General features: G+C 72.7%; 55 protein-coding genes (1 of these 55 only partly in view). 26 read left to right on the top strand and 29 right to left on the bottom strand.

Annotation, left to right across the window (positions count from 1 at the left end):
- The 3 genes from glgX to ACZ470_RS36665 all read left to right on the top strand — a co-directional run.
- Window positions 1-667: the final stretch of a glycogen debranching protein GlgX gene (gene glgX / locus ACZ470_RS36675; protein WP_468434282.1), read on the top strand. The gene continues 1,466 nt to the left of window position 1, outside the view; only the last 667 of its 2,133 coding nucleotides appear in the window; its start codon lies beyond the left edge, outside the window; its stop codon occupies window positions 665-667.
- A gap of 257 nt (window positions 668-924) precedes the next feature.
- Complete coding sequence (gene treY / locus ACZ470_RS36670) at window positions 925-3,285, top strand: malto-oligosyltrehalose synthase (protein WP_468434281.1); 2,361 nt, start codon at window positions 925-927, stop codon at window positions 3,283-3,285.
- A gap of 110 nt (window positions 3,286-3,395) precedes the next feature.
- On the top strand, window positions 3,396-4,646 hold the full coding sequence (locus tag ACZ470_RS36665; RefSeq protein WP_468434280.1) for a M14 family zinc carboxypeptidase: 1,251 nt from the start codon (window positions 3,396-3,398) through the stop codon (window positions 4,644-4,646).
- Between the two features lie 113 nt (window positions 4,647-4,759).
- On the opposite strand, the gene ACZ470_RS36660 is transcribed toward ACZ470_RS36665, so the two are convergent.
- From ACZ470_RS36660 to ACZ470_RS36650, 3 genes are all read right to left on the bottom strand, one after another.
- Complete coding sequence (locus tag ACZ470_RS36660) at window positions 4,760-5,173, bottom strand: SSI family serine proteinase inhibitor (protein ID WP_468434279.1); 414 nt, start codon at window positions 5,171-5,173, stop codon at window positions 4,760-4,762.
- A complete protein-coding gene (locus tag ACZ470_RS36655; protein WP_468434300.1) occupies window positions 5,170-6,513 on the bottom strand; it encodes a M14 family zinc carboxypeptidase in 1,344 nt (447 codons plus the stop codon). The genes ACZ470_RS36660 and ACZ470_RS36655 overlap by 4 nt, the downstream gene beginning before the upstream one ends.
- Window positions 6,514-6,650: 137 nt before the next feature.
- Entirely contained in the window at window positions 6,651-7,202 is a 552-nt protein-coding gene (locus ACZ470_RS36650; RefSeq protein WP_468434278.1) for an FHA domain-containing protein, read from the bottom strand.
- Window positions 7,203-7,376: 174 nt separating this feature from the next.
- Here ACZ470_RS36650 and treZ point away from each other — a divergent pair, with 174 nt between their 5' ends.
- Complete coding sequence (gene treZ, locus ACZ470_RS36645; protein WP_468434277.1) at window positions 7,377-9,122, top strand: malto-oligosyltrehalose trehalohydrolase; 1,746 nt, start codon at window positions 7,377-7,379, stop codon at window positions 9,120-9,122.
- Between the two features lie 188 nt (window positions 9,123-9,310).
- Here the strand turns inward: treZ and ACZ470_RS36640 are convergent, their stop codons facing one another.
- The gene (locus ACZ470_RS36640) at window positions 9,311-10,258 is read right to left on the bottom strand and encodes an aminoglycoside phosphotransferase family protein (RefSeq protein ID WP_468434276.1); all 948 of its coding nucleotides are present in this window, start codon (window positions 10,256-10,258) and stop codon (window positions 9,311-9,313) included.
- 53 nt (window positions 10,259-10,311) lie between these two features.
- Entirely contained in the window at window positions 10,312-11,439 is a 1,128-nt protein-coding gene (locus ACZ470_RS36635; RefSeq protein WP_468434275.1) for an aminopeptidase P family protein, read from the bottom strand.
- Window positions 11,440-11,658: 219 nt separating this feature from the next.
- Here ACZ470_RS36635 and ACZ470_RS36630 point away from each other — a divergent pair, with 219 nt between their 5' ends.
- A complete protein-coding gene (locus ACZ470_RS36630; protein WP_468434274.1) occupies window positions 11,659-12,414 on the top strand; it encodes a phosphodiesterase in 756 nt (251 codons plus the stop codon).
- Here ACZ470_RS36630 and ACZ470_RS36625 read toward each other — a convergent pair.
- From ACZ470_RS36625 to ACZ470_RS36605, 5 genes are all read right to left on the bottom strand, one after another.
- Window positions 12,407-12,988: a PDZ domain-containing protein gene (locus ACZ470_RS36625; RefSeq protein ID WP_468434273.1), complete on the bottom strand. Its 582-nt coding sequence runs from the start codon at window positions 12,986-12,988 to the stop codon at window positions 12,407-12,409. The two genes, ACZ470_RS36630 and ACZ470_RS36625, sit on opposite strands and share 8 nt — an antisense overlap.
- A gap of 28 nt (window positions 12,989-13,016) precedes the next feature.
- Window positions 13,017-15,173, bottom strand: coding sequence for a germacradienol/geosmin synthase Cyc2 (gene cyc2 / locus ACZ470_RS36620; RefSeq protein ID WP_468434272.1), 2,157 nt, complete (start codon window positions 15,171-15,173; stop codon window positions 13,017-13,019).
- 95 nt (window positions 15,174-15,268) lie between these two features.
- Window positions 15,269-16,447, bottom strand: a complete 1,179-nt coding sequence (locus tag ACZ470_RS36615) for a damage-control phosphatase ARMT1 family protein (RefSeq protein ID WP_468434271.1) — start codon at window positions 16,445-16,447, stop codon at window positions 15,269-15,271.
- A 41-nt stretch (window positions 16,448-16,488) separates the two neighbouring features.
- Window positions 16,489-17,136: a ScbR family autoregulator-binding transcription factor gene (locus ACZ470_RS36610; protein ID WP_468434270.1), complete on the bottom strand. Its 648-nt coding sequence runs from the start codon at window positions 17,134-17,136 to the stop codon at window positions 16,489-16,491.
- Window positions 17,137-17,392: 256 nt separating this feature from the next.
- Complete coding sequence (locus ACZ470_RS36605) at window positions 17,393-19,207, bottom strand: S8 family peptidase (protein ID WP_468434269.1); 1,815 nt, start codon at window positions 19,205-19,207, stop codon at window positions 17,393-17,395.
- A gap of 608 nt (window positions 19,208-19,815) precedes the next feature.
- On the opposite strand from ACZ470_RS36605, the gene ACZ470_RS36600 reads away from it, so the two are divergent.
- Genes ACZ470_RS36600 through ACZ470_RS36580 form a run of 5 tightly spaced genes read left to right on the top strand, consistent with a single transcriptional unit; the run spans window position 19,816 to window position 24,672 of the window.
- Entirely contained in the window at window positions 19,816-20,826 is a 1,011-nt protein-coding gene (locus tag ACZ470_RS36600) for a substrate-binding domain-containing protein (protein ID WP_468434268.1), read from the top strand.
- Between the two features lie 50 nt (window positions 20,827-20,876).
- Window positions 20,877-23,267 carry a sensor histidine kinase gene (locus ACZ470_RS36595; protein ID WP_468434267.1) on the top strand — a complete coding sequence of 797 codons (2,391 nt, stop codon included), beginning with the start codon at window positions 20,877-20,879 and terminating at the stop codon, window positions 23,265-23,267.
- Window positions 23,268-23,296: 29 nt separating this feature from the next.
- Window positions 23,297-23,728: a roadblock/LC7 domain-containing protein gene (locus tag ACZ470_RS36590; RefSeq protein ID WP_468434266.1), complete on the top strand. Its 432-nt coding sequence runs from the start codon at window positions 23,297-23,299 to the stop codon at window positions 23,726-23,728.
- Between the two features lies 1 nt (window position 23,729).
- The gene (locus ACZ470_RS36585) at window positions 23,730-24,089 is read left to right on the top strand and encodes a DUF742 domain-containing protein (RefSeq protein ID WP_468434265.1); all 360 of its coding nucleotides are present in this window, start codon (window positions 23,730-23,732) and stop codon (window positions 24,087-24,089) included.
- Window positions 24,076-24,672, top strand: a complete 597-nt coding sequence (locus ACZ470_RS36580; RefSeq protein WP_468434264.1) for a GTP-binding protein — start codon at window positions 24,076-24,078, stop codon at window positions 24,670-24,672. The genes ACZ470_RS36585 and ACZ470_RS36580 overlap by 14 nt, the downstream gene beginning before the upstream one ends.
- A 42-nt stretch (window positions 24,673-24,714) precedes the next feature.
- Here ACZ470_RS36580 and ACZ470_RS36575 read toward each other — a convergent pair whose 3' ends face one another.
- From ACZ470_RS36575 to ACZ470_RS36545, 7 genes are all read right to left on the bottom strand, one after another.
- Window positions 24,715-25,671, bottom strand: a complete 957-nt coding sequence (locus tag ACZ470_RS36575) for an ABC transporter substrate-binding protein (protein ID WP_468434263.1) — start codon at window positions 25,669-25,671, stop codon at window positions 24,715-24,717.
- 75 nt (window positions 25,672-25,746) lie between these two features.
- Entirely contained in the window at window positions 25,747-26,412 is a 666-nt protein-coding gene (locus ACZ470_RS36570; protein WP_468434262.1) for an ABC transporter permease, read from the bottom strand.
- Entirely contained in the window at window positions 26,409-27,107 is a 699-nt protein-coding gene (locus tag ACZ470_RS36565) for an ABC transporter permease (protein ID WP_468434261.1), read from the bottom strand. The genes ACZ470_RS36570 and ACZ470_RS36565 overlap by 4 nt, the downstream gene beginning before the upstream one ends.
- Window positions 27,104-28,234 carry an ABC transporter ATP-binding protein gene (locus tag ACZ470_RS36560; protein WP_468434260.1) on the bottom strand — a complete coding sequence of 377 codons (1,131 nt, stop codon included), beginning with the start codon at window positions 28,232-28,234 and terminating at the stop codon, window positions 27,104-27,106. Before ACZ470_RS36560 ends, ACZ470_RS36565 begins: the two co-directional genes overlap by 4 nt.
- A 126-nt stretch (window positions 28,235-28,360) precedes the next feature.
- A complete protein-coding gene (locus tag ACZ470_RS36555) occupies window positions 28,361-29,101 on the bottom strand; it encodes an FAD:protein FMN transferase (RefSeq protein ID WP_468434259.1) in 741 nt (246 codons plus the stop codon).
- Between the two features lies 1 nt (window position 29,102).
- Window positions 29,103-29,504, bottom strand: a complete 402-nt coding sequence (locus ACZ470_RS36550) for an FMN-binding protein (RefSeq protein WP_468434258.1) — start codon at window positions 29,502-29,504, stop codon at window positions 29,103-29,105.
- A 27-nt stretch (window positions 29,505-29,531) separates the two neighbouring features.
- On the bottom strand, window positions 29,532-30,872 hold the full coding sequence (locus tag ACZ470_RS36545; protein WP_468434257.1) for a ferredoxin reductase family protein: 1,341 nt from the start codon (window positions 30,870-30,872) through the stop codon (window positions 29,532-29,534).
- Between the two features lie 149 nt (window positions 30,873-31,021).
- Here ACZ470_RS36545 and ACZ470_RS36540 point away from each other — a divergent pair, with 149 nt between their 5' ends.
- From ACZ470_RS36540 to ACZ470_RS36530, 3 genes are all read left to right on the top strand, one after another.
- Window positions 31,022-31,711, top strand: coding sequence for a response regulator transcription factor (locus ACZ470_RS36540; protein WP_468434256.1), 690 nt, complete (start codon window positions 31,022-31,024; stop codon window positions 31,709-31,711).
- 38 nt (window positions 31,712-31,749) lie between these two features.
- Window positions 31,750-33,153, top strand: a complete 1,404-nt coding sequence (locus ACZ470_RS36535) for a sensor histidine kinase (RefSeq protein ID WP_468434299.1) — start codon at window positions 31,750-31,752, stop codon at window positions 33,151-33,153.
- 219 nt (window positions 33,154-33,372) lie between these two features.
- Window positions 33,373-34,401, top strand: a complete 1,029-nt coding sequence (locus ACZ470_RS36530) for an NAD-dependent epimerase/dehydratase family protein (protein ID WP_468434255.1) — start codon at window positions 33,373-33,375, stop codon at window positions 34,399-34,401.
- Here the strand turns inward: ACZ470_RS36530 and ACZ470_RS36525 are convergent.
- Together ACZ470_RS36525 and ACZ470_RS36520 are read right to left on the bottom strand one after the other, a co-directional pair.
- A complete protein-coding gene (locus tag ACZ470_RS36525; protein WP_468434254.1) occupies window positions 34,376-35,488 on the bottom strand; it encodes a sensor histidine kinase in 1,113 nt (370 codons plus the stop codon). The two genes, ACZ470_RS36530 and ACZ470_RS36525, sit on opposite strands and share 26 nt — an antisense overlap.
- Window positions 35,489-35,490: 2 nt before the next feature.
- The gene (locus tag ACZ470_RS36520) at window positions 35,491-36,216 is read right to left on the bottom strand and encodes a response regulator transcription factor (protein ID WP_468434253.1); all 726 of its coding nucleotides are present in this window, start codon (window positions 36,214-36,216) and stop codon (window positions 35,491-35,493) included.
- Window positions 36,217-36,320: 104 nt separating this feature from the next.
- On the opposite strand from ACZ470_RS36520, the gene ACZ470_RS36515 reads away from it, so the two are divergent.
- From ACZ470_RS36515 to ACZ470_RS36505, 3 genes are read left to right on the top strand one after another with little or no spacing between them, the layout of a single operon-like run.
- Window positions 36,321-37,043, top strand: coding sequence for a glycosyltransferase family 2 protein (locus ACZ470_RS36515; RefSeq protein WP_468434252.1), 723 nt, complete (start codon window positions 36,321-36,323; stop codon window positions 37,041-37,043).
- On the top strand, window positions 37,040-37,669 hold the full coding sequence (locus ACZ470_RS36510) for a TIGR04282 family arsenosugar biosynthesis glycosyltransferase (RefSeq protein ID WP_468434251.1): 630 nt from the start codon (window positions 37,040-37,042) through the stop codon (window positions 37,667-37,669). The genes ACZ470_RS36515 and ACZ470_RS36510 overlap by 4 nt, the downstream gene beginning before the upstream one ends.
- Window positions 37,666-38,352, top strand: coding sequence for a methyltransferase domain-containing protein (locus ACZ470_RS36505; protein WP_468434250.1), 687 nt, complete (start codon window positions 37,666-37,668; stop codon window positions 38,350-38,352). The genes ACZ470_RS36510 and ACZ470_RS36505 overlap by 4 nt, the downstream gene beginning before the upstream one ends.
- A 148-nt stretch (window positions 38,353-38,500) precedes the next feature.
- Here ACZ470_RS36505 and ACZ470_RS36500 read toward each other — a convergent pair whose 3' ends face one another.
- Window positions 38,501-38,959, bottom strand: coding sequence for a hypothetical protein (locus tag ACZ470_RS36500; RefSeq protein ID WP_468434249.1), 459 nt, complete (start codon window positions 38,957-38,959; stop codon window positions 38,501-38,503).
- Window positions 38,926-40,197, bottom strand: a complete 1,272-nt coding sequence (locus ACZ470_RS36495; RefSeq protein WP_468434248.1) for a molybdopterin-dependent oxidoreductase — start codon at window positions 40,195-40,197, stop codon at window positions 38,926-38,928. The genes ACZ470_RS36500 and ACZ470_RS36495 overlap by 34 nt, the downstream gene beginning before the upstream one ends.
- A 113-nt stretch (window positions 40,198-40,310) precedes the next feature.
- Here ACZ470_RS36495 and ACZ470_RS36490 point away from each other — a divergent pair, with 113 nt between their 5' ends.
- The gene (locus ACZ470_RS36490) at window positions 40,311-41,660 is read left to right on the top strand and encodes a hypothetical protein (RefSeq protein ID WP_468434247.1); all 1,350 of its coding nucleotides are present in this window, start codon (window positions 40,311-40,313) and stop codon (window positions 41,658-41,660) included.
- A 15-nt stretch (window positions 41,661-41,675) separates the two neighbouring features.
- Here the strand turns inward: ACZ470_RS36490 and ACZ470_RS36485 are convergent, their stop codons facing one another.
- Window positions 41,676-42,245: a CGNR zinc finger domain-containing protein gene (locus ACZ470_RS36485; protein WP_468434246.1), complete on the bottom strand. Its 570-nt coding sequence runs from the start codon at window positions 42,243-42,245 to the stop codon at window positions 41,676-41,678.
- An 86-nt stretch (window positions 42,246-42,331) separates the two neighbouring features.
- Here ACZ470_RS36485 and ACZ470_RS36480 point away from each other — a divergent pair, with 86 nt between their 5' ends.
- Window positions 42,332-43,486 (top strand): epoxide hydrolase family protein, encoded by a 1,155-nt coding sequence (locus tag ACZ470_RS36480; protein ID WP_468434245.1) that lies wholly within the window; start codon window positions 42,332-42,334, stop codon window positions 43,484-43,486.
- 180 nt (window positions 43,487-43,666) lie between these two features.
- Here the strand turns inward: ACZ470_RS36480 and ACZ470_RS36475 are convergent, their stop codons facing one another.
- Window positions 43,667-43,903, bottom strand: coding sequence for a hypothetical protein (locus tag ACZ470_RS36475; protein WP_468434244.1), 237 nt, complete (start codon window positions 43,901-43,903; stop codon window positions 43,667-43,669).
- Between the two features lie 76 nt (window positions 43,904-43,979).
- Between ACZ470_RS36475 and ACZ470_RS36470 the strand changes: the two genes are divergently transcribed.
- Window positions 43,980-44,120 carry a hypothetical protein gene (locus ACZ470_RS36470; protein ID WP_468434243.1) on the top strand — a complete coding sequence of 47 codons (141 nt, stop codon included), beginning with the start codon at window positions 43,980-43,982 and terminating at the stop codon, window positions 44,118-44,120.
- Between the two features lie 16 nt (window positions 44,121-44,136).
- Here the strand turns inward: ACZ470_RS36470 and ACZ470_RS36465 are convergent, their stop codons facing one another.
- On the bottom strand, window positions 44,137-44,925 hold the full coding sequence (locus tag ACZ470_RS36465) for an SDR family NAD(P)-dependent oxidoreductase (RefSeq protein ID WP_468434242.1): 789 nt from the start codon (window positions 44,923-44,925) through the stop codon (window positions 44,137-44,139).
- 135 nt (window positions 44,926-45,060) lie between these two features.
- On the opposite strand from ACZ470_RS36465, the gene ACZ470_RS36460 reads away from it, so the two are divergent.
- Window positions 45,061-45,669 carry a TetR/AcrR family transcriptional regulator gene (locus tag ACZ470_RS36460; RefSeq protein ID WP_468434241.1) on the top strand — a complete coding sequence of 203 codons (609 nt, stop codon included), beginning with the start codon at window positions 45,061-45,063 and terminating at the stop codon, window positions 45,667-45,669.
- A 165-nt stretch (window positions 45,670-45,834) separates the two neighbouring features.
- Here the strand turns inward: ACZ470_RS36460 and ACZ470_RS36455 are convergent, their stop codons facing one another.
- Entirely contained in the window at window positions 45,835-46,437 is a 603-nt protein-coding gene (locus ACZ470_RS36455) for a TetR/AcrR family transcriptional regulator (RefSeq protein WP_468434240.1), read from the bottom strand.
- A gap of 120 nt (window positions 46,438-46,557) precedes the next feature.
- Here ACZ470_RS36455 and ACZ470_RS36450 point away from each other — a divergent pair, with 120 nt between their 5' ends.
- Window positions 46,558-47,331 carry an NADPH-dependent F420 reductase gene (locus tag ACZ470_RS36450; protein ID WP_468434239.1) on the top strand — a complete coding sequence of 258 codons (774 nt, stop codon included), beginning with the start codon at window positions 46,558-46,560 and terminating at the stop codon, window positions 47,329-47,331.
- A 225-nt stretch (window positions 47,332-47,556) separates the two neighbouring features.
- The gene (locus ACZ470_RS36445) at window positions 47,557-49,200 is read left to right on the top strand and encodes a PQQ-binding-like beta-propeller repeat protein (protein ID WP_468434238.1); all 1,644 of its coding nucleotides are present in this window, start codon (window positions 47,557-47,559) and stop codon (window positions 49,198-49,200) included.
- Between the two features lie 63 nt (window positions 49,201-49,263).
- On the opposite strand, the gene msrB is transcribed toward ACZ470_RS36445, so the two are convergent.
- From msrB to ACZ470_RS36425, 4 genes are all read right to left on the bottom strand, one after another.
- Window positions 49,264-49,671: a peptide-methionine (R)-S-oxide reductase MsrB gene (gene msrB / locus ACZ470_RS36440; RefSeq protein WP_468434237.1), complete on the bottom strand. Its 408-nt coding sequence runs from the start codon at window positions 49,669-49,671 to the stop codon at window positions 49,264-49,266.
- A 14-nt stretch (window positions 49,672-49,685) separates the two neighbouring features.
- On the bottom strand, window positions 49,686-51,074 hold the full coding sequence (gene murC, locus ACZ470_RS36435; RefSeq protein WP_468434236.1) for a UDP-N-acetylmuramate--L-alanine ligase: 1,389 nt from the start codon (window positions 51,072-51,074) through the stop codon (window positions 49,686-49,688).
- Between the two features lie 77 nt (window positions 51,075-51,151).
- The gene (locus ACZ470_RS36430; protein ID WP_468434235.1) at window positions 51,152-51,625 is read right to left on the bottom strand and encodes an indole-3-glycerol phosphate synthase; all 474 of its coding nucleotides are present in this window, start codon (window positions 51,623-51,625) and stop codon (window positions 51,152-51,154) included.
- Between the two features lie 171 nt (window positions 51,626-51,796).
- Entirely contained in the window at window positions 51,797-52,621 is an 825-nt protein-coding gene (locus ACZ470_RS36425) for a pyrimidine reductase family protein (protein WP_468434234.1), read from the bottom strand.
- A gap of 37 nt (window positions 52,622-52,658) precedes the next feature.
- On the opposite strand from ACZ470_RS36425, the gene zapE reads away from it, so the two are divergent.
- The 4 genes from zapE to ACZ470_RS36405 all read left to right on the top strand — a co-directional run.
- Entirely contained in the window at window positions 52,659-53,762 is a 1,104-nt protein-coding gene (zapE, locus tag ACZ470_RS36420; protein ID WP_468434233.1) for a cell division protein ZapE, read from the top strand.
- A 396-nt stretch (window positions 53,763-54,158) separates the two neighbouring features.
- Window positions 54,159-54,740 (top strand): carbonic anhydrase, encoded by a 582-nt coding sequence (locus ACZ470_RS36415; RefSeq protein ID WP_468434232.1) that lies wholly within the window; start codon window positions 54,159-54,161, stop codon window positions 54,738-54,740.
- Window positions 54,741-54,748: 8 nt separating this feature from the next.
- Window positions 54,749-56,197, top strand: a complete 1,449-nt coding sequence (locus tag ACZ470_RS36410) for a SulP family inorganic anion transporter (protein ID WP_468434231.1) — start codon at window positions 54,749-54,751, stop codon at window positions 56,195-56,197.
- 189 nt (window positions 56,198-56,386) lie between these two features.
- Window positions 56,387-56,841 (top strand): SPFH domain-containing protein (locus tag ACZ470_RS36405; RefSeq protein WP_468434230.1); only part of this gene is annotated, 455 nt, incomplete at its 3' end.

Raw genomic sequence — 56,841 nt, 5'->3', positions numbered from 1 at the left:
GACCGACGACCCGGACGTGCTGCGGCTGCGGGCCCGGCAGATGCGGAACTTCATCGCGACGCTGATGCTGTCCCAGGGCGTGCCGATGATCAGCCACGGCGACGAGGTGGCCCGCACCCAGCGCGGCAACAACAACGCGTACTGCCAGGACAACGAGCTGGCGTGGCTCGAGTGGCCCGTCGGGGCCGAGGACACCGAGGAGGACCCGCGCCGTCAGCTGCTGGAGTTCACCCGCGCGATGGTGTGGCTGCGCAAGGACCACCCGGTCTTCCGGCGGCGCCGCTTCTTCCACGGCCGGCCGGTGGAGGGCACCCACGACGACCTCTCCGACATCGCCTGGTTCACCCCCGAGGGGGCGGAGATGACCCAGCGGGACTGGGACTCCGCGCGGGCGTCGGCCCTGACGGTGTTCCTCAACGGTAACGCGATCTCCGAGCCGGGGCAGCGCGGGGAGCGCATCACCGACGACTCGTTCCTGCTGATGTTCAACGCCTCGCCGAAGCCGCTGGACTTCGTCGTCCCGGTCGACCACGGTCGGCAGTGGCAGGTGGTGGTGGACACGGCCCGCGCGGACGGCGTCCCGCCGGGGACCGGTCCTAAGGTGACGGCCGGCACGCGGCTGACCCTGACGGACCGCAGCATGACGGTGCTGCAACGGCCCGCGTAGGGGGCGCGGTCCCTGACGTTCTTTCGCCCCCGCCGCCCCTTCCCGACCCGAACCTGGGGCTCCGCCCCAGACCCCGCTCCTCAAACGCCGGAGGGGCTGGAAGTCAGCCCCTCCGGCGTTTGAGGAGCGGGGGTCCGGGGGCAGCGCCCCCGGGGGACGGGAATGGGAAGGGGCGGCGGGGGCGAAAACACCCCGCTCGCGGCCCCGAACGGAGGAGCGATGACACGAGATGCGGTCACGCGGGTACGTAGGTTCTCATGACCTCTGAGCGACCTGACCCGGCGGTGCCCACGGCCACCTACCGGCTGCAGTTGCAGCCCGGCTTCCCGTTCCGCGCGGCGGCGGACGCCGTGCCGTACGTGGCCTCGCTCGGCGTGTCCCACCTGCACCTGTCCCCCGTCCTGGAGGCCGTCCCCGGCTCCCTGCACGGTTACGACGTGGTGGACCACGCGCGCGTGCGCGAGGAACTGGGCGGCGAGGAGGGGCTGCGGGAGCTGGCGCGCACCGCGCGGGAGAACGGTCTCGGTCTGATCGTGGACATCGTCCCGAACCACATGGCGATGTCACCGCGGCACAACCGGGCCCTGTGGGAGGTGCTGCGGGACGGCCCCGCGTCGCGCCACGCGCGGTGGTTCGACATCGACTGGGAGGCGCAGGGCGGGCAGGTGCTGCTGCCGGTGCTCGGCGGGCCGCTCGGCCAGGAGGGGGACCGGCTGAAGACCGACGGCGACGTGCTGCGCTACTACGACCACGCGTTCCCGCTGCGCGAGGGGACGGCCGGGCTGCCCCTCCCGCGGCTGCTGGACGCGCAGTGGTACCGCCCGGTGTGGTGGCGGCTGGCCCGGACGGAGCTCAACTACCGGCGGTTCTTCAGCATCTCCGAACTGATCGGGGTGCGGGTCGAGGACCCGGAGGTGTTCGAGGCCACGCACGGCAAGATCCTTCAGCTGCTCCGGGAGGGCGTGATCGACGGGCTGCGCGTCGACCACCCCGACGGGCTCGCCGACCCGGACGGCTATCTGCGGCGGCTGCACGAGGCCACGGGCGGCCGCTGGACGGTGGTGGAGAAGATCCTCTCCGACGGGGAGCCGCTGCCCGCCGCCTGGCCGGTCGCCGGCACCACCGGCTACGACGCCCTGCGGCACGTGGACGGGCTGTTCACGGACCCGGCCGGGTTCGGGGAGCTGCTGGGCCGGTACCGGCGGTTCGCGGCCCCGCAGACGGACCGGGGCGGCGACTGGGACGCCACGGTGCGGCGGGCCGCGTACAAGGTGCTCACGCACGAACTGGCCACCGAGGTGGACCGGCTGACCCGGGTGACGAGCCGGCTCTGCGCGACCTCGCCGGAGCCCGCGCTGCGCGACCGCGCGCCGTGGGCGCTGCGCACGGCGCTCCAGGAACTGCTGGTCCGGCTGGAGGTGTACCGGCCGTACCCCTCCGTGGACGCGGCCGGTGTCGTCACCGAGGAGGCGGCCGCCGAGGCCCGGCTCGCCTTCGCCGTCCCCGAGGAGGCCGGGGCGGTGGACGTCGTACGGGATCTGGTGCTCGGGCGGTACGGGGACGGGCCGGAGCACGTGGAGTTCCGTACGCGGTTCGCGCAGACCGCGTCGGCCCTGCGCGCCAAGTCCGTGGAGGACACGGCGTTCTACCGCTATGTGCCGCTGCTGTCGGCGACGGAGGTGGGCGGGAACCCCGGCGACCCGGCGGTGTCCCCGGAGCGGTTCCACGCGTACTGCGCGCGTGTGCAGCGCGACTGGCCGTCGTCCGGGACGGTCGTCTCGACGCACGACACCAAACGCAGCGCCGACGTACGGGCGGCGCTGCACGTCCTCACCGAGTGCCCGGAGCGCTGGGCGGACGTCCTCGCGGACGTGACGCGGAGCGGCGAGGGCGTGCCGGACGCGCAGCTGGCGTGGGCGGCCTGGCAGACGGTGTTCGGGCTCGGCCCGGCGGAGGAGGAGCGGGTACAGGGCGCGCTGCTGAAGCATGTGCGCGAGGCGGGGCTGTACACCAGCTGGACGGAACAGGAGCCGCCGTACGAGGAAGCGGTGGCGGAGTTCGTGGCGGCGGGGCCGTGCGGAGTGCCGGGCGAGCGGGTGGCGGCGTTCCGTACCGCGCTGGAACCGTACATCCGGGCGAATGTGCTGGGCACGGCCCTGGTTCATCTGACGATGCCGGGGGTGCCCGACCTGTACCAGGGCACGGAGCGCGAGTACCGGGCGCTGGTGGACCCGGACAACCGGCGGACCGTGCGGTTCGGGGACGGGGAGAGCGACAAGGAGGCGGTGACGCGGGCGGCGCTGCGGCTGCGAGCGCACCGGCCGGACGTCTTCGGTGACACGGCGTCGTACGAACCGCTGACCGCCGAGGGGCCCGCGGCGGCGCACTGCCTCGCGTTCGTGCGCTCCGGCGAGGTCCTCACCGCCGTGACCCGCCTGTCGCTGCGGCTGGCGGAGGCCGGCGGCTGGCGCGACACACGGCTGCCGCTGCCGCCGGGCCGGTGGACCGACGCGCTGGAGCCCGGACGGGAGTTCGACGGGGAGGCGCACGTGGCGGACCTGTTCGGACGGCTGCCGGTGGCCCTGCTGGAGAGGCTCCCGGACCGACCCCGTCCGTGACCGGTCCGCATGCCCCGGGGCGCCCCCTGGAGGCTCCCTCTCATGCTCTTGACACCACCCTCCCGCCGTGGGGTACTGCGCAATGCGGATTCAGGTGGTTGTGACGGGGGGTGGGTCCGCTGCTGGAGCTGTGCTATCCGACACCGGCCGAGCTGGTCTCCTCGGCCCGCGCGCTGGCGGTCCGGGCGCCCGGTCTGTGCGTCCTGCGGCAGGTGGGGGTCTCCCGCGCGGGCCGGCCACTGCACCTGCTGTCCGTGGGGCACGCCCCGCAGGCCGTACTGGTGGTCGCCGGCGCCCATGCCAACGAGCCGGCCGGCGGGGGCACGCTGCTGGCGCTGGCCCGGCGGACCGTGCGGGAGCGGGACCTGCGCGACGGCACGTCGTGGCACTTCCTGCTGTGCGCGGACCCCGACGGGGCGAGCCTCCATGTGACGCCGGCGCCACGGAGTCTGTACGACTACCACCTGGGGTTCTTCCGTCCCGCGGGGCCGGAGCAGCCGGAGTGGGCGCCGTCGGTGCTGCCGCCCGACCGGCTGCCGCCCGAGACCCGGGCGCTGACCCGGGTCATCGACGAGGTGCGGCCGTTTCTCCAGGTGTCCCTGCACGGCACCGATCTCGGCGGCAGCTGGGTGCAGTTGACGAGGGACGTGCCCGGACTGGCCGAGCCGTTCGCCAAGTCCGCGGCGCAGCTGCACATCCCGGTGGAGACGGGCGCCTCGGACGCGGCGGGCTGGCCGGCGTCCGGCCCCGGCGTGCATGTGATGCCGGCTCCGGAGACCGCGCCGGCCTATCCGAGCCTGACCGACGACGCGCGGCACAGCACCTGGTACCACGCCCACCGCTACGGCGGGCTGACCGCGGTGATCGAGGTGCCGATGTGGGCCAGCGACCTGGTGGACGACCCGGCACCGCATCCGGCGCCGGACGCGGCGATGCGCCGTCTCGCGGACCGGCTGCTGCGGGACGCGGAGGAGGTGCGTCGCGTGCTGGAGGACGCGGGGCCGGGGCGCGCGGACGCCGACGGTCCGCTGCTGCGGGCGGCCACCTGGGGGCTGGAGCTGGTGCCGGGGCTGGCCGCCGATCTGATCCGCACACCGCCCGCCGACGGGACGCGGGCGTATGTGGGCAGCGTGGACGCGTTCGCGCGGCGGGTGCCGTTGAGGGCGGCGGCGATGCTGCGGCGGGCGTTGAGCGGGAGTGATGAGCGGGCGGCGGCGCGGCTGGAGCGGCTGGTCGCCCACTGGAGTCGTGCGTTCGCCGCGCGGTTTCGGGCGCGGTGGGTTCCTGTGGACCATCAGGTGGAGCATCAGTCGCGGACCGTGTTGGCGGCGGCGCGGCATGCTCGGGAGCAGGCACGCTGACGCTGTGTTGGGGCTGGGCGGGGTGGGTTGCGCGGCCCGGCGCTTGCCGGGTGCCGCCTGCGCCCACCCGTGCCGCCCCAGCGGCACGACTGCCCGCAGGCTGCGGGGGCGGGCTAGGGGGTCAGGGCGAAGACCGAGCCTGTTCTGGCCGTCATCGTGCAGGTGTTTGGGAAGGTTTGTGTGTAGGTGACGGGGTGGCCTCGCCAGGTGCCCGTCGCGTGGGCGGTGATGGGGGCGTAGATCATCGGGCAGACGACGCCCTCCTTCGGGGGGAGGTCGGCGATGCGGCCGTCCACCGCCGCCAGCTCCGCACAGGCGTCGGCCGCCCGTCGGTGTCCGCTCGGTGGATCGCACCGCAGCACGCTGCCGCCCGTGACGGCCGGTGTCTCGCCGGGGTTGACCGTGAGCAGCAGCCGGCTCTCCTCGGCCGGCTGTTCGCCCTCCGCCCGCGCGGGGGCCGTGCAGGCGAGCAGGACGAGGGCGGCGAGCAGGCCCGCCCGTACCGCTTTCAGTGAGGTGTGCGTCATTCCCGATGCATCGGCACGGCGGTCCCCGGACCCCAGCCCGGCTCACCCGAACGGAAGGGGTCGCGCACGGCCAGCTCGAACGCGGCGAGCACGACCCGCGCCTGGTACTCCGCCTGGCGCGCGACCGCGATCCAGCGTGCCCCGAAGACGTCCCGGTAGTCGGCGCACCGCGCGTCGATCAGCCGGTCCAGCTCCGGCAGCGCCCCCGCCGGATCGCGCCCGGCCCGTGTCACCAGCTGGTGCAGCAGCCCCGCGGTGCGCAGGGCCAGCCGCAGCCCGGCGAGGCGCAGGGCGGTGAGGCGGGCGGTGGTCATGGTCGGCAGCGGCTGCGCAGAATCGTTCCCTCTGTCGGGGTCCCACGCGTCGGCGAGTCCGGGGCAGACCAGTAAATAGTCGTCGACCGGGGCGAGCAGCCGCGCCGCGTCGGGCACGCCGGTGAGATACGGCCGGACGCGGGCCGTGAGCCCGGCCAGCAGCAGGGTGTCCTGGCGCAGGGTGCGGCTGACGGAGCGCAGCTCCGCCTCCGCGCCGGCGGCCGGGGAGCCGTCGGCGACGGCCGCCACTCCCCACATGGGTGCCTCGACGACCGCGGTGACGGTGCCGTGCCGGTGCGGGTGGAACCACGTCGACTCGACGGCGGCCTCGGTGATGGCGGCGGCGAGGTCACGGCGGTGCGGGGGCGGGATGCGGTAGACGGCGGGGCCGAGGCCGGGCCAGTACAGGGCGTCGTAGGCGCCGAGCTCGCGCGGGACGCCGAGCCGGGCGGCGATGCCCGCGACCCGCCGGTCGAGGCCGGGCAGGTCACGGGTGAGCTCGACGAAGCCGCCGCCGACGTCGACTCCGTGCAGGGAGCACTGGAGGAACGGCCGCAGCTCGTCCTGGAGGGCGAGCAGGGCGCGGGTCTCGGGCAGCGCGGCGGCAGCGGCGCCGTCGGGCAGCCATTCGGGTTGTTCCAGGAAGCCGGGCCGGAAGAAGTTCCGGAAGTGGTGGCCGAGGGTGTACGGGCCGGTCAGCCAGCGCTCGTTGCGGCGCAGTCCGTCGGGGTCGAGGCAGAGCAGCAGGTTCCAGGTGGCGTCGGCGCCCTCGGTGAGCCGGGGGTCGGCGAGGGCGCGCTCGGCCAGGCGCAGCACGGTGGCGCCGCCCACGGGCTCGTTGGCGTGCGGTCCTGCGACGACGAGGGCCTGACGGCTGCCGCGGCCGACGCTGAGCAGCCACAGGGGGATGCCCGCTCGGGAGACGCCGACGCGGCGCAGTCGGGCGGCGCGGGGATGCCGGGCGACGAGGGCGGCGGCCCGCGCGCCCAGTTCGTCGACGGTCGGGTAGTGCGGGAGGGGAGGCAGGGCACACCTCCACGAAGTGGTGCCGTCGTCTCACCGGGAGTGCACGGTGTACGCACAGTCAGTCACGACTTCGGGGGTACGTCAACACCGTGGCCGGCACGGGGATTTGGCGCGGTCAATCCACGGTCGGTCCGCGGTCAGTCCGCCGAGAGCCGGTAGGTCATCTGACCGAAGCCGATCTGGTCGCCGTCGCGGACGACGGCCGCGCCGACCACCCGACGCCCGTTCACCGTGGTGCCGTTGGTGGAACCGAGGTCCCGCAGCACCCACAGGCCGCCCTGGTGGTGGAGTTCGGCGTGCACGCGGGAGACGGTCTCGTGGTTGAGCCGCAGTCCGCTGGCCGGGTCGCGCCCTATCCGCAGCGGGTGGGCGGTCGCCGGGTGCGGCAGCAGCAGCTTGGGCAGCTTCTCCGCCTGCCAGGCGCGGCGCACCCGTACGGTGAATCCGGATACGGCCGCCACGGTGCCGAACACCAGGCGCGAGAAGCGGCTTTCCTTCGGCAGGTCGGCGGTGAGCGCGGCGAGTTCGTCGGAACGGCGCGCGGCGAGCGCGAGTTCCATGCGCCGGATGAAGGTGTCGTGGGACAGGCGGCCCATGGCGACGCCGTCCCGCAGCACGCTCAGCGCCTTGTCGCGCTCCGCGTCGGAGAGCCGCGCGGGGTACGTGTGGAACTCGAAGGACGACGTCACGCTGCTGATTGTCGGTCAGTGACGGCCGGGCTGTCCAGAAAGCGGGGAAACGGCCGCCACGCGCGCGCACCCGGCGACACCTGCCGCAAAAGGGAGGATCCCCCGGCGTATTGATCTCCCATGGCGCACGATGGAGACGCTACCTCACGGTGAGCAGACGAAGGGGAACCGTCCGTGCAGTTCGAGGTGTGGGCACCACAGGCCGGCCGAGTGACGCTCCAGTGCGACGGCGCCACCCGCGCGTTGGAGCGGGATCCCGAGCGGGAGGGGTGGTGGCGGGGGGAGGCGGAGGCGCGGGACGGCTCCCGGTACGGCTTCGCGCTGGACGACGGCCCCGTCCTGCCGGATCCGCGTTCGCGCCGGCAGCCGGACGGTCCTGACGGGCCGAGCGCGGTCGTCGACCACGACGCCTTCGCCTGGCGCACGGAGTGGGCGGGGCGCCCGCTGCCCGGCGCGGTGCTGTACGAGCTGCACGTGGGCACGTACACGCGCGAGGGCACGTTCGACGCCGCCGCCGAGCGGCTCGGTCATCTCGTGGACCTGGGCGTGACGCATGTGGAGCTGATGCCGGTGTGTCCGTTCCCGGGCCGGCACGGCTGGGGGTACGAAGGGGTCTCGCTGTGGGCGGTGCACGAGCCGTACGGCGGACCGGAGGGACTGAAACGGTTCGTCGACCGGGCGCACGCGCTGGGGCTGGGCGTCGTCCTGGACGTCGTGCACAACCATCTGGGGCCGTCCGGCAATTATCTGCCGCGGTTCGGGCCGTACTTCACGGACACCCATCACACGCCCTGGGGCGCGGCGGTCAACCTCGACGCGCCCGGCTCCGACGAGGTGCGCGCGTTCCTCGTGGACAGCGCGCTGGCCTGGCTGCGGGACTACCGGATCGACGGGCTGCGGCTGGACGCGGTGCACGCGCTGGTGGACACGCGCGCGTGCCACTTCCTCGAGGAGCTGTCGGAGTCCGTGGACGCCCTGGCCGCGGACACCGGCCGGCCCCTGTTCCTGATCGCCGAGTCGGATTTGAACGACCCCAGGTTCGTCGCGCCCCGCGCGGAGGGCGGCCTCGGGCTGCACGCCCAGTGGAACGACGACTTCCACCATGCCCTGCACGCCGCGCTGACGGGCGAGTCACAGGGCTACTACGCCGACTTCGCGCGTGCTCCGCTCGCGGCCGTCGCCAAGACGCTCACCGGCGGGTTCTTCCACGACGGCACGTACTCCAGCTTCCGGGGCCGGCGCCACGGCCGGCCCCTGGACCGCGACCGGGTGGCCGGGCACCGGCTGCTCGGCTACAGCCAGACGCACGACCAGGTCGGCAACCGTGCCCAGGGGGACCGGCTGGCCGCCCTGGTCTCCCCGGGGCTGCTGGCCTGTGCCGCGACACTGACCCTGACGGCGCCGTTCACGCCCATGCTGTTCATGGGCGAGGAGTGGGCGGCGGGCACGCCCTGGCAGTTCTTCACCGACCACACCGATCCGGAGCTCGCCAAGGCGGTGCGCGACGGCAGGCGCCGGGAGTTCGCGGCGCACGGCTGGGCCGAGGAGGACGTACCGGACCCGCAGGACCCCGCCACCCGCGACCGCTCCTGCCTGGACTGGTCGGAGCCGGAACGCGAGCCCCACGCGCGCGTGCTGGCCTGGTACCGGCTGCTGGCCGCCCTGCGCCACGAGCAGCCGGACCTCACCGACCCCGACCTCGGCGACACCAAGGTGGCCTATGACGAGGAGCAGCGGTGGCTCGCCTTCCGGCGGGGGGACGTCCGGGTCGCCGTGAACCTCGCCGACCACCCGGCGGCGATCCCCCTGGGCGCCCGCGACGCCCGCGTCCTGGCGGCGTGGGAGCCGGTGGAGACCCCGGGCGCGGACGGGGTGCTGCGAGTGCCCGCCGAGTCGGCGGTGGTGCTGCTACAGGAGTGAGGGCGCTCAGGCACCAGTGCCGTTGCGTTGCCCGGGGCGAGGGTTGCTCTGCCGGCGTTTGCCGGGTGCCGCTGCGCCCACCCTCCCCCACTCTCGGCTTCGCTCGAGCGGGAGGTACCCCCATCGCCCCAGCGGCACGACTGCCCGCAGCTACCGGGGGCGTGCCCGCAGAGAGCTGCGGACGCCGCCTAGGGTGCTTCGTCGCCGCCGAGGTCCGTGACGCGTTCCAGCATGATCGGTTCCCAGGCGCGTCGCAGCCGGGCGCGCAGGGCGGGCCGCGTGGTGGTGCGGGCGGTGAGCGCGTCGGCGAGGTGGAGTACGGCGTCGCAGCGGGCCAGCCACAGGCCGCGCAGGCAGGGGCGGGCACCGTAGCCGGCCAGGGTGGCGGCGCGTACCGCGGCCGGGGCGCCGACGGCGAGCGCGAGGCCCGCGATGTCCTCGGCGGGGTCGCCGACCACCGCCGCGTCCCAGCCGAGGACGCCGCGCACCCGGCCGTCCGCGCTCACCACCAGATGCTCGCCGGTGAGGGCGTGGTGGACGAGGACGGCCGTGCCGGGCTGGGCGGCGAGCTGGATCGCGGCGGGCGGGGTGAGCTGGTCGAGCCGGCCGGGGTCGAACTCGTCGGCCCGGGCGAGCCGTTCGGCCGCTGCTCCGGCGGCCCGGCGCAGGGCGTCCAGGGAGCGCGGGGAGACGCGCGGCACGCCGAGCGTCTCCGCCTGCCGTACCGGCACCTCGCGCAGCCCCGTGAGCAGCCCGGCCAGGTCGGCCTCGCCGACGGCGGACACGCCGTGCTCCTCCCCCGTGCCCCCGGCCAGCCGGGTCTCCAGGGTGCAGAGCAGACCGGGCGCCCACTCGGCGTGCGCCACGACGGACGGCACCGCGACCGGGACGTGCGGGCGGACCAGGTCGCGCAGCCGCAGCTCGCGGCGCCGGCGCAGGCTCGCCTCCCGGTCCGGGGCGAGGCGCAGCACATGGCGGGTGCCGACCCACCAGGTGGCGGGCTCGGCGCCCTCGGCGACGGGCCGGACGTCGGGTCCGGCGGCGGACGCCGCGCCGCCGCCCCTCCCGCTGTCCTGGAGCAGGGAGCGGGCCAGCCGGCGGACGGTGTCCGCGGTGGGTGTCGGTGCCTGGGTCATGATCGGGCCGTTGCCGTTCGGGGAGGCAGGGAGGGGACGGACGGGGGAACCGCTCAGTCCACTATCACCATCTCCCGCGCGGTGTTGTTCAGCCGCCGTCCGCCGTCCTCGGTCACCGTCACGATGTCCTCGATGCGCACGCCGAACCGGCCGGGCAGATAGACGCCGGGTTCGACGGAGAAGCACATGCCGGGCACGAGGGGCCGCTCCTCGCCCTCGATCATGTAGGGGGGTTCGTGCGTGGTGACGCCGATGCCGTGGCCGGTGCGGTGGATGAAGCGGTCCCCGTACCCGGCGTCGGCGATGACCGCGCGGGCGGCCCGGTCGACCTCCTGGCAGGCGGCGCCGGGCCGCACTGCGCGGAAGCCCGCCTCCTGGGCCTCGCGCACGAGGTCGTGCACCCGGCGTTCCTCGTCGGTGGGTTCGCCGACGTGGACGGTGCGGGAGGTGTCGGAGCCGTAGCCGTCCTTGAGGCCGCCGAAGTCGAGGACGACCATGTCGCCGCGTTCGATGACGCGGTCGCCGACCTCGTGGTGCGGGTTGGCGCCGTTGGGGCCGGAGGCGACGATGGTGAAGTCGACCTGGGAGTGGCCGAACCGCCGCAGCAGCGCGGCGAGATCGGCGGCGACGTCCGACTCGCGGCGGCCGGCGAAGGCGACCCCCCGGATCTCCTCGAACGCCGCGTCGGCGGCGGCCCCGGCGGCGGCCAGCAGTTCCAGCTCCGCCGCGTCCTTGACGGCGCGCAGCATCGGCAGGGCCTCGGTGAGGGAGGCGTACGAGGTGCCGGGCAGCGCCTTCTGAAGTCCGAGCAGGTGCATCGCCCACGCGTTGTCGCTGATCCCGAACCGGCCGTTCGCGTCGAGCAGCTCGGCGGTGACGGCGTAGGGGTCCTTGCCGTCGGTCCAGTCGCGCAGGGTGAGGGCGGGGGCGCCGGTGGCGCGCTCGGCGTCCGGGGCCTCCAGGGTGGGGACGACGAGCACGGGGTCCCGGCCGGCGGCCAGGACCAGCAGGGTGAGCCGCTCGGTGACGGCGGTGGGCGCGTATCCGGTGAGCCACACCAGATCGGGACCGGGGGCCACGAGCAGTCCGGCGAGCCCGGCGTCGGCGGCCTGCCGCGCCGCACGCTCCATGCGGGCCTCGTAGTCGTCGACGGTGAAGGACGCGGACGCGGTGCCGGTCATCCGGGGGCCTCCCAGGGGCGGACATCAGGTTACGGGCAGCATCCTGCCCGGCGGGCGGGGGCGGCGCGAGCCGGTTGCGGGTGTTGCCCCCGCGGCCCGCCGCGACGAACGGCGCCGCCCCCCGCCCCGACCAACGGCACACCATTGCCCAACCATTAGACCTAATGCTTAGATCGCACATACCCATTAGGAGATCCACTGCCGGGGAGGCCCACGACCGTGCTCGTACTCGCGCACATCAGCGATCTGCATCTGGACGGAACGACGCGGGCGACGGAGCGCGCCCGACGGGTGCGGGACCGGCTCTGGGAGCTGCCGGTCCTGCCGGACGCGCTGCTGGTGACCGGGGACATCGCGGACCACGGCACCGAGGCCGAGTACGAGGAGGCGGCCCGGCTGCTGGGACTGCGCGACGGGGACGCCCCGTTCCCGGTGCTGACCTGCCCGGGCAACCACGACAGCCGCGCCCCCTACCGCAAGGCGCTGCTGGGACGGGCGCCGGCCGACGGCCCGGTCAACAGCGCGCACCTGCTGGACGGCGGCGCGGTACTGATGTGCGACTCGAGCATTCCGGGGAGCGACGACGGGGAGCTGGACGCGGAGACCTGCGCCTGGATCGAGTCGACGCTCGACGGACTGGACGACGGCCTTCCGGCCCTGCTCGCCTTCCATCACCCCCCGGTGGCGCTGCACCACCCCCTGCCCGACTCCTATCGCCTGCGCGCCCCCGAGCGGCTGGCGGCGCTGCTGGCGCGCCGCCCCGAGGTCGTCGGGCTGATCACCGGTCACGCCCACACCCCGGCCGCCACGACGTTCGCCGGCCGCCCCGTGCTGGTGGGGCCCGGGGTGACCTGGACGCTGCGGCTGCCCTGGGAGGGCGAGGAGGTCGCCGACCGGGACGCCCCGGTCGGGCTCGCCTTCCATGTGCTGGACGACGACGGGCGGCTCACGAGCCACTTCCGCGTGGTCATGTGACGATGCCGGGGACGGCCGTCAACTGCTGGTAGCCCCCGCCGCTGTGGCGCACCGTCAGTTTCACCTCCTCACCCGGGCGGGCCCGGGCGACGGCACGCGCCAGGTCGGCGGCCGAGTCGACACGGGTGGCGCCGAAGGCGAGGAGCACGTCGCCGCGTACGAGTCCCGCCGAGAAGCCGGGGCCGGGCACGTGCACGCCGACGACCAGCGCCCCCGGCTTCCGGTCGTCCGCCACCTCCAGGCCGAGCCCGGCGACGACGGGTGCGGGCGGGGCGGCCACGGCGGACGGCGCGGTGCGCGGCGACACGGCCGGGGCGCCCGAGGGCGTCCCGGACTGCCGCGTCGGCTCGGCCCATCCGCCCGCGCCGACGATCGTGGCACCCATCGCGCCGAGCCCGACCCCGGACAGCACCAGGACCGTCCCCGCCGACAGCCCGAGCAGCGCGGCCACCAGCCGTCCGCGCCGCCGCCCGGTCCGGCGGCCGGGCGGGCCGGAACCCGGCCCGTCCCCGGAGCCGCCGCCCCCGCCCCCGTCGCCGGGCATCGGTCTGGGCCGCAACGCGGTCTGTTCCATGGTTCGCCTCCGGCGGGGTTGCTGGGGATCAGACGAGGACCGCGGGCGCCGGTGAGCGGTACGGGAGGAAGCCGTGGACCCGGCCGGACAGGTACTCGTCCTTGTACCGCGCCACGTTGCGGTGCCAGTTGAGGATGCCCGCCATCCAGTTCCGCAGGTCCGTCACATAGCCCTCCATGATCGCCCGCGCCTCCGCCGACAGCTGGAAGTCGTCGTAGACGATGGGCAGTTCGTGCTCCACGACATGTTCGAACTGGCGCATGCGCTGGTTCATCAGGTCCTGCACCACGGGCAGCGCGGTCGGATAGTCGACACCGAAGAAGTTCTGCACGACGAGGACCGCGTTGTGCATCTCCCCCTCGAACTCGATCTCCTTCTGGTAGGAGAAGACGTCGTTGAGGAGGCACGCGTAGTCGATCGCCGCGTTCTCCAGCGAGCGCACGGGACCGCTGCGGTAGACCTCGGGCGGCACCGCCGGTCCGTGTCCGGCGCGGCAGAGCCCCAGGGTGAGGTCGGAGCCGAAGGTGGCGCGCCGCATCTCCAGGTAGTCCACCGGGTCCGGGACGCGGTTCTGGATCTGGTTGGACAGCTCCCACACCCAGGCCTCGGTCATGGTGTCGATGGCCGACTTCAGCGGGCGGCGCTCGTCGGGCGTCATCCCGGCCGTCGTGCGCGTCCACAGGTCGATCAGGGCCCGTTCCATGGCGTTGGCGGGCGGCGGGACCTGTTCGGAGTCGAGGGGCATGCAGGCCGACAGACGGGCCGTGGTCAGCCGGGCGGCGGCCAGGTCGCGGCGGTGGCCGTAGACGAGCGGGTAGTAGTCGTCGCCGTAGGTGCCGAAGGCCAGCCAGCCGGAGGCGAGGTCGAGCTGCTCCTGGGTGGCGTCCGGGTCGAGGCCCGCCGCGCACAGCGGCAGGTCGCAGCTCTCGAGCTTGTCCTCGTCCCAGACGCCCTCACCGAGGAAGCCGATCCGCCGGGACCACTCGAGGAGGTGCCGGCGGGCGCCGTCGAGAGCGGGGCTGAGACTGAGCGGGAACGGCATGCGGATCTCGGGGATGATCGACGGGCCGACCTTCTGGAACGGCACGTGCGTGTGGGCGCGCAGCCTCTCGATCCCCGCCCCGGCGAGCAGCGCGCCGACGTCCGCGGCGGTCGTCCCCGGCCCGGAGAGGGACTGCCAGGGGGCCTGGGAACGCGCGCCCTCGTTCATGTAGCGGCTGGAGCGCATGTGCCATTCGTGGCCCCCGGACTGCCAGTCCTGAAGCCCCTTCGTGTACGCCCCGACGGCCGCGACCTCGGCCGGGGTGAGCCCGTTCTCCAGGGCCACGGCGGGGACTTCGGTGAACGCGGTGTGCTCGAACTGGTGGAGCCGGGAGGTGAGGACGTCGTTGACGAGGTCGGCGGCCTCCTGGGTGGTGCAGTCGAAGAAGGTCTCCAGGACGAGCACGCCGTTGCTGAGTTCGCCCTCGTCCTCGACCTCCCGCTGGTAGGAGAACAGGTCGTTGCGCAGGTGCACGGCGTCGGAGAACGTCTCCATCAGCACCCTGAGCGGCCGGGTCCCGGCGACGGCGGCGGGCACTTCGGCGGTCGCGTACTCCACGAGCCCGGCGGACCAGGGCGCGCCGCCCACCTTGCGGCGCATCTCGATGTACTCGACGGGGTTGGCGATCCGCCCCTCGTTGATGTTGGACAGCTCCCACAGGGACTCGTTGAGGAGGTGCTCGGTGGCGACGGCGAACCGGCGGCGCCAGTCGGCGGACATCGCCGGGACGGTGCGCGCCCACAGGTCGGCGAGGCCCGCCTCGACCGGGTTCTCCGGTTCGGGGACGGGAGTCGCCGGGTCGAGCGGCATGAACAGCGGCAGCCGGTCCAGGTGGGCCTTGCCGGCGGCGCGGTCCTGGCTGCGCTTGAACTTCTCCAGGAAGTGGTCGTCGAAGAAGAAGACCCACACGTACCAGTCGGTGATGAGGGAGAGGGCGGGCCCGTCGCAGTCGGGGTGGGTGTAGGCGCAGAGCAGGCCGTAGTCGTGCGCGTCGAGGTCGGCCTGCTCCCAGACCCCGCTGCCCTCCAGCATGCCCATCTCGCGCGCCCACTCCGTCGAATGGGCGCGGGCCTCGTCGACATGCGGGTTGAGCCGCGCGGGGTGCGGCAGGTAGAAGTGCGGGAGTTCGAACGGCTGCGTCATGGCCGGGGGCTACCCGTGGCCCGGCGGCGGCATCCGCCGGCCACCGCATGATCACACCATCGCGTGAACCGTACCCGGTACGGGAGTTCCGGACGCTATGTCCTGACCTGGATCAGCGCGTGGGTGCCGCTCGTGCGCCAGCGCTGCTCCTCCGCCGCGGCCAGGGCCGCCTCGGTGCCGGCCGTCAGCCCGGTGATCACGTCGGACTTCAGGGTGCGCAGGGCGGCGACCGGGCCGGGGAAGTAGCCGGTGACGTCGGCGAACGGTGTGGTCGGGGGCCAGTACCGGTCGCCCACGAGGCGGCGGTAGTTGAGGTCGCCCTTGACGACGGTGAGCGTGGCGGCGGCGAAGTCGGCGCGGAGGTCGTCCGGCATCTCCTCGTACGGCAGCGGGGAGCAGGAGAACGGGTGCGCGCGGAGGCGGAGCCGGCCGTCGGAGAGGGCGGCCCACAGACCGCGCCCGTACTCGGCGGCCGCTCCCTCGGCGTCGGTGAGCCGGCGCACCGCGTCGACGACGTCGGCGGTGGTGGCGTCGGAGACGTAGTACGGGTACGGCTTGACGTGCAGTACGGCCCGCCCGACGCGTCCGTGGGCCAGGAGGTGGGCGATGAGCAGCAGGTCCGGGACGAGTTCGCGGCCCGCGTTGTCGGCGACCAGGCACAGCGTGCCGGTGCCGGAGGTGCCGAGCAGCGGCCACAGCCGTTCGCTGTCGTCGGCCACCAGGGCGGGGACGGGTGCCGTCTCCTCGGCGCCCTCGGCGGACAGCCGGAAGCCGAGGTCGGCGCGGTTCCCCCACAGGGAGCCGTGCAGCAGGGCCCGGGCCCGTTCGTCCTCCGGGCGTCCGGCGAGGTCGTCGAGCGCGGCCAGTTCCTCGTCCGTGGCGGGCGAGTCGAGTTCGGCGAGTTTGGAGGGGCGGAACGGGTCGATCGACTGCCAGGGGCCGGGGGCGAAGTAGCCCACCGCGTCCAGCAGTCGGCGGTAGAACCAGCTCTCGGACCACAGCCAGGGCACGTCGTACCAGGAGCGGCCGGCGTAGGTGTCCATGCCCCAGCTCTCCCAGCGCCGCCGGTCGTGGGCGTCGGCGGGGAGGGGCTCGATCGTGCCCTCGGTGCAGTCGGCGAGCAGGGCGTCGAGCGCGCGGTGCTGCTCGGGACCGTACGGGAAGGCCTCGCGCACCTGCCGGATGATCGCGGGGTGTCGCTCGGCCAGCACACCGTGGGGGAAGGTGCCGGGCTCGTTGCCGAGGATCACGGGCGCGGTGGGGGTGTCGGACATGGGGCTCACCGTAACGCGCCCGGGCCGTCGGGCGGCGCAGCTCACACCGGCGCGATCTCCCGCTCCAGCCGTGCGGCCAGGGAGAGGTAGCGGGCGCGCCGGGTCACGGGGACCAGGCCGCGGATGAGGATCTGCCACATCTCGGCCGTGCGGCGGGGCTGCCGGGCGACGGACTCACGGGAGCGGCCGACGACCCGGGTGCCGACGAAGAAGCAGACCAGGGAGTGCGCCACGACGTCGATGTCGACGTCCGGGTGGACGTCGGCCTCCTTGACGGCGCCGAGCAGTCGGGCCGAGACGATGTCCAGCCACTCGGTGAAGGGATGGCTGAGCGGCGGGCGCGGGCGGGTGCCGCCGGTGGCGAGCCGCAGCCCGGCGCGCAGGACGGGGTCCTCGGCCGACATCCTGGCTATGCAGAAGGTGAGGCGCATCAGCGCCTCCAGGGAGGTGTGGCCCCGGACCTCGGTGTCCCGGGCCAGCCGGCGGCAGGTCGCGGACTGGAGTTCCAGGATGGCGTGGGCGAGGTCCTCCTTCGCGGCGAAGTGGAAGTAGAGGGCCCCCTTGGTGACTTGGGCGTGCTCGACGATGTCGCTGAGACTGGTCGATTCATAGCCCTGCCGGTCGAACAGGTCGGCGGCGGCCGTGATGATCGTCGCGCGGGTCTGCTCGGCGCGTACCTGCCTCGCCATCGCCTGAACTCCTGAGCCGGAAAGGAACGGGTCATGCCGTTTGTTTTGACGCCGGGTACACGATATCTCACCCTGTGGCGACCCTCATCATGCGGGCGGACCACAGGAGTTGGGCACATCGGGCAAAACAAACGCGCTTCATGAAAGAAAACAGCGCGTCCGGTATCTAAGTGTGTCAGGTGTGGGGGCAAAAGAGAACGGCGGGCCGACCGGTGCCCCATCCGCACCGGCCGACCCGCCCGCTTTCGAGGGTGGATCAGAAGGTCAGCTGCCAGCCGTTGATCCGGCCGGTGTCGTACGACGCCGTGTCCTGCACCCGCAGCTTCCAGGTGCCGTTGGCGGTCTCGGCGGACGCGTTGACCGTGTAGGTGGTCCTGACGTCGTCCGCGGAGTCCGAGGAACTGGCGGACTTCAGCCGGTACACCGACCCGTCCGGCGCCACCAGGTCGACGACGAGGTCACCGCGGTAGGTGTGGGTGATGTCCACGCCCACCTGGAGGGCGGACGGCGCGTTGCCGCTGCGGCCGCTCACCGTGATCGGGGACTCGATCGCGGAGCCGTTGTCCGGGATGGAGACGGCGGTGGTGCTGGAGTAGGTCGAGCCCGTGGACGTACCGCCCTTGACCGCCTGGACCGTCTTGGTGGCGTCGGCCAGGCCCGCGCCGCAGCCGCCGGAGCAGGTGCCGGGCAGCGCACGGGCGTTGGACTTGATCGCCGACTCGATCTGCGCCGGGGTGAGGGCGGGGTTCGCCGACTTCATCAGCGCGGCGAGGCCCGCGATGTGCGGGGCGGCCATGCTGGTGCCCTGGTAGTAGGCGTAGTTCTCGGTCGACGGGGTCCGGGTGCCGGAGTTCAGCGTGGACAGGATGCCGCCGGAGGTGGTGGTCCGGGTCTCGCCGCCCGGCGCGGCGATGTCCACGACGGTGCCGTAGTTGGAGTAGTACGAGCGGCTGCCGGAGCGGTTGGTCGCGGCGACCGTGATGACGTTGTTGCAGCTCGCCGGGGAGTAGTTCGCGGCGTTGGCGTTGCTGTTGCCGGCCGCGACGACGACCGTGGTGCCCCGGGAGACGGCGCCGTTGATGGCGTTCTGCGTGGCGGTGCTGCACGTTCCGCCGCCGCCCAGGCTCATGTTGATGACCTTGGCGACGTTGGCGTTGGCGGGCACGCCGGAGACGGTGCCGCCGGACGCCCAGGTGATGGCGTCGATGATGTCGGAGTCGTAGCCTCCGCACTTGCCGAGGACGCGCAGCGGGGAGACCTTCGCGCCGTACGCGATGCCGGCGACACCCTTGCCGTTGTTGGTGGCCGCGGCGATGGTGCCCGCCACATGGGTGCCGTGCCAGGAGGAGTTGCTGCCGGTGGCCTGACCGCACTCGCCGGCGGCGTACCAGTCGCCCGGGTCGGCCGGGTTGCTGTCGCGGCCGTTGCCGTCGACGGCGACGGCGGTGTCGGAGATGAAGTCGTAGCCGCCGACGATGTTCGCGGCGAGGTCGGAGTGGGCGACGTAACCGGTGTCGATGACGGCGACGGTGACGCCGCTGCCGGTGGCGAGGTCCCAGGCGCCCGGCACCCGCATGCCCGCGGTGGTCTCGAACAGGTCCCACTGCTTGGCGTACTCGGTGTCGTTCGGCGTGGCCAGCGGCTTGTTGAGGCGGTCCGGTACGACATAGGCGACCTGCGGGTCGGCCCGGTACTCGGCGACGACGTCGGCGACGTCCGCCGTGGTGAGGTCGTCGCCGAGGTCGACGAGGGCGGCTCCGGTGCCGAGGCGGCGGCTGAAGCCGAGGTCCTCGCCGGCCTCCTTGCCCTTGGCCTCGGCGTCGGCGGAGGCGGCCTTGTTCGACTTGGCCTCGGCGGCGCCGGACTTGTAGCCGACGATGAGCCGCTCGGCCGGGGTGCCCGGGGCGGCCTCGGTGCCGGCCGCGGGGACGGCGGGCGCGTCGGAGGGGGCGTCCTGGGCGACGGCGACCTGAGCGGAGGCGGCCGTCAGCAGGGCGACGGAGAGGGCGGCGACGGATATCAGCCGCCGTCTCGGGGAGGAGCTGCGGGGTGAGCTCGAAGAGGTGCGCAAGGGTGTGCCTTTCGTGCCGGGACTCCGGGCAGCGCGGAGCGTGGGGAGGAGAATCGATTCGCTTCGTCGTCGAAGCGGTGTGGGGTGAATCGACGTGCGGCAATCGGCCGGCCGGGCGCGAGCAGCAGGCCCGTTCCGGGGTTGCCGGTGGGCCGACCGCGCTCGAACGATAGGCAGCGCTCGGGTGAACCGGATACGGGGGAAACCCTCGATCCGGTCGGCAACCCACCCTCGACAACAGGCCGTTGACCAGGAACGAACCGCTATGCCCGCATCACGACGGAGGTGAACGCGGCGGCCGGTTCATCCGTACTGCACGGAAGGACCCGACGTGTTCCCGCACGGAACGACGGTCGTCCGGAAGGGAGTCGGAGCCCACTCCGTACCGTCCATTCGGTTCGGCGCGGCCCGCGAACCCCCTCGTCCTCACGCTTCATCACAATGCGGCAGCAACGCCTCACTTCACGTGGCTGTTCACTTGACTACCAGTGGTTCCACAGGGTTGGCTCCGGGCCAGCGAGAGTTCACCCGGTCGGCGCACGCGCCCGCGGTTCCGTCCGTGCTCTCCCCTGCTCTGGCTCGGCCGCACAGCGAGGTCCGCACTCCCGATGAACACTCGTCCCCCGTCCTCCCGCCTCCCGAGACGCCGACCGGTGGTCCTGGCAGCCGCCGTCGCTCTGCTGGCGACCGGCTGTTCCGCCTTCGGCACGGCCGACGACTCCTCGGACTCCGACGGCGCGGCCGCCCCGGGCGCCGGAGGGATCAAGGTCGCGATCGTCACCCACGGCAGTGAGGGCGACGCCTTCTGGGACCGGGTGAAGAAGGGCGCCGAGGCGGCCGCCGCCAAGGACGGCATCGACCTGACGTATGTGAGCGACCCGGACCCGGCGGGGCAGGCCGAGCTGGTCCGTGAGGCGGTCCGGGACGGCGTCGACGGCATCGCGCTGACGCTGGCCAAGCCGGCCGCCATGAAGGGCCCCGTCAACGAGGCACGGGCCGCCGGCATACCGGTGGTCGGGCTCAACTCCGGTATCGACGCCTGGAAGACGTCGGGGCTGCTGGGGTACTTCGGCCAGGACGAGAGCGTGGCGGGCCGGGCCGTCGGCGACAAGCTGAACGAGCTCAAGTCCAAGCACGCCCTGTGCGTCGTCCACGAGCGTGGCAACGTTGCCCTGGAGGCCCGCTGCGCCGGCGTGAAGAAGAGGTTCGGCGGGATCACCGAGAACCTCTACGTGGACGGCACCGACATGCGCGCCGTCGCCGGGATCATCACCGCCCGCTTGCGGCAGGACCCCACCATCGACGAGGTCGTCACCAACGGGGCGGACTACGCGCTCACCGCGGTCGACGCCGTCGCGGAGGCCGACAGCAACGCCGACATCGCCACCTTCGACCTCAACAACGACCTGGTGGAGGCCGTGCGCGGCGGCAACGTCCAGTTCGCGGTCGACCAGCAGCCCTATCTCCAGGGCTATCTCGCCGTGGACGCGCTGTGGCTGTACCGGACCAACGGCAACATCAGCGGCGGCGGGGTCGCGCCCGTGCTCACCGGGCCCGCGTTCGTCACGAAGGCCAACGCGGACTCGGTCGCCGGGTTCGCCGCCGACGGAACCCGCTGACGGGCCGGCCGTGCGTACTCCTCCCACCATCCGACCGCTCTAGGACCACGATGTCTCCACGGACAGGTGCCCGGCGCCGTCTCGGCTCCATACGTCTCTCGCTGTTCCTCCTCGCACTGGTGCCCAGCGTCACCCTCGCCGGCATGTGGGGACTGACGACGATCCAGATGTTCTCCGAGGGCCTGCAACTGCGGTCCCAGACGGAACTGAGCCGGTCCACCGGCGCGATGGGCACGCACGCCACGCTCGCGCTGCAACAGGAGCGGCGGCTGACCGCCGCCTGGCTGGCCGATCCGGACGGCTCCCGAACCGCCCTCGAGGCCCAGCGCAGGAAGACCGACGAGGCGGTGGCGAAGCTGGTCGGTCAGGCGGACGCGATCGCCGAGGCACCGGCGCGCATCTCGGACCGGCTGTACGGGGTGCTCGGCTCCGTGGGCAGCCTGGAGTACTACCGGGACCAGATCGACAACCCCGGCGACATCACCGCCGAGCAGGCGCTCGACCAGTACACCTCGATCAACGACGACCAGATCCACGCCTTCCAGGAGCTCTCCCAGGTCGACGACGGGGACCTGACCTCGGAGGCCGGACCGCTGGTCGCGCTGGAGCACGCGGCGGAGCTGTTCTCCCGGGAGAACGCGGTGCTCACCCTCGGCTGGCCCTCGGGGCACCTGGACACGCAGCGCTGGAGCGAGTTCGCGGAACTGGTGCACACCCGCCGCTGGCTGGTCGAGGACCAGATCGTGCCCTCCCTGCGCGGTGAGGTCAAAACACAGACCGAGCGGATCCTCCAGAGCACCGAGTGGCGTGCCCTCGAGGCGGTCGAGGACCAGGTGCTCGCGACCGCGCCCACGCGTGAGAAGCGCACCGTCGAACTGCCGGACCTGAAGGAACGGTGGGACGAGGCCATGGGCCGGGTCGCCCCGCAGTACGCCACCATGATCCGGGAGCAGACCGACGCGCTGCTCACCCGCAGCGCCGACGAGGCCCGCAGCCTGCTGGTGACGGCCGCCTCCCTGAGCGCCGCCGGACTGCTCGCGCTGCTGCTGTGCGTCGGCCTGTCCTGGCGCATCACCCGTTCGCTGTCCCGCCGGCTGCGCGGTCTGCGGGTGGCCACCCTCGGTCTGGCGGAGGAGCGGCTGCCCGACGTGGTGGCCCGGCTGGAGCGGGGTGAGAAGGTCGACAAGGAGTCGGCGACGACCCCGCTGGACTACGGCCACGACGAACTGGGCCAGGTCGCCCAGGCGTTCAACACCGCGCAGCGCACGGCCGTGCACACCGCCGTCGAACTGGCCGAGACCCGGCGCGGTTTCCAGAAGGTCATCCTCGGCATCGCGCGGCAGAGCCAGAACCTGGTCAACCTCCAGCTCAGCAAGCTCGACGCGCTCGAACGCCGGCACACCGACCCCGAGGTCCTCAAGGGCCTTTACGAACTGGACTCCACGGCCAGCCAGTTGCGCCGCTACGAGGAGAACCTCGTCATCGTCAGCGGTGAGCGTCCCGGACGTTCCTGGAGCGAACCGGTGGCGCTGATCGACATCGTGCGCAGTGCCGTCGGGGAGGTCGCCGAGTACCAGCGGGTGGAGGTGCTCACCGAGGAGGAGGTGTCCGTCGCCCCGCCCGCGGTGGCCGACGTCATCCATCTGCTGGCCGAGCTGATCGACAACGCGACGGTGTACTCGCCGGCGCCGAGCCCTGTCGGGGTGCGGGCGGCGATGGTGGCCAAGGGCCTCGTCGTCGAGATCGAGGACCGCGGCCTCGGCATGTCGGACGACGACTACGCCTCCCTCAACGCCCAGTTGGCGAAGCCGCCGCAGTTCGACGTGGTGGCGCTCGCCGACGACCTCCGGCTCGGCATGTTCGTGATCTCGCAGCTCGCGCACCGGCACGGCATCGCCGTCACGCTGCGCCCCTCGCCGTACGGCGGGACGACGGCGATCGTGCTGGTCCCGCACGAGATCGTGGTGCGGGACGTGCCGTCCGGAACGGAACGGCGGGACACGGCCGCGGGTGGGGCGGACGCGGCGCCCGACGGCCCGGTGGGGCCCGAGCGCGCGGAGGCCCCCGTGAGCGCGCCGGCGGGCGCGGGGACGCGGGCCGCGGCGGCCCGGTCGGCGACCGCCGTCCGGACCGCCCCCGCCCCGGCCGCGTCGGTGCCCGCGCCGCGCCCGGACGGTCTCACTCCGCTCCCCCGCCGGGTGCCGCAGACCAGCCTGGCCGCCGAACTCCGCGAGGAGTCCCTGCCGGACGCCGAGGAGGACTCCGGGGAGGACTTCACCGCGGAGCGCGCCGCCTCCTCCCTCGCCGGCTTCCAGCGCGGCACGTCCCAGGCGCGGGACGACGACGACACCGACGGGGCCGTGCCGCCGGACGACGTGGACGCGCCGGCCCACGTGCCCGCCGACTCCGCCGGCCTCCCGACCCCGCCCGCCGACCGCTGACCGCCGACGCCCGAGAAGGAAACACCGTCATGACACGCCCCATCCCCGCCACCCACACCCAGCTGGATCAGCTGCTGACCGGACTCGTGGAACGGGTCGCCGACGTGAACCAGGCCGTGGTGCTCTCCGAGGACGGACTGGTGGTGAGCAAGTCCACCGGCTTCCTGCGGGACGACGCGGAACGCCTGGCGGCGACCGCGTCCGGTCTGATGAGCCTCAGCAAGGGCGTCAGCATGGACTTCCGCGGCGGCCCGGTGCGCCAGGCGCTCATCGAGATGGCGCACAGCTATCTGATCCTCACCTCGGCCGGTCCCGGCGCCCATCTGGTGGTGCTGACCGGTCCGGGCGCGGACGTCGGCGTGGTGGCGTACCAGATGAACATGCTGGTGAAGAAGATCGGCGAGCACCTCAGCGCGGCCCCGCGGGACACCGCCGGGCCGGCCGTCGACCCCGGCGTGTGAGGTGGGCGGAAGCGACTCGGCGGGCCGGCTGGTCCGGCCGTTCACCCTGACCGGTGGCCGGACCCGGCCCAGCCGCGCCGACTTCACGCTCATCACGACGGTGACGGCGGCGGATCCGCAGCCCGAGTCGGCGGCCCGGCCGCAGCCCGAGCACTCCCGGATCCTGCGGCTGTGCGCCGAGCCGGTCGCGGTCGCCGAGCTCGCCGCCCGTCTCGACCTGCCCATGAGCGTGGTCGTCATCATGCTGTGCGACCTGCTGGAGGCGGGCCGGATCACCGTCCATCCCCCGCATCCCGTCAACCGCACCACTCCGGACCTGGATCTGCTGCAGAAAGTGAGGGAGGGCCTTGGCCGGCTCTGACACCACCGCTCAGGCGCACACCGGGCGTCCGGCACCCGACACGGTCAAGATCCTGATCGCGGGCGGCTTCGGCGTGGGCAAGACGACCATGGTCGGCTCGGTCAGCGAGATCGTCCCGCTGCGCACCGAGGAGCCGCTGACCATGGCGGGCCTCGGCGTCGACGACCTGAACGGCGTCGAGGAGAAACGTGCCACCACGGTCGCCCTGGACTTCGGCAGGATCACCGTCTCGGACGACCTCGTGCTGTATCTCTTCGGCACACCGGGGCAGCAGCGGTTCTGGTTCATGTGGAACGACCTGGCGGTCGGCGCGCTGGGCGCGGTGGTCCTGGTGGACGTGCGCAGGCCCAAGTCGAGTTTCGCGGCGATCGACTTCTTCGAGCGCCGTGGCATCCCGTTCGTGATCGCCGTCAACGGATTCCACGGGGAGCACCCGTACCCGGTGGAGGACATCCGGGAGGCGCTGACGCTGCCGGACGGCGTGCCGGTGCTGCTGTGCGACGCGCGGGAGCGGGAGTCGTGCCGGGACGTGCTGATCTCGCTGATCGACCGGCTGATCGCGGAGGCGGCCCCGGCGCGGTGAACCGCCGGTGGGGTGCGGCCCGTTCACCGCACCCCGCGGGGGTCAGTCCAGACCGGCCGACTTCAGCCAGGCCTTCGCCACGTCCAGGGGGTCCTTCTTCTCCAGCTGCACCTGGGCGTCGAGGTCGAGGAGCGTCTCGGTGTCCAGCTTCGCGGACACGGCGTCGAGCGCGTCGACGCCCTCCTGCGACAGCCCCTCCTTGTGGACCAGCGGGGTCACGTTCGCGAAGCCGAAGAGGTTCTCCGGGTCCTTGAGGACGACGAACTTCTCCTTGACGATGGTCGGGTCCGTGGTGAAGATGTCCGCGGCCTGGACCTCGTTCCTGGTGAGCGCCGCCTGGGTGAGCGGGCCGCCCGCGTCGAGCGCCTTGAACGACTTGAACTTCAGGCCGTAGACGGACTCCAGGCCCTTCAGCCCCTGCTGCCGGGTCTGGAACTCGGGCGAGCCGCCGATCACCAGCTCCGGTGCGATGTCCTTGAGGTCGGCGAGGGTGGACTCGGTGGTGAGGCCGTACTTCTTCGCGGTCTCGGCGTTGACGCTGACCGAGTCCTTGTCCTCGGCAGGCGACGACTCCAGCAGCGTCAGCGTCTTGTCCAGCTTCGCCTTGACGGCCTCGTTCACGGCCTCCGTCGACTCCTGCCCGGCCTCGGGGTCGAGGTAGGCGAGGAGGGAGCCGTTGTACTCGGGCAGGACCGTGATCGATCCGTTCTTCATCAGCCCGTACGTCGTCTCACGGCTGCCGATGTTGTGCTTGTAACTGACCTTGAGGCCCTTGGCGCGCAGCGCCTCGCCGTAGATGTCGGCGAGCAGGGTGCTCTCGGCGAAGTTGTTGGAGCCGACGACGACGGTGCCGGCCTCGGCCTTCTCCCCGTCGAGGGGGTTGTCGGAGGTGTCGTCGGAGGAACAGCCCGCGAGCAGCGCCGCCGCGGCGGCGAGCGCGACGGCCGCCGCGCCGGTGTGCCTCGTCCTGGACCTGCTGCTTTTCGCGGTAGAAGTCATTCGCCGATCCAATCCAGCCGTTCACGGCCAGTCAAGAACGTCCACGTTACGGTTTGTCGCACGGGTGATCGAACGTCAGCGCCTGCGCACTCCGGGCGAGACGGCCAGCCGGCCCGCCGCCCAGAACACCGCGAGGGTGAGCAGCGCCAGCACCGCGACGAGGGTGGCGCCGCCGACGACCTTCTCGTAGTCGCGCTGGTAGAGCCCGTCGATGATGTACCGGCCGAGGCCGCCGAGGCTGACGTACGCGGCGATGGTGGCCGTCGACACGATCTGGATGGCAGCGGACCGCAGTCCGCTGAGGATCAGCGGGAGCGCCACCGGCGCCTCGACCTGGAAGAGGATCCGCGACTCGTGCATGCCCATGCCCCGGGCCGCGTCCACGGGGGCCGGGTCGACGGAGCGGACGGCCTCGTAGGTGGTCACCAGGATCGGCGGGACGGCCAGGACGACCAGCGGGATCATCACGGGCAGCAGCCCGAAGCCGATCAGCAGGACGGCGAGGACCAGCAGCCCGAAACTGGGCAGCGCGCGGGCGGCGTTGGCGAGGAAGGCGAGCGCGTTGCCGCCGCGTCCGGTGTGGCCGGTCAGCAGGCCGACGGGCAGGCCGATCGCGGCGGCGATGCCGAGGGCCAGCAGCGAGTACTGGAGGTGTTCGAGGAAGCGCTGGGGGATGCCGTCGTAGCCGTGCCAGTGGGCGCTGTCGCCGAAGAAGGCGCCGACGAAGTTGAGGACGTTCACCGGACCGCACCCTCCGGTGTGATCTCCGCCCGCCGGGCGGCGGGTTTCGGGCGGGTGCCGCGCGGCATCCACGGCGTCAGCAGCACCCGCAGCAGGACCAGCAGGGCGTCGCAGAGGATCGCCAGGGCGGCCATGGTGAGCACGGCGTTGACGGCGAGTTCCGGGCGGTCGTACTTCTGCGCGGCGGCGAGCAGGTTGCCGAGGGCGCCCTGGTTGCCGATCAGGGCGCCGACGCTGACCAGGGAGATGCTGGACGCGGTGGCCACCCGGAGCCCGGCGATGATGGCGGGCGCGGCGATCGGCAACTGCACCTGGAGATAGCGGCGTACGGGCCCGAAGCCCATGGCGGTGGCCGCGGCCAGGGTCTCGTCCGGCACCGAGCGCACGCCGTCGACGATCGCCGGCACCAGCACCACCAGGCTGTACAGGGCCAGCGGGATCATCACGGTGAGTTCGGTCTGGCCGGTGTAGTCGATGAGGACGACGAAGAACGCCAGGGAGGGGATGGCGTACAGCACGGTCGTCATGCCGAGCACGGGCGGGTAGAGCCAGCGGAAGCGTCCGCACAGCTGGGCGATCGGCAGCGCGAGGAGCAGCCCGGCGGCGACGGGCAGCAGGGCCTCCCTCATGTGCAGTCCGATCAGGCCGGACCAGCTGTGCTGGAGGTCGCTCGGGATGTCGAAGAAGCCGTTCACTTGGCGACCCCGGCCCTGTCCGTGTCCGCCCGGCCCTCGGCGTGGGCGGTGCGGATCGCCTCGCCGATGGTCTGCTGGGAGACGACCCCGGTGACCCGGCCGCCGCCGTCCACCGCGACCGCCCAGCCGACGGGCGAGAGCACGGCGCAGTCGAGGGCGACCCGCAGCGAGTCGCTGCCGGGCACGAACGGTCGTCCGTACGGCAGCAGTCGATCCGTCCGGATGTCCCCGGCGGTCAGCTCGTCGCGCCCGGCCCAGCCGAGCGGGCGGCCGTCGGGGTCGGTGACCAGGAGGTGGGGGCCCTTGGCGGCGGCGATCCGTCCGGCGGTGGCGTCGGCCGGGATCACGGTGTCGGTGGTCAACTCCAGTGCGGCGGAGGGGAAGAAGGACAGCCGCCGGATGCCGCGGTCGGCGCCGAGGAAGTCCTCGACGAAGCCGTCCGCGGGGTTCGACAGCAGCTCGGCGGGCGGCGCGTACTGGGCGAGCCTGCCGCCCTCGCGCAGTACGGCGACCATGGTGCCCAGTTTGATCGCCTCGTCGATGTCGTGGGTGACGAAGACGATGGTCTTGCCCAGCTCGTCCTGGATGCGCAGCAGTTCGTCCTGGAGTCCCTTGCGCACCACGGGGTCGACGGCCGAGAACGGCTCGTCCATCAGCAGCACCGGCGGGTCCGCGGCGAGCGCCCTCGCCACCCCGACGCGCTGCTGCTGACCGCCGGAGAGCTGGTAGGGATACCGCTTGGCCAGCGAGGAGTCGAGCCCCACCCGCTCCATCAGCTCCGCCGCCCGCTCCCGGGCCCGCCGCTTGTCCCAGCCGAGCAGACGGGGCACGGTGGCGATGTTGTCGGCGATCGTACGGTGCTGGAAGAGCCCGGCGTTCTGGATGACGTACCCCATGGAGCGGCGCAGGGTGGTCACCGGTTGGCGCCGGGTCTCCTCGCCGTCGAGCAGGATCGTTCCCTCGGTGGGTTCGACCATCCGGTTGATCATGCGGAGGGTGGTCGTCTTGCCGCAGCCCGAGGGCCCCACGAGGACGGTGATCGAGCGGTCGGGGATCTCCAGCGACAGCCGGTCGACCGCCACCGTGCCGTCCGGGTACCGCTTCGTGACTGCATCGATCCGTATCAAGACGCCGATTGCCCTTCGGGTGCCGAAAGCTTCTGACCAAGGCCGCACGCTCTGTCGCCGGTCGAGTGTAGACGGCGCCTCCGACAGAACCCCGGAACTCCACGACCCGGGTCGCGGCGCCCCGGGCTACGCCGCCACCTGCCCCGATTCCACCGAGGGAAACCCTGCGGTCCGCACCACCCGCCGGTCCGCGGTCACGGCGAACACCTCGCAGCCGGGGCGCGCGGCCGCCCACGCGATCCCCTCCGCGCCCAGCGCGAAGGCCGCCGTGGCGACCGCGTCCGCCCGGGTCAGCGTGGCGGAGACGACCGTCAGGGCGAGCAGTCCGGTCGCCGGACGGCCGGTGCGCCCGTCGACGATGTGGTCGCCCCGCTCGTAGCGGGCGGACGTCGCGACCGCGCCGTCGGTGAGCTCCACGACGGCGCACAGCCGGTCGGCGTGTTCCGGGTGCCGTACGCCCACCCGCCACGGCCCGCCGGCGACGACCACGTCCCCGCCGGCGTTGAGGCAGAACCCCCGCGCCCCGGCGGCCCGGAGCAGATCGGCACCCCTCTGCACCGACCAGCCCTTCACCACCGCGCAGGGATCGAGGCGCCGCCCCGGCAGCCGTACGTCGAAGGCGCCCCCGGTCGCGGCCCGGTACCGCTCGCAGAGGTCGAGGACCTCGGTCAGCTCGGGACTCAGCCGGTCCGGGCCCAACTCGCCCCGGTCCAGCCGGGAGACCTCGCTGTCCTCGCGGAACGGGCTGAAGCGGGCGTCGACCTCGCGCAGCCCGGCGAAGAGTTCGTCCGCCACGGCGTCCCAGCGCCCCTCGTCGTCGATCCGCAGCGACACCGGGAACCCCATGACGTGTTCGACGCGCCGCACGTCAGGAGTCCCGCGCGTCGAGGGCGGCCTGGAGCGACTCGCGGTAGCCGTCGCTGGTGACCGTGGCGCCGGAGACCGTGTCGACGTCGGCGCTCTGTGCCCGCAGGGTCTCCTCGATCAGGGTCGGCACGGCGGCCGTGGTCTGCGGATGGTCCGGCTGCCGGAGCATCCGTACGGCGCTGATGCGGTCGCCGTCGAGGGTGACCTCGACCTGCACCGGGCCCTTCTCGGTGTCGACGGTGGGGCCCGCGACGACCCGGACGGTGCTGCCCGGAGAGGTGGACACCGAGGGGGAGGGCGCGGGTTCGGCGCTCGCCGGCTCCGGGGCCGCCGAGGGGGTGTAGCGCCAGAGGGGGATCAGTCCGGCGACGGTCAGGACCAGGACGGGCAGTGCTCGCTTCACGATGTTCTCCTCGATCGTCCCGCGTCCTCATCCGGCCAGGCTGAAGCGCTCGTGGTGGATCTGCCGCTTCGGTACGCCCAGTTCGCGCAGGCCGCGCAGCACCGCGGTGGTCATGCCGGGCGGGCCGCAGACATAGACGTCCCGGTCGGTGAGGTCGGGCACGAGCCGGGACAGCTCCCCGGGGGCCAGCAGGTCCGGTACCGGGGGGCCGGTGATCAGGTGCAGCCCGGCGCCCTTGGCGAGGGCCAGTTCGCGCAGTTCGTCGTGGAGGACGGCGTCTGCGTCGGTGGACACGCGGTAGAGGACCACGGCGTGGCCGTGCAGCTCCTCCAGCAGGGCCCGGATCGGGGTGACGCCGACACCGCCGGCGATGAGCAGGGCGTCCGGACGGGTGCGGTGCAGGGCGGTGAAGGCGCCGTAGGGGCCCTCGGCGAAGACACGGGTGCCGGGCTCGAGATGGCGCAGGGCCGCGCTGCCGTCGCCGGCCGCCTTCACGGTGAGCCGCAGGGTGCGGCCGTCGGGAGCGGCGGACAGGGAGAACGGGTTGGCCTGCCACCAGCGGTCCCTGGTCAGGAACCGCCACAGGAAGAACTGGCCGGCGCGGGCGGGCAGCAGGTGCAGATCGCGGCCGGTGATGTGGACGGACACCACGTGGTCGTTCTCGGGGACGACGGCCGTGACCCGCAGCCGGTGGCGCCGGTTGCGCCACAGCGGCAGCACCAGCCGGCCGGCGAACACGGCGGTGAGGGCGGCGCCCCACAGTCCGTACCAGTAGGCGGTGGCGGCGGACGAGGCGGTGAAGGTGGAGCCGACGGCGACCTGGTGCGTGAAGGCGAGCACCACGGCGACGTAGGTGTAGAGGTGGATGAAGTGCCAGGTCTCGTAGGCGAGCCGGCGCCGGGCGCGACGGGCCGAGACGGCGCCGACGACGAGGATCAGGGCCAGCGCGACGACGGCGCGCAGCACGCCCTCGACGGTCTCGGCGAGGTCGACGAGCTGGTTCACCGGGTCCATCGAGGACATCTCGGCGTAGCCGAAGGTGATGAAGACCGCGTGGCCGAGCAGCGTCCACAGCAGTCCGAAGCCCACCCACCGGTGCCACAGGGTCAGCCGGTCCATGCCGATCCTGCGGTCCAGCCAGGGCAGCCGGGCCACCAGCAGCAGCTGGAACGCCATCAGCAGGGCGGCGTAGAGGCCGGTGAGGCGGCCCAGCAGGACGAGGGCGTTGGCGCCGAAGCCCGCCTGGACGAAGAAGACGGCCACCACCAGCACGTTCGCGGCGAGCAGGCCGTACAGACCGATGCGCGCCACCGCCTTGGGGCGTCGCCTCGCGGTGGGGGGTGCGGGAGGCGATTGGACAGCTGTCACGCCGGAAACTCCTTGATCGGGTCCTGGGACACCGAGCTTGGTCACGGGCGCTGTCGATCCGCTGTCGGTCAACTTTCAAGTTTTTATCGATCGGGACGCGGTTCCGCACCGCCTCTGGCGCCGGAGGCGGTGTGCCGCAGTATGGGCGGGTGGAAAAAGTACGACTCCTGGTCGTGGACGACGACCCGCCCATAGCCGACCTGGTGGCGACGGTCGCCCGCTACGAGGGCTGGGAGGCGGTGACCGCCAACTCGGGTGAGGAGGCGCTGCGTCGCGCCGCCGAGTTCCGCCCGGACATCGTGGTGCTCGACCTGATGCTGCCGGACGTGGACGGCTTCGGTGTCCTGGACCGGCTGCGGCGCTCCGGGACGATGGTGCCGGTGGTGTTCCTCACCGCGCGGGACGGGGTCGCGGACCGGGTGGCGGGGCTGACCCGGGGCGGGGACGACTACCTGGTCAAACCGTTCGCCGTGGAGGAGCTGATGGCCCGGCTGCGGACGGTGCTGCGGCGCAGCGCGGGGCCGGGGTACCAGCGGTCGGTGCTGCGGGTGGCGGATCTGACGATGGACGAGGACACCCGTGAGGTGCGGCGCGGCGAGCGGCTGCTGTCGCTGACCCCGACCGAGTACGAGGTGCTGCGCTATCTGATGCGCCGGTCGCCGGCCGTGCTGACGAAGGCGCAGATCCTGGACCATGTGTGGGAGTACGGCTTCGGGGGCCGCTCCAATGTGGTGGAACTGGTGGTCAGCAGGCTGCGGCGCAAGCTGGACGACACCGGTGAGCCGCTGATCCGGACCGTGCGGGGCTTCGGGTACGTGATCCGGCAGGCCGCCGAGTGACGGCGTTCGTCCGGCGGCTGCGGGACACCTACCGGCGGATGCGGCTGGGCACCCGGCTGGCGCTGGGCCTCGGGGTGCTGTCGCTGGCGGTGTTCGCGGTCGTCGGCACGGCCCTCACCACCTACATGCACGACTATCTGGAGCGGCAGCTGGGCGACCAGCTGAAGCTGATCCAGACCGTGCAGGCCAAGGACGCGGCGGCGCACGGCACGGTCAAGCGGAAGCCGTACTACGGCTGGTACACGGCCGTGTACGACGTCTCCGGCGACGCGGTCAGCCTGCGCAGGCCCGCCGACGTACCCGCCGACACCCGCGCCCTCGCCGACCTCGCGCGGGCGATGGCGCACTCCGACACGGAGCTGACCCGCACCGCGCGGATCGACGGGGAGGGCACCTACCGGCTGCGCGGCTGCGAGGTCGAGCCGGGGGTGGTGCTGGTGAGTGCCGCGCCCGTGGCGGACATCGAGGAGACCGTCGGGCAGCTGATCACGGTGCAGGTCGTGGTGTTCGCCCTCGCGCTGCTGGCGCTGGTGGTGTTCGGACGGCGGATGCTGCGGCGCGGCCTGAAGCCGCTGAGCGACATGGCGCACACCGCGCACGGCATCGCCTCGCACGATCTGACCGAGTCGGCGGCGAGGCTGCCGCTGCGCGCCGACGGGCGGGACGGCGGCCTCGAGGTGGCGGAGCTGCGGACCGCGTTCAACACGATGCTGGAGCACATCGACGACTCCCTCGCGGTGCGCGCGGAGGCCGAGTTGCGGCTGCGCCGCTTCGTCGCGGACGCCTCGCACGAGCTGCGCACCCCGCTGATGTCGGTACGCGGCTACGCGGACCTGTTCCAGTACGCCGCCGCCAACGAACCCGCCGAACGCGAACGGCATCTGGCCCGGCTGCGCGCGGAGGCCGCGCGGATGGGGATCCTGCTGGACGATCTGCTGCTGCTCGCCCGGCTGGACGCGGCGGAGGTGGAGGCACCGCTGCGGACGGCGGACACGGATCTGGTGGAGCTGGTGCAGCAGGCCGCCGACGCGTTCCGGGCGAGCCACCCGGGGCATCCGCTGACGGTGGCGGCCGGTCCCGGCCGGCTGGTCCTGCGGCTCGATCCGCAGCGCGTCCGGCAGGTGCTGGACAACCTGCTCACCAACGCCGCCGTGCACACCCCGGCCGGCACCCGGGTCTCGGTCGGCGTCGAGGTCACCGGCGACTCGGCACTGGTACGGGTCGCCGACGCGGGCCCCGGCGTCCCGGCGGAGGACCGGGAGCGGGTCTTCGACCGCTTCTACCGCATCGACAAGGCCCGCAGCCGGGAGCGCGGCGGCACCGGCCTGGGCCTGGCGGTCGCCCGCTCCCTGGTACGGGCCCACGGCGGCGACATCACCCTGACCAGCACCCCAGGCTCAACGGTCTTCACCGCACGCCTACCCCTGCACAACACTCATTGACGACCCCACGCACTCCGCGGGCAGTCGTGCCTCCCTCAGTGCCTAAAGGGCCTGGGAGGTGCCCCCAGGGCGGCCCGGGTGGGCGCGACGGCACCCCGCAAGCGCCGGGCCGCGCGAACACCCCCCGCCCCGCATCAACACCGCTCACCGGTCTTACGGACCCGTGACGTCACGCGCGCGGTCCCACCGCGGCACAAGGCGCACGCCTAGCGTGAACACATGCGCGTACTGGTCACCGGCGGAGCCGGTTTCATCGGATCCCACGTCGTGGAGGCCCTACGGGCACACGGCCACGACCCCACCGTCTTCGACATCCGCACCGACCCGACAGCGGACGTCCGCGACCCCGACGCGATCCGCAAGGCACTGCCCGGCACGGACGCCGTCTGCCACCAGGCAGCCATGGTCGGCCTCGGCACAGGCTTCACCGACGCGCCGGACTACGTCTCCCACAACGACCTGGGCACGGCGGTGCTACTCGCCGCGATGGCGGAGACGGGCGTACGCCGCCTGGTGCTGGCGGGCTCGATGGTGGTGTACGGCGAGGGCCGTTACACCTGCCCCCGGCACGGCGTGGTGCGCCCCGGCCCACGGACCGTCACCGCCCTGACCGCCGGACACTTCGAACCCGCCTGCCCGGCGTGCGGGGCGGACCTCGAACCGGGCCTGGTGGGCGAGGACGCCCCCACCGACCCGCGCAACGTGTACGCCACGACGAAGCTGGCCCAGGAGCACCTCGCCGCCGCCTGGGCCCGCTCGACGGGCAGCTCGGCGGTGTCGCTGCGCTACCACAACGTGTACGGCCCCGGCATGCCCCGCGACACCCCGTACGCGGGCGTCGCCTCCTTCTTCCGCTCCGCGCTGGCCCGCGGCGAGGCCCCGCACGTCTTCGAGGACGGCGGTCAGCGGCGGGACTTCGTGCACGTACGGGACGTGGCGGCGGCGAACGTCGCCGCGCTGACGGCGGACCCGCCCGCCGGGACGCTCACCGCCTACAACACCGGCAGCGGCACACCGCACACGGTCGGCGAGATGGCCCTCGCCCTCGCCGACGCCCACGGCGGCCCGGCCCCGGTCGTCACCGGCGAGTACCGCCTGGGCGACGTCCGCCACATCACGGCGGACTCCTCCCGGCTGCGGACCGAGCTGGGCTGGAAGCCGGAGGTCGGCTTCGAGGACGGCATGCGGGAGTTCGCGGCGGCGGGCCTGCGGGGCGACCGGGTCATCCCTCCGTCGCCGGAAGGGTGACCTCGAAGCGGCAGCCGCCGGTGACGTTGCGGACCGTGGCGCTGCCCCGGTGGGCCTCGACGATGCCGCGGACGATGGCGAGGCCGAGGCCCGCGCCGGCCGGTGGGGTGCGCGCGTGGGTGCCCCGCCAGCCGGTGTCGAAGACGCGGGGCAGGTCCTCCTCGGGGATGCCGCCGCAGCCGTCCGTCACGGACAGCACCACGCCCCCGGAGGAGCGTTCCGCGGCGACGGCGACGGTGCCGTCGGCCGGGGTCCGGCGGATCGCGTTGACCAGCAGATTGCCCAGCACCCGGCTCATCTCCCGGCCGTCCACCTCCACCGGCACCGACTCCACCCGGTCGCCGACGAGCCGTACGCCGTGCTCGCGGGCGAGCGGGTCCACGCCGGCGAGGGCGTCGCCGATCAGGTCGTACAGGGAGATCCGGGAGAGCGAGAGGGTCAGTGTGCCCGCGTGGATGCGGGACAGTTCGAAGAGGTCGCCGACCATGTCGTTGAGGCGTTCCACCTCGGTGCGGATCTGCTTGAGGTAGCGGTCGGGCTCGGCGGCGACCCCGTCCTCCAGCGCCTCGGCCATCGCGCGCAGTCCGGCGAGCGGCGTGCGCAGGTCGTGGGAGATCCAGGCGACGAGTTCGCGGCGGGAGGACTCCAGGGCGCGCTCACGGTCGCGGGACTCGGCCAGTTTGACGCTGGTCGCCTCCAACTCGCGGCTGAGCGCGGCCAGTTCCGCGGTGGCCGGGCCGTCGGGCGCGGCGAAGTCACCGCCGTCGCCGAAGGAGCGGGCGGCGAGCGCCAGGTCCCGGCTGCGGGCGACGACCCAGCGGCCCAGCAGCAGTGCGGTGACCGTGGAGACCACGGCGGCCATGGCGACGACCGTCGTCACCACGCTCAGGTCGTGCGCGGAGAGGAACATGGCCTGGGCGACGGCCAGGGTGCCCGCGAGCATCGCCGTCGCCGCGACCCCGGCGACGACCGCGAGGTGCGCGGTCAGCGACCAGCGCCGGATCAGCAGCAGCACGCCCGCGCCGAGCACACCGGCCGCGGCGGCGCCGAGGAAGGCGAACAGGGCGATGAGCAGCATGTCGCGCACGCTCACTCCTCCCCGGAACCGACGGCGGGGTCGAAGCGGTAGCCGACGCCCCACACGGTCTGGATGAGCCGGGGCCGCGCCGGATCGTCCTCGACCTTGCCGCGCAGCCGCCGCACATGGACGGTCACGGTGGACAGGTCGCCGAAGTCCCAGCCCCACACCTCGCGCATCAGCTCCTCGCGCGCGAAGGCCCGCCCGGGGTGCCGCAGGAAGAAGGCGAGGAGGTCGAACTCACGGATGGTGAGGGCGAGTTCGACACCGTTCTTGAGCACCCGGCGGGCGGCGGGGTCGACCGACAGACCGGCCGCCCGCAGCAGGCCGGACGCCACCGGGGCGGGCCGGGTGCGGCGCAGTACGGACTCGACGCGCAGGACCAGCTCGCGCGGGCTGAACGGCTTGGTGACGTAGTCGTCGGCGCCGACCTCGAGGCCGAGGACGCGGTCGTCCTCGTCGCCCCGCGCGGTGAGCATGATGACCGGCACGGGCCCGTGCCCGCGCATCCTTCGGCACACCTCCAGGCCGTCCATGCCGGGCAGCATCAGGTCGAGGACGACGAGGTCCGGCCAGTGGGCCGCCGCGCGGGCCAGCGCGTCGGGGCCGTCGCCGGCCCGGTCGACGACGTATCCGGCGCGGTCGAGGTAGCCCGTGACGATCTCGGCGACGGTGGGGTCGTCGTCCACGACGAGGACCCGGGCCCCGGCCTCGGCGTTCGGTGGTCGCTGCTCCATGCGCCCAGCCTCGCACCACGCGCGCGCGAGCGGTGCGGGCGGGCCGCCGACGTCCCTGTTTCGTAAGGAGCCGATGCCCGGTATGCCCGTTTCACATTCGTAGGGTGAGAGCCGTGACCACCTCCTCCCCCGCCCCGGAACCGGGCCCGGCGTCCGTGGACGTCGTCCTCCCCTGCCTCGACGAGGCCGCGGCGCTGCCGTGGGTGCTGGAACGCGTCCCGCCCGGCTGGCGCGCCCTCGTCGTGGACAACGGCTCCACGGACGGCTCCGACCGCATCGCCCGTGAGCTCGGCGCGACCGTCGTGCGCGAGGAGCGGCGCGGTTTCGGCGCCGCCTGCCACGCCGGGCTGACCGCCGCGACCGCCGACATCGTCTGCTTCTGCGACTGCGACGCCTCGCTGGACCCGGCGGACCTGGTGCCGTTCGTGCGCGAGATCCGGGCCGGCGAGGCCGACCTGGTGCTGGGACGGCGTCGGCCGCGGGCGCGCGGTGCCTGGCCGGCGCACGCCCGCGCGGGCAATCTCGCGCTGTCCCGGCTGCTGCGCCGCCGTACCGGACTGCGGCTGCGCGATCTCGGCCCGCTGCGGGCCGCCCGGCGCGAGGAACTGCTCGCCCTGGACCTGACCGACCGGCGCAGCGGCTATCCGCTCCAGATGGTGGTGCGCGCCGCCGACGCCGGCTGGCGCGTCACCGAGCACGACGTCCCGTACGCGCCGCGCACCGGCGCCTCGAAGGTGACCGGCACCTGGCGCGGCACCTTCCAGGCGGTACGGGACATGAGCCGTGTGCTCCGGGAGGCACCCGCGTCCGAGAGGGCGGCCTCATGACGGCCGGCTCGGAGGCGCCGGTGACCCTGCTCGTCATCGCCAAGGAGCCCCGCCCCGGCCGGGTGAAGACCCGGCTGACCCCGCCGTTCACCCCCGAGGAGGCGGCGGGGCTCGCCGAGGCCGCGCTCGCGGACACCCTGGACGCCGTGGCCCGTACGCCCGCGCGGCGGCGGGTGCTGGTGCTGGACGGTGCGCCGGGGCCCTGGCTGCCGGCCGGCGTCGAGGTCGTACCGCAGTGCGCGGGCGGGCTCGACGAGCGGCTGGCCGCCGCGTTCGCCGGGTGCGACGGCCCCGCCCTCCTCATCGGCATGGACACGCCCCAGGTGACCCCGGAGCTGCTCACCGTGGACTTCGCGGACTGCGACGCGTACTTCGGCCCCGCCGAGGACGGCGGCTTCTGGGCGCTCGGCCTGGCCGCACCCGACCCCGGGCTGCTGCGCGGGGTCCCCATGTCGACACCGGAGACCGGGGCCGCGCAACGGCGGCGGCTCGCGCGGCTGCGGGTGCGGGAACTGCCGCGACTGCGGGACGTGGACACGGCGTACGACGCCGCGCTGGTCGCCCGCGAGGCCCCCGGCGGACGGTTCGCCGCGCGCCTGGCCCGACTGACGGAGACCCACCGGTGAGCGGCGTGCGCGCGGCAGCGCGCGTGGGACGCCGACGGACGGCCCGCGCCTCCTGGTCCACGGACCCCTACGCCGACGCCCTGCACGCGGGCCGGGGACCGCTGTTCCTGCGCCGCGCGGACGGGTGGCTGCTGCCGCTGGAGGTCGAGCGCTGGTGCGCGGAGGCGGACGCGGCCGATCTGGAGGTGCTGCGGCGCTGCGAGGGCACGGTGCTGGACGTGGGCTGCGGACCGGGACGGCTCGTCGCCGCCCTGGGCGCCCGCGGGCAGGTCGCGCTCGGCGTCGACGTCAGCGAGGCCGCGGTCGCGCACACCGTCGCGCGCGGCGGGCAGGCGCTGCTCCGCTCCGTCTTCGACCCGCTGCCCGGCACCGGCCGCTGGGGCACCGCCCTGCTCATCGACGGCAACATAGGCATCGGCGGCGACCCGTCCGCCCTGCTCCACCGGCTCGCCCGACTCGTGGCGCCGGGCGGCCTGGTGATCGCCGAGACGGTCCCCCACCCGGACATCGACGAACGCGCCCTGGTCCAGCTCACCGACACCCACTGGGCCCCCGGCCCCCCGTTCCCGTGGGCCCGCCTCGGAACTCCGGCGCTGCGGCGGTACGCGGAGGAGGCGGGCTGGCGAGCGGAGGCCGAATGGTCGACGGACGGTCGCTGCTTCGTAGCGCTCCGGGGGCGCTGATCTTTTGGCCCGTCCGGCGTTTGAGGACGAGGCCCGAAGGGCCGAAAGGGGGGTCTGGGGCGCAGCCCCCAGGGACGATGGGGGTCCCCCCGCCCCGCTCGAGCGAAGCCGAGAGTGGGGGAGGGAAGGGGCGGCGGGGGCGACAACCTCAACCGTCGGCCGACGGCCGCTTCCTTCCGCCCCGCACCGCGAACACCACCGCCGACCCACCGAACAACACGGCCGTGACGATCAGCCACCGCACCACGTAACCGTCCGCGGACAGACCCGCGACACCGCCGTACCGCTCCGACACCCGACCGCTGATCAGCGGAAACCACACGAGCAGCAGCAGCCCGGACAGAGCCACCGGCACCCGTACGTAGTTGACCCACCCCCTCCGCCGCCCCGCGCCCTTCACCAGCACACGGTCGACCGCCGCGTACAACGGCAGCAGCACCAGATCATGGATCACCGCCGCCCCCACGAACCACAGCGCGACCATGACCCAGTCACCGTCGAGCAACCGCACCCCCGCGTACGCGCAGAGGACGAACGAACAGAGCAACACGAACAGCTTCACAGGTCGTCGCCTCACAGTTCGCCGAAGGTCAGCCGGGCCACCCACTTGGTGTTCAGCACCCCGGGCGCCGCGGGCACGATGATCCGCGCCGGATAACCGTGATCCGCGGACAGTTCCTCGCCGTTGACGAACAGGGCGAGCAGCGACCGCGGGTCGGCCACCTGATTGCCACGCAGCGCGGCACGCCGGAACGCACCCCGCCGTTGCAGCGACTCCACGAACACGTCGACCGGCTCGTCGTGCCCGACGAGCGCCGCGAGGTCCCGCAGCCGTACGCCCCGCCACCACTGGTCGGAGGTGGACCAGCCCTCCACGCAGGCGATGGGCAGGGCCGCGCTGTGCAGCGGCAGGCCCAGCAGCTCCGCGCGGCCGAGCCGTACGGTGCCGGAGTGCCCGGTGACGACCAGCCGCCACGCCTCGTCGCTCGTCTCGGCCGCGCGGATACCGGCGTACGCGGCCGTCTTGTTGATCTGGAAGGCGCCGGGCCCGGTGCCGGGTTCGGGGCCGCCGTGCGGCGTGAGGACGGCCGTTTCGCGCAGCGGTCCGTCGAAACTGCGCCCCGCGGAGGTGACGAAGAGCAGCAGCGAACCGCCGCCGACCAGCCCGAGCGCTCCCCGCCGCGAGACGGTCGGCGGGTCGGGACGGCGAGCCACCAGCTCGTCGGCCCGCTCGCCCGTCCGCTCGTCGGCCCCCTCCCGCATCCTCCGCAGATTGCGGAACGCCACCGGCGCCTTCAGCACCACATGGGCGAGGAACGCGCCGAAGAACACCCAGGCGCCGTAGAAGTGCAGCGGGTAGAACGAGCCCGGGAAGACGTAGTCGAGCTGGACGTTGAGGATGCCGGTGACGAACTCGAACAGCGCCCCGCCGACCAGGAGCAGCAGGGAGATCCGCTCCAGGGCGTGGGTGAGCGAGCGGGCAGGCGGCAGGGTGAACAGCTTCGGCACCACCGACCACAGCTTGGCCAGCAGTACGGGGACGAGTACGAGCCCGAGCGTGACGTGGACCCCTTGGGTGAGCCGGTACAGCCACGGCGGGTCGGTGGGCCAGGAGAAGAGGTAGAAGCCGAGGATCCCCTTGCCGGGGGTCTTGTCGTTCACCGGATCGAGGTCCGGGTTGTACGCGGCGTACGACAGCAGCCCCGTCACGAAGAGGATCGTGACGCCGGCGAGGAGGACCACCCCGAGCACCGAGGTGAACCAGGGGCCGCGCAGCGGGCTGCGCCAGAAGTCCGGTGAGAACGGGCCGCGCCCGGGACGGGTGGGGAGGAAGGACCGAGCCATGTGCCGACCGTAGGTCCGCACCACCCTCTGAGAGGGTCCGGCAGGGATGACGAAACGCTGACATCCGCCCTCGTCGGCCGTTCCCGACCGCTCCCCCGGCCTAGCGTGACGGCGTGAACCGCGATCTTCCCCGTGCCGCGTCCCGCGGCCTCGCCCGCGATCTTTGCACGGTCGCGGCCGCCGCGCTGCTCGTCCTGGCCGCCGCGCTGATCGGCGCGTGGATCGACCGCGACGGCTCCCTCCGGGTGAACTGGCCTCCGCTGCTGGCCGACTGGGCGCCGCACGTCGGCCCGGGGACTCCGGCCGCACTGGTCGTCGCGGTCCTCGTGGTGGCGTACGGCCCCGCCCTGGCCGCCCGGTCGTCCTGGCGGCGCCTGCTGCTCACGGCGTGGGGCGCGTCCCTGGCGTGGACGTGGTCGCTCGCGCTCGTCGACGGCTGGTTCCGTGGTGTCGCCGGGCAGCTGACCAGCACCCACGAATATCTGCGGGCCGTCGACCGCTTCCGGGACATCCCCGCCACCCTGCGGGACTTCGACGCCCACATCCTGCTCGACACCCCCGACAACTGGCCCGCCCATGTCGCCGGGCATCCCCCGGGCGCCACCCTCACCTTCGTCCTCCTCGACCGGATCGGCCTGGGCGGTGGGGGGTGGGCCGGCGCCTTCGTCATCACCACCGGCACCACGGCGGCGGTCGCGATCCTGATCGCCGTACGCCGGCTCGCCGACGAGTCGCTCGCCCGGCGCGCGGCGCCCTTCCTGGTCCTCGCCCCGGCGGCGGTGTGGGTGGGCACCTCCGCCGACGGCTACTTCACGGCGGTCACCGCCTGGGCCGTCGCCCTGCTGGCCCTCGCCGTGACCGGACACCGTCCCGGCTGGACCGGCTTCGGCTCCGGACTGCTGTTCGGGCTCACCGTGTACCTGTCGTACGGGCTCACCCTGTTCGCGGTGATCGGCGCGGCGGTACTGCTGCTGGGGACGCGGCGGCTGCGGGCGCTGCCGTACGTGGTCGCCGGGTTCCTGGTCGTGCCGGTGGTGTTCGCCGTCCTGGGGTTCGACTGGTGGGAGGCGTACCGGCTGCTGGTCACCCGCTACTACCAGGGGGCGGGCGGGGTACGGCCGTACGGGTACTGGGTGTGGGCCAACTTCGCCTGCACGGTGCTGATCATCGGCCCGGCGACGGTGGCGGGGCTGCGCAGGGGCGGGGAACTGCTGATCAGGGGCCGCGTGCTGATCCCACGCACCGCCGGTCCCCGTCTGGCGCTGCTCGCGGGTGCCGCCCTGCTCGCGCTGCTGGTCGCCGATCTGTCCGGGATGAGCAAGGCGGAGACGGAACGCATCTGGCTGCCCTTCGCCTTCTGGCTGCTCCCGGCCGCCGCCTTCCTGCCCGGCCCGCGCGCCTGGCTCGCCGCGCAGGCCGTCCTCGCCCTGCTCCTCAACCACTTGCTGCGCACCGGCTGGTGAGCGACGGAGTGCGGCTCAGACCTCGGCGGGCCGTGATCGGTTGGCTTGGAAGCGTGCCTTCTTCTGACGATTGCCGCACGTGTTCATGTCGCACCATCTGCGGGTGCGGCTCTGGCTGGTGTCGAAGAAGGCGGCCCGGCAGGTCGGCGATGCGCACAAGGCCAGTCGTCCGTCCCGTTCTCCCGCGAGGATGCCGATCGCGTCGGCGGCGATCACGCCGAGGGCGTCCTCCACGCGGGAACCCGAACTGATCCGCCATTGCCGCTTGCCCTCGGGGGTCAGGATCGCGGCGGCCCGACCGTCGGCACTGCGCTCATTGATGACCTGGACAGCGGACGCGGGGAGAGGGTCCTGGATCGCGGCCGCCGTCGCGGCGACGTGAATCGACTCCCTCAGCTCCCGGGCGAGGTCCAGCTGGGCGGCGGTGCAGGAGTCCACGGCGAGGCCGCTCACCGCCAGCCAGTCGACGAGTCGCTGCGGCGTGGGAATGCGCTCCACAGCATTGCCCTGCCGCTCCGTCAGGGTCGCCGTGAAGCTGGTCGCCAGCACCTTGCCGAGGCGAAAGTCAGGGAACCCAGCGCGCATGGAACCACCTTAGCCGGTTGCACGCCGGCACGGCCTCTGTCACGCTGGAACCGGCTTAGCCGGTTCCGCGATGGCCAGGAGGCCTCATGCCCCGTCCAACCAGTGACGTGCAAGCATTCGAAGCCCACGCGACTGACGCCGACCTCGACGATCTGCGCGCACGACTCGCCGCGGCGCGACTACCGGAGGCCGAGACCGTCCATCGCCGATGGGAACAGGGCGTTCCGCTCGCCGACCTCGTCGATGTCGTGAACTACTGGCGCACCGATTACGACTGGCGGTCGTTCGAGGAGCGCCTCAACCAGATCGGTCAGTTCCGCACGACCATCGACGATCTGGGAATCCACTTCCTGCACCGCCGGTCCACGCGCGCGGACGCCACTCCCCTGATCCTGACCCACGGCTGGCCGGGCAGCATCGCCGAGTTCATCGACGTAGTGGACGAGCTGGCAGATCCGGAAGACGCCAACACGCCCGCGTTCCACGTCGTGGTCCCCTCACTGCCGGGCTTCGGTTACAGCGACAAGCCGGCCACCACCGGGTGGGGAACCGAGAAGATCGCGGCCGCGTGGGTCGAACTGATGGGACGACTCGGCTACGGCGAGTTCCTGGCCCACGGCGGCGACTGGGGAGGCAACATCACCACGGTTCTCGCCGGCAGGTTCCCGACGCACGTTCTCGGCATCCACACCTTGTTCGCGGAGGCGCCGCCCGGGCTGACAACGGACGGGCTGACGGCGGTCGAGCGCGAATGGACCGAGGAAACCCGCGACTTCTGGCTCCACCGCGCGGCGTACGCGAAGCAGCAGGCAACCCGGCCGCAGACCATCGGCTACTCGCTCGTGGACTCCCCGGTCGGCCTTCTCGCCTGGATCCTCGACAAGTTCGCCGAGTGGTCGGACACCGAGGACAGCCCGTTCGAGACGATCTCCAGGGATCGCGTTCTTGACGACGTCACCCTCTATTGGCTGACGCGCACCGGCGCGTCGGCGGCCCGCATCTACTACGAAAGCCACGCCTCACTCGACCCCGAACTCCGGGTCGACGTCCCCTCGGCCATCACCATGTACCCCCGCGACATCGAGAAATCCCCACGCCCCTGGGCACAGGAGCGCTACCGCCGGATCGTCCGCTGGAACTCACCCGAAAGCGGGGGCCACTTCCCGTCACTGGAGGTCCCCGACCATTTCGTCAAGGACCTACAGGAAGGCCTCACGGCTGTACTGACCGCCAACCACTGAACACGACTCGCAAACCGCTCCGTTCAGCCCTCGGCGGGGGTCAGGCGCAAGTGTCGTAGGTCACCTGCGAAGTGGCCTGGTCGCACCCCGCAGGGCGCGTCGGTGCAGCCGGTCGAGGAGGTACCGGTTTCCCCGGGACCGGCGTGCCGGCAGCCGCCGGGCGGGGCGCGATCGTGTGCCTCAGTGGGGAGGGGGTGCCGTGACGAGTTCGGTCATGGCGTCGGTACCGGCGACAACGCCCCGGGATTCGGCTTCGGCCCACCTGAAGATGCCCGTCGACATGGTGCCGCGCTCCTCCGCGGCGCGCAGGGCGTAGACCTCGGCGCGGGCCGCGTGCACGGCGCGGCCGTCCGGCGCCGCGTCGCCCGCGAGCTCGTCCAGGGCTGTTGACCAGCCGTCCATGACTTCCGGTGACAAACACAACCTTTAAGGCGCCCGCTGAGCACCCGCTGCGCAGTCTCGCCTCGACAGGTCGATTGCCTCCCGCAGCGTCATGCGGCTGTCGGGCGGCCGGCAGAAGCGCGTCGTCATCGCCGGCGCGATGGCCTGCGACGTCGACATCCTCGTCACCCGGTCCCGCCGCATACTCACCCTCCGCAAGGGAGGGTTGGCCGAGCAGGTGAGCAAGCGGTGAGGGACCCGCGGCCCGCTCAGATGACCTTGGTGGCTCCGGCGTCGACGAACCAGTTCGCACCGATCGCGCTCGGCATCGTCGGGGAGGCCAGCAGCAGTACCGTCCGGGCGATCTCGTCGGGGTCGATCAGGGTCTCGGTGAGCATTCCGTTCTGCTTCGGCAGGGCCGCCACCAGCGTGTCGTGATCGATGCCCACGCTGTCGGCGAGTTGTCCGACGAATCCGTCCTTGTCCATGATCATGTGGGTGCGGGTGGCCGATGGTGACACCGCGTTGACTCGTACTCCGGTGGACGCCACCCGCTCGGCGAACTGTCGGGTGAAGGCGTTCAGGGCGGCCTTGGCCACGGAATAGGGCAGCGGCTCCGCTCCCGGTCGGCGTGCGCTGTCGGAGCTGATGTTGACCACCGCTCCCCTGGCCTCGGTGAGCGAGGGCAGGGCCGCGCGGATGGTCCGTACCGCCGCGTCGAAGTTGAGGGCGAACCCTGCCGTCCAGACGTCGTCCCCGCCGTTGAGCGGATCACCGAGGGCCTCCCGCGGCAGGACACCGCCACCCGCGTTGTTGACCAGGACATCAAGCTGGGGATCAGCGGTCAGAACGGCGTCCACCATGCGCTGCGGGCCATCGGCCGTGGACAGATCGGCGGGTACGAAGGCGGCCCCGGTGGCCTCCAGTTCCGGCGTGAGACGTCGCGCCGTCGCGGTCACCACCGCCCCCTCCTCCTGGAACGCCCGAACGATGGCGAGGCCGATGCCCCTGCTCGCACCGGTGACCAGAACACGCTTGCCGGCGAGCTGAAGATCCATGACGTACTCCTGTGATGGGAATGGCTCAGGCAGCTCAAGTGAAACGCACTCGTCTCACATACGTCAATAACTGCATCTCCAATGTCTCACTTACTGGCCGGCGGGATAGGCTGCGCCGGAGAAGAAGGAGGTGCCGTGGCCGAGAACAGCACTCCACGGCGGGTCCGGGCGGACGCCGAACGCAGTACGGTCCGCATCCTGGAGGCAGCCGAGAGCGTGCTCGCCGTGGACCCCACCGCGTCCCTGGAGCGGATCGCCGACGCGGCGGGCCTTGCCCGGGCCACCGTCCACCGCCGGTTCACATCCCGCACCGCACTGCTGGACGCCCTGGCCGACCAGCTCAGCCGGCGCTATCTGTGTGGACTGGCGGAGGCGCGGGTGAAGACCGCGCCGCCCCTCGTCGCACTGCACCGGGTCACGGAGATCATCTTCGAGCTCAAGCTCAGCCACCGCTTCGCCATCCAGTTGACCGCGGCCCTCACACCGGCCGTCCTCGACGGCCTCGACGTGCTCTTCGCCCGTCTGCGGGACTCGGGAGCGATCGCCACGGTCGAACCCGCCTGGGGCCGCCGGGTCTACCTGGCCCTCCTGCATGAGGTCAACGACCTGCCCGCGGAGTCCCCGACCCTGACTTCCGTGCGTGCCGGGGACGAAATCGAGGCGAAGGTCAACCTGCTCGTCCGTAGCGTGCTCGGCGCGCTGGGCGGCAACGTCGACTCGCCGGGCCTGGCCCTGGGCGGCTGACGGGATCAGCCGGCCCATGGCGAGAGAGCGGGGGAACGGCTACCGATCGCGGCACCAGACCGGCGCCCCCTCGATCATGATCTGCGGCAGCTGCCGTTCGTCGCGGTGGTTGTCGATCGCGTCGCGGACATCTCGACCAGTCCAGGTCGCGCCGTCCGCAGGACCCTACTCGTCCCCCGCGTCCGGCAGCGGCTCGGTGTTCCGGCTGCTCAGGCCGTCGAGGGAGATGCGCAGCAGACGGCGCCACCGGCCGGGGCGATCGTCACCCGACGTCTGGACCACCTGGCTCAGCGAGGCGAGGAGCAGGACCAGGTCGGCGCTGGTGACCCCGGGCCGCAGGACGCCGGCGTCGAGGCAGCGGGCGTGCAGCCCGGACATGAAGGAGTCGCAGAGCAAGGCGCACTGGTGGGTGGGGCCGCCGGTGGCGACGTAGCTCTCGACCAGGGCGCGGTTGCGTGCCTGGTGGGTGAGGGTGTGCTCGAAGAAGCTCGTCAGGGCCTGCCAGGGATCCTCGGTCGCGGAGGCCGCGCGGTGCCCGTCGGCGAACCAGGCCGTGAACTCCGCTTCCAGGACCGTGACGAACAGGTCCTCCTTCGTCGGGAAGTGGCGATAGAGCGTACCCATGCCGACGCCGCTGCGGTGGGCGATCTCCCGGACGTCGGCCGTGCTGCCCTGCTCGGCGAAGACCTCGCCGGCCGCTTCGAGGATGGCGGTGCGGTTGCGTTCGGCGTCCGCGCGTCGGGGGCGGGGCTGCTCGGCTGTGGTCACGCGCTCAGATTACCGCTCCCCGGGACGTACCGGAGCACTTGCTCCGCTCGTGCTACCTTGCAGGCAATAAGAGGAGCACCTGCTCCGCATAACGGTCCAAGCATGAGGAGAGGTGCCGTCATGGCGACACTCGGCTTCATCGGCAGTGGCAACATCGGCGCGAAGATCGCTCGGCTCGCGACGGAGGCCGGCATCGACGTCGTCCTGTCCAACTCGCGCGGCCCGGAGAGCCTTGCGGAAACGGTCGCCGACCTCGGCGGGCGGGCTCGGGCGGCGACGCCGGCGGAGGCGGCCGAGGCCGGCGACTGGGTAGTGGTCAGCGTCCCGCTGGTGGCCGTCCCACAGCTCCCGGCGGCCGAGTTGGCCGGCAAGGTCGTACTGGACACCGTCAACTACTACCCGTCGTGGCGCGACGGGTACATCGACGTGCTGGACTCGGGTGAGATCACCACGGCCGAGCTGGTCCAGCGGCAACTGCCCGGCGCGCGCACGGTCAAGGCGTTCACCAACCTCAGTGACGCGCACATCCTCACCCTGGCCCGGCCCGCGGGATCGGCCGAGCGCTCCGCTCTGCCGATCGCCGGCGACAGCCTGCGGGCCAAGGCGTCCGCCGCCGAGCTGATCGGCCGGCTCGGCTTCGACACCGTCGACGTCGGCCCACTGTCCGAGAGCTGGCGGTTCGAGCCCGAGACGCTCGCGTCCGCCGTGCCGTACTTCCGTGACCCCGGAGTCATGGCGGCTGTCTCGGCCGAGATCCAGGAGATCCTCAAGACCGGCCGTACGCCGTCGGGTGACATCTTCGGGGACCCCGGCGAACCCCTGTCCGCGGACCGCCTGCGCGCCCTGCTCGACGGGACTCCCCGTGTGCTGACCGCCGACCGCGCGGCGCCCTGAGGAGAGGGGGGCGAGAGGGCAGCCCGTCTGTGCATGGCGCGCTTCGACATCGGTGACGTGCCGGCGGTGCTCGGCGAGTTCGGCTTCCGCCGCGATGGCGTACTGACCGCGATGGCGTACTGATGCACCGCGCGTCGCGCCCGGCTCACATCGCAGAAAACCCGAAGCATGCCGGACACGGCCGATGTGAGAATGCGTTCTCCTCGATCATGGAGATCCAGCCGTATGTCTCAGCCGCTGTCAGTTCACCGCGTCCTCGGCGACCGCCCGTTCGCCGAGGTGGGCACGCCTTCCGTGGTGGTGGGCGGTCCGGAGCACGAGCTGATCGTCGTGGGCGGTGATCTGGGGTACCTCCAGTGGTCGGGGTCGGGGACCGCCGGCCGGCGCGGGCACCGGATCGGCGCCTACGACGTGGACGGGGCGCGGTGTCGGTGGGCTGTGGACTCCCGGTGGCCCGTGCGGTCCATCGCGCTGCATCCGACGCTGCCGCTCGCGGCGGTCGGCACCGGCGCGTACGACGGGGGGTACGCCTTCGAGGGCGAACTGCTGCTGATCGACCTCGAGTCGGGCCGCGTGACCCCGGCCACCCGAGGACCGCGCGAGGTTCTGAGCGTGACGTGGCGGAGCGAACAGGCTCTGCGCCTGGTGCTGGCTCCACCGGACGACTACGACTACGACGACGCCCATGCGCATGGCTTCGAGGTCGTGATCGAGCGTCCCGACTGGCGGCATGTCGCACGGGGGTCCATCGGCCCGGAGGAACTGGGCGGGGAGTGGGTCGACTTCGAGCGTCCGCAGCAGGAGGCCGCGGTCTCCCGGGCCGTCGAGTCGCTGGCGAGCCTCGTCGGTGACCCCTCGTGGACGCCGCGGCGGCAGGTGTGGGACGTCCAGCGGTTGGACGACGGCCGGACACTGGCGTGCGCCGAGGGCGTGCTGGCCGAGGCGTGGCTGCCGGACGGCCGGCTGCAATGGCGCGTTCCGGACCCCGAAGGCGGCCGCCAGCTCGCGGCCCGGCCCGAGACGGGTGAGGCCTGGGTCGTGGCGGATCGCAGGCGCATGCACCGGGAGAGTGGAAGATGGGTGACCACCGAGCCACCCCTCACCGCGGCCCGGGTGTCCCTCGCGGACGGAAGGCGGCTGGGCACGCTCCAGCTGGGATTCACCGCCACCCTCACCCATCGCGAGGACGGGTGGCTGGCGCTGCGCCGCACCGGCTGGGACGACTGGAAACGCCCGGGGCCGGTCGCACTGGTCCCTCCGACAGGGGAAACCCCGGCGGCAACGGCGGAGCTGAGCGGGTTCGACCTCGTCAACCATCCGTTCCGGATTCTCCGCAGCCGTCGACTGCTCTTCCTCCAGGGCGACGCCAGGAATCCGCACAAGGACAAGTGGGTCGTCGCCGTCGAGCCGTTCGGCCCGATGGGCGAGCCGGTGGTGCGGCGACTGTTCCCGCTCGAGTGGGACTCACGGCGGGCCGGGCATCTCTTCGGCGGACCGGGAGTCGAGATGGGCACCGGGGAGGTACGGGACCTGGTACACGCTGGTGCGGTGCACGACGGTGCGGGCCTGCTTCCCGGCAACGCGTTCGTGGTGCGGCGCGGCGCGGAGGACGGAGCCGTCCGCTGGGTGTTCACCTGCGACCACCCGGCGACCGCAGTGGACGGTGACGAGGACACCGTGTACGTCGCCCTGAACTCCGGGGAGCTCGTGGCCCTGAGCGCGTCCGACGGGACCGTGCGGTGGCGCGGGCCGCTGGAGGTCCACGGCCAACCCGTGGTGGCGCTGTCGCTCGTGCGGACCGGGCCGGGAGAGCTCCTGATCGGCACGACGGACGGGCGGATCCTCGACTGCGCGATCGCCGCGGACTGACCTGCGACGCGCGCCCGGGACCCGGCCGATGTGCGGCCGCGGCCCGGGCGGAACGAAAGCGGATCAGCCCTCGGTGGGCTGCAACCGCAGCGAGATGCTGTTGATGCAGTACCGCTGGTCCGTCGGCGTCGGGTAACCCTCGCCCTCGAAGACATGGCCCAGGTGGGAGCCGCAGCGGGCGCAGCGGACCTCGGTCCGCACCATCCCGTGCGAGCGGTCCTCGACCAGTTCCACGGCGTCGGTGTCCTTCGGGTCGTAGAAGGACGGCCAGCCGCAGTGGGACTCGAACTTGGTGGTCGAGGTGAACAGCTCGGCGCCGCAGGCGCGACAGGAGTAGACGCCCTCCGTCTTGGTGTCGGTGTACTCGCCGGTGAAGGCGGGTTCCGTGCCTGCCTGGCGCAGGACCGCGTACTCGGACGGGGACAGTTCCGCGCGCCACTCCTCGTCCGGCTTCTCCACGTCGTACGGCATGAGCTTCCAGCCCCTTACTTCGACAGACGGTCCAGGATCCGCGGGCCGAGGTCGGTGACGTCGCCCGCTCCCATGGTGAGAACGAGATCACCGGGCTTCGCCATTCCCGCGATCACCTCGGGGATCTCCGCCTTGTCGTGCACGGCCGTGACGTCCGCGCCCGCCGCCCGGGCCGCCTCGATGATCAGCTCGCTGGTGACGCCGGGGATCGGGTCCTCGCGGGCCGGGTAGATGTCCAGCACCACGGAGGCGTCGGCCAGGGACAGGGACTGGCCCATCTCCTTGCCCAGCTCGCGGGTGCGGGAGAACAGGTGCGGCTGGAACACGACGAGGATGCGGGCGTCACCGGCGGCGGCGCGCATCGCCTCCAGGTCGGCGGTCATCTCGGTGGGGTGGTGCGCGTAGGAGTCGATGACCTGCACGCCCGCGGCCTCGCCCTTGAGCTGGAGGCGCCGCTTCACCCCGGTGTACGCGGCCAGCGCGGGCGCCAGCTCGGTGGCCGGGACGCCGAGCGCCACGCCGGCGGCGAGCGCGGCCACCGCGTTGTGCGCGTAGTGCCGGCCGGGGACCGACACCGTGAAGGTGAGCGGGGTGCCGTCGAGCTCGACGGTCACCTCGCTCCTCAGTCCCTGGGGGACGACCGACAGCACCCGCACGTCGGCGTCCTCCGCCTCGCCGTACGTCACGGTCCGCACCGAGCCGTCGAGTCGCCGGGTCAGCTCGCGGGCGCCCTCGTGGTCGGCGGAGATCACCAGGGTGCCGCCGGGCACGATCCGGCCGACGAACGTCTCGAAGGACTGGTGGATCTCCTCCATGGAGGCGTAGTTGGCGTGGTGGTCCAGCTCCACGTTGAGGATGATCGCGACCTCGGGCGCGTACTTGTGGAAGCTGCGGTCCGATTCGTCGGCCTCGGCGACGAAGATCTCACCCGCGCCGTGCAGCGCGTTGGAGCCGGGGGCGTCCAGATCGCCGCCGATCGCGTACGACGGCTCCCGGCCCAGCTCGCTGAGGGAGACGGCCAGCATGGAGGTGGTGGTGGTCTTGCCGTGGGTGCCGGCCACCGCGATCGGGCGCAGGCCGTCCATCAGGGCGGCGAGGGCGTCGGAGCGGTGCACCACCGGGATGCCCAGCTCGGCCGCGCGGAGCAGCTCGGGGTTGTCCTCGCGGATGGCGGAGGAGACCACCACACAGCTGGCGTCGTCGGCGAGGTGCCCGGCGGCGTGCCCGATGTGCACGGTGGCGCCCAGCGCGCGCAGGGCGTCGGCGGTGGCGGAGTCCTTGGCGTCGCTGCCGGCCACCTTCGCGCCGCGCTGCGCGAGGATCTTGGCGATGCCCGACATTCCGGCGCCGCCGATGCCGATGAAGTGCGGTCGGTCCATGGCGGTGGGAAGGCCGGGTGCCATGCGTGTTCTCCCAGGGGTGCGAGCGGGACGGCGGTCTTCGCGCCCTCGCGGGAGAGCCGGGAGAGCGCCGCCCCAGCCTATGCCTTGCTGTGGGAGAAGAGTTTCAGCACCGGCACCCCGACCTTGTGCCGCGCCCGGGAGGCCCAGTCCCGGTGGAAGAACTCCTCCACGTAGTGCGGGTCGGTCAGGACGATCACCTCGTCCGCGCCGACCTCCTCCACCATGGTCTTCAGCGCGTCCAGGGGGTGGTCCTCGATAAGGCGGCCGTCCGCCTCGTCGCCGGTCGCGCGCAGGGCCTGGAGGGACACCTCCAGGGCCCGCTCCCCCATGCTCTGCGCCTCCTCGCCCTCGGGCGTCTCGCCCTCCCGGACGGCCTCGTCGAGCTCGCCGAGCGCGACGTCGTCGATGGCCCTCAGCAGCCGGTCGGCCTGCTCGCCGCGCGGCTGGAGCAGCACGTGGAAGGAGACCGGCTCGTCGCCGTGCAAGGTGGTGACGAACTCCACGTCGGCGGAGGTCAGGGCCTTCTCGATCATCAGTACGCTTGTGAACACCAGGCGCCCCTTCTCGTCGGAGGACCCTCGGGCCCCCTCTCTGCTCCGTGGGCCCGGCAAGGCCCTGCGGAAACCATCCTTCCCCGTGTTCGCACGGGTACCGCCGGATTCAGTGTTGCCTGTCCCCGCGCCGAGCGGACGGATGGGCTCCGCCGATCGCCGGACCGGTGGTCACCGTCCGGTGCCCCCGGCCGGGAACGGTCCGGACCGCTGGTACCGCGTGAACAGGAAACCGTCCTCCTCCAACATCGACTTCAGCGCGAAACGCCGCGGAAGTGTTACGGAGGGTCCACCGGCGATGCGCTGTGCGTCACCGGCGGTGAGCATCGGCGAGACGGTCAGGCAGAGCTCGTCCAGCACCCCGGCCGCCACCATCTGGCCCAGCAGCCGGGGACCGCCCTCCGTCAGCAGCCGGGTGTGTCCGAGGTCCGCGAGGGCGCGTACGGCCCGCGCGGGGTCCACCGCCGCCCCCTCCCCGGCGATCACCACCCGGGCGCCCGCCTTCTCGGCGGCGGCGACGCGGTCCGGGGCGGCCCCGGCGCCGGTCAGCAGCAGCGTGGGCACCAGGGGGGAGGTGAACAGCGGCAGGGAGAAGTCCAGGTCCAGGCTCGCCGTCACCACCGCGATCACGGGCGCGGGCCCCTGTCCGGCCGCCTCCCGCGCCGCCGCGAACTCGGCACGCGCGCGTGCCGGACGGTACCCCTCCTGCCGTACCGTCTCCGCGCCGGCCAGCACCACGTCCGCGAGGGCCCGCAGCACGCCGAAGATCCGCATGTCGGCCGGGCACGAGATGGGCTGCGAGCGGCCTTCGTGCTGGGCGGCCCCGTCGAGGGTGGACACCATGTTGGCCCGCAGCCACGGCTCCCGCCCCTCCGGCCCCGGCTCGGGATAGGCGTACGCGGCGGCCAGCTCGGCCAGGCTCCACTCGCGGCCGTCCACCCCGCCGGCGGCTGCTGTTTCTTCGGTCACGTCGGTCACGGGGAACAGGCGTCGCATGTCACGCAGTCTTCCACGACCCGTAGCATGGGGGACCGTGTCGTCCTCCTCCGCCGCCTCCCGTCCCGGTCCGATAGCCGACGTGGCTCCGCTGTCCCTGTGCGCCCGCGAGCCGCACGTCCCCGCGGACCGGCTCGTGGCCGAGATGGTGCCGCCGCCGCGATTCGACTCGGTCCGCTTCGGCACCTACATCCCGGACCCGAACCAGCCGAGCCAGACCGAGGCCGTACGCGTCCTCGAGGGCTTCGCGGCGGGCCTCGGCGGACCGGCGGGCGGCGACTCGGGCAGGCGCAGGCTGTTCGGGTTCGGCAAGGCGGCGAAGAAGACCCCGGCCGGCCCGCGCGGCGTCTACCTCGACGGCGGCTACGGCGTCGGCAAGACCCACCTGCTGGCCTCCCTGTGGCACGCCACCCCGGCCGAACCCTCCCTCAAGGCGTTCGGCACCTTCGTGGAGCTGACGAACCTGGTGGGCGCCCTCGGCTTCCAGCAGACGGTGAAGACCCTCTCCGGGCACCGCCTGCTGTGCATCGACGAGTTCGAGTTGGACGACCCGGGCGACACGGTGCTCGTCTCCACCCTGCTCGGCAGGCTGGTCGAGGCGGGCGTCGCGCTCGCCGCCACCTCGAACACGCTGCCGGGCAAGCTCGGCGAGGGCCGGTTCGCCGCCGCCGACTTCCTGCGCGAGATCCAGGGCCTGTCGGCCCACTTCCGCGCCCTGCGCATCGACGGCGAGGACTACCGCCACCGCGGTCTGCCCGAGGCGCCGGCACCGTACTCCGACGAGGTGGTGACACGGGCGGCGCACGCCACCGAGGGCGCCTCGCTCGACGCCTTCCCGGATCTGCTGGACCATCTGGCGAAGGTCCACCCCAGCCGCTACGGCGCCCTCACCGACGGTCTCCGCGCGGTGTGCCTCACCGGTGTGGAGCCGGTGCCGGACCAGTCGACGGCACTGCGCCTCGTGGTCCTCGCCGACCGGCTCTACGACCGTGAGGTGCCGGTACTGGCCTCGGGGCTGCCGTTCGACCAGCTGTTCAGCGAGGAGATGCTGAAGGGCGGCTACCGCAAGAAGTACTTCCGGGCGATCTCACGGCTCACCGCCCTGGCCCGGGACGCGAAACGGCTCGCCGACACCCCCTGAGACGGGTGTGCGATACCCGATTGAATCGCCCCTGATCAAGGGCGGGTTCACGCCAATACAACCCTTCTTTTCAGGCTCTCCGCGCCACGAAACACCGAATTAACCCTGCAAAGGACTTTGCAGGGTTAACGTGTTTCTTGACCATCCGTTGACCAAGAGTTGACGTGCGGAAGAGGTGTGAACCGCCTTGACAAGAACGCATGTTCGCAGGCCCGGCGACCATGGCCACACACCCGGCCCTTGCCGTCGCTTTACCCGCGCTTCACTTCTCCGCATTTCCGGGCACCTTCGCATCCGCGCACACAACCCGTAAAGCAAGGGCCACGGACAAGAGAAACACTCACCTTTGTCATGCCCGTCCGACGCGCCCCCACGCGCGCCAGGAGGAATCACCAGATGCAACCCCTCATCGACAACGCCCGCACGTTCGGACAGCGCCCTGAGGAGTTCGCCCGCCTCGCCGAGGGACAATCCCCCGACGTCCTGTTCATCACCTGCTCCGACTCCAGGGTCGTCCCGGCCCTGATCACGGGCGCCCGGCCCGGCGAGCTCTTCGAGCTGCGCACGGCGGGCAACATCGTGCCGCCGTACGTCTCCGGGCGCCCCACCGCCGAGGCCGCCACCGTCGAGTACGCCGTGGAGGTCCTCGGCGTCACGGACATCGTGGTCTGCGGCCACTCCCACTGCGGGGCGATCGGCGCGCTGGTGCGCGGCGACGACCTGGACGCCGTACCCGCCGTACGGGACTGGCTGGCGCACGCCGCCGACGAGCCGGCGTCGGCCGACGCGGCGGACCCGGCCTGCGCGGACGCGGTGCAGCACCACGTCCTGGCCCAGCTACTGCGCCTGCGCTCGTACCCCTGCGTCGCACAGCGGCTGGCCTCGGGCCGGCTGCGGCTGCACGGCTGGTACTACGAGGTGCACACCGGCGCCGTGCGCGAACACCGCGCGGCCACCGACGCGTTCGAGGCGCTGTGAGCGCGTCGGTGTCCAGGTTCCCCCATCTGCGGCAGGACTTCGCCGCCTCGCTCGTCGTGTTCCTGGTCGCCCTCCCGCTGTGCGTGGGCGTCGCCGTCGCCTCCGGTGTCCCGGCCGAACTCGGCCTGGTCACCGGCATCGTGGGCGGACTGGTCACCGGTCTGCTGCCGGGCAGCAGCCTCCAGGTGTCCGGGCCGGCCGCCGGGCTGACCGTGCTGGTCTTCGAGGCCGTCGACACCTACGGTCTGCCCGCGCTCGGCGTGATCGTGGCGGCCACCGGGCTGCTCCAGCTGCTCATGGGCGCCCTGCGGATCGGGCGCTGGTTCCGCGCGATATCGATCTCGGTCGTCGAGGGCATGCTGGCCGGCATCGGTCTCGTGCTCATCGCCGGGCAGCTGTACTCGGCGGCCGGGCTGACGGCGCCCTCCTCCGGCATCGACAAGATCCTCGGGCTGCCCGGAGCCGCCGTGGACGCGCTCGGCAGCACCGAGGCGCTCGCCTCGCTCGCGGTCGGCGCGGGCACCGTCGCGGTGATGGTCCTGTGGCGCCGGATGCCGGGTCCGGCCGGCGCCGTGCCCGGCGCGCTCGCGGCGGTCCTGCTGGCGACGGCGGTCACCCTCGCGTTCGGCGTGCCGGTCGCCACGGTCGAGGTGCAGGGCCTGCTGGACGCCGTCCAGCCACCCGGCGCGGAGGCGTGGGGCTCACTGGGCGTGGGCATCCTCGGAACGATCGTCGCCTTCACGCTGATCGCGTCCGCCGAGAGCCTGTTCAGCGCCGCCGCGGTGGACCGGCTGCACGACGGTCCGCGCACCCAGTACAACAAGGAGCTGATCGCTCAGGGCGCGGGCAACACGGTCTGCGGCGCCCTCGGCGCGCTGCCGATGACCGCGGTCATCGTGCGCAGCTCGGCCAACGTCCAGGCGGGTGCCAGGACCAAGGCGTCCCGGGTGCTGCACGGCGTGTGGCTGCTGCTGTTCGCCGCGCTGCTGCCGTCCGCGCTGGCGCTGATCCCGCTGCCCGCGCTGGCCGGCATCCTGGTCCACGCGGGCTGGAAGCTGATCCCGTTCCGCGGGGTCGCCGCGCTGTGGCGGGGGCACCGGGGCGAGGCTCTGATCCTGGTGGTCACCGCCGTGTCGATCGTCGTGGTCAACATGTTCGAGGGCGTACTGATCGGTCTGGCCCTGTCGGTCGCCAAGACGGCCTGGGAGGCCTCGCAGGCGAAACTGGAGGTCATAGACAAGGGCGCGGGCCCGATCCAGGTGTACCTGTCCGGCAACGCGACGTTCCTGCGTCTCCCGAAGATCCTGGACACCCTGGAGTCCCTCCCCCAGGACCGCCCCGTGGAACTGGACCTCACCGGCCTGCACCACCTGGACCACGCCTGCCACACAGCCCTGACGGCTTGGTCCGAACGCCACAGCACGACGAACACACCACCCGTGAAACTCACCCCATAGGGGCGCGGGGAACTGCGCGAACGGGGGTCCGGGGGCGGAGCCCCCGGGAACGGGACGGGAAGGGGCGGCGGGGGCGAAAACACCCTGCCGCCCAGCCCACCCCATGGCCCCACACCGAACCCCGGGCATATCCTCGCAGGTGCATACGAAAGCACACACAGCACACAGACCTCTGAACGGGAGGTCACCATGGTCGAGGAACTGCTCACCGCAGCCGCATGCGTAGGCGCCGCGGGCGCCACCTACCTCCTCGCCGCCGCCCGCGTCGTCAAACAGTACGAACGCGGCGTCGTCTTCCGCCTCGGCCGCCTCCGAGGGGATGCCCGCCGCCCCGGCTTCACCCTGATCGTCCCCATCGTGGACCGACTCCACAAGGTCAACCTTCAGATCGTCACGATGCCGGTCCCGGCCCAGGAGGGCATCACCCGGGACAACGTGACCGTGCGCGTCGACGCGGTCGTCTACTTCAAGGTCGTCGACGCGCCGGCGGCCCTCGTCAACGTCGAGGACTACCGGTTCGCGGTCTCCCAGATGGCCCAGACCTCGCTCCGGTCGATCATCGGCAAGAGCGACCTGGACGACCTGCTCTCCAACCGCGAGAAGCTGAACCAGGGCCTGGAGCTGATGATCGACAGCCCGGCGAT

This window comes from Streptomyces sp. NPDC031111, from assembly GCF_055570675.1.
This window is presented reverse-complemented; position numbering and strand designations above follow the sequence as displayed.

Coding starts and splice junctions, on each gene's coding strand:
- ACZ470_RS36520 (WP_468434253.1), bottom strand. CDS start 36,216: ATGGAGCAGCGACCACCGAACGCCGAGGCCGGGGCCCGGGTCCTCGTC.
- msrB (WP_468434237.1), bottom strand. CDS start 49,671: ATGCCGTACGACGTGGAGAAGCCGGACGAGGAGTGGCGCGCGGAACTG.
- ACZ470_RS36470 (WP_468434243.1), top strand. CDS start 43,980: ATGCGGCTGTCGGGCGGCCGGCAGAAGCGCGTCGTCATCGCCGGCGCG.
- murC (WP_468434236.1), bottom strand. CDS start 51,074: ATGGCACCCGGCCTTCCCACCGCCATGGACCGACCGCACTTCATCGGC.
- ACZ470_RS36465 (WP_468434242.1), bottom strand. CDS start 44,925: ATGGATCTTCAGCTCGCCGGCAAGCGTGTTCTGGTCACCGGTGCGAGC.
- ACZ470_RS36425 (WP_468434234.1), bottom strand. CDS start 52,621: ATGCGACGCCTGTTCCCCGTGACCGACGTGACCGAAGAAACAGCAGCC.
- ACZ470_RS36610 (WP_468434270.1), bottom strand. CDS start 17,136: ATGGCGAGGCAGGTACGCGCCGAGCAGACCCGCGCGACGATCATCACG.
- ACZ470_RS36640 (WP_468434276.1), bottom strand. CDS start 10,258: ATGACCCAGGCACCGACACCCACCGCGGACACCGTCCGCCGGCTGGCC.
- ACZ470_RS36635 (WP_468434275.1), bottom strand. CDS start 11,439: ATGACCGGCACCGCGTCCGCGTCCTTCACCGTCGACGACTACGAGGCC.
- ACZ470_RS36510 (WP_468434251.1), top strand. CDS start 37,040: ATGACGGCCGGCTCGGAGGCGCCGGTGACCCTGCTCGTCATCGCCAAG.
- cyc2 (WP_468434272.1), bottom strand. CDS start 15,173: ATGACGCAGCCGTTCGAACTCCCGCACTTCTACCTGCCGCACCCCGCG.
- ACZ470_RS36480 (WP_468434245.1), top strand. CDS start 42,332: ATGCCCCGTCCAACCAGTGACGTGCAAGCATTCGAAGCCCACGCGACT.
- ACZ470_RS36530 (WP_468434255.1), top strand. CDS start 33,373: ATGCGCGTACTGGTCACCGGCGGAGCCGGTTTCATCGGATCCCACGTC.
- ACZ470_RS36445 (WP_468434238.1), top strand. CDS start 47,557: ATGTCTCAGCCGCTGTCAGTTCACCGCGTCCTCGGCGACCGCCCGTTC.
- treY (WP_468434281.1), top strand. CDS start 925: ATGACCTCTGAGCGACCTGACCCGGCGGTGCCCACGGCCACCTACCGG.
- ACZ470_RS36600 (WP_468434268.1), top strand. CDS start 19,816: ATGAACACTCGTCCCCCGTCCTCCCGCCTCCCGAGACGCCGACCGGTG.
- ACZ470_RS36625 (WP_468434273.1), bottom strand. CDS start 12,988: ATGGAACAGACCGCGTTGCGGCCCAGACCGATGCCCGGCGACGGGGGC.
- ACZ470_RS36535 (WP_468434299.1), top strand. CDS start 31,750: ATGCGGCTGGGCACCCGGCTGGCGCTGGGCCTCGGGGTGCTGTCGCTG.
- ACZ470_RS36415 (WP_468434232.1), top strand. CDS start 54,159: ATGCAACCCCTCATCGACAACGCCCGCACGTTCGGACAGCGCCCTGAG.
- ACZ470_RS36615 (WP_468434271.1), bottom strand. CDS start 16,447: ATGTCCGACACCCCCACCGCGCCCGTGATCCTCGGCAACGAGCCCGGC.
- ACZ470_RS36575 (WP_468434263.1), bottom strand. CDS start 25,671: ATGACTTCTACCGCGAAAAGCAGCAGGTCCAGGACGAGGCACACCGGC.
- ACZ470_RS36595 (WP_468434267.1), top strand. CDS start 20,877: ATGTCTCCACGGACAGGTGCCCGGCGCCGTCTCGGCTCCATACGTCTC.
- ACZ470_RS36450 (WP_468434239.1), top strand. CDS start 46,558: ATGGCGACACTCGGCTTCATCGGCAGTGGCAACATCGGCGCGAAGATC.
- ACZ470_RS36495 (WP_468434248.1), bottom strand. CDS start 40,197: ATGGCTCGGTCCTTCCTCCCCACCCGTCCCGGGCGCGGCCCGTTCTCA.
- ACZ470_RS36485 (WP_468434246.1), bottom strand. CDS start 42,245: ATGCGCGCTGGGTTCCCTGACTTTCGCCTCGGCAAGGTGCTGGCGACC.
- ACZ470_RS36590 (WP_468434266.1), top strand. CDS start 23,297: ATGACACGCCCCATCCCCGCCACCCACACCCAGCTGGATCAGCTGCTG.
- ACZ470_RS36660 (WP_468434279.1), bottom strand. CDS start 5,173: ATGACGCACACCTCACTGAAAGCGGTACGGGCGGGCCTGCTCGCCGCC.